General features: G+C 57.9%; 39 protein-coding genes and 1 tRNA gene. 19 read left to right on the top strand and 21 right to left on the bottom strand.

Annotation, left to right across the window (positions count from 1 at the left end; all coding sequences use genetic code 11):
- Nucleotides 1–158: 158 nt before the first annotated feature.
- Nucleotides 159–234: transfer RNA gene (locus C4520_03375), tRNA-Ala, on the top strand.
- Nucleotides 235–376: 142 nt separating this feature from the next.
- Here the strand turns inward: C4520_03375 and C4520_03380 are convergent.
- From C4520_03380 to C4520_03400, 5 genes are all read right to left on the bottom strand, one after another.
- On the bottom strand, nucleotides 377–1,270 hold the full coding sequence (locus C4520_03380; GenBank protein RJP24734.1) for an ATP-binding protein: 894 nt from the start codon (nucleotides 1,268–1,270) through the stop codon (nucleotides 377–379).
- Nucleotides 1,271–1,493: 223 nt separating this feature from the next.
- On the bottom strand, nucleotides 1,494–1,931 hold the full coding sequence (locus C4520_03385; GenBank protein ID RJP24735.1) for a PilZ domain-containing protein: 438 nt from the start codon (nucleotides 1,929–1,931) through the stop codon (nucleotides 1,494–1,496).
- 26 nt (nucleotides 1,932–1,957) lie between these two features.
- On the bottom strand, nucleotides 1,958–2,353 hold the full coding sequence (locus C4520_03390; GenBank protein ID RJP24736.1) for a hypothetical protein: 396 nt from the start codon (nucleotides 2,351–2,353) through the stop codon (nucleotides 1,958–1,960).
- Nucleotides 2,354–2,364: 11 nt separating this feature from the next.
- Entirely contained in the window at nucleotides 2,365–3,684 is a 1,320-nt protein-coding gene (locus tag C4520_03395) for a helix-turn-helix domain-containing protein (protein ID RJP24737.1), read from the bottom strand.
- 35 nt (nucleotides 3,685–3,719) lie between these two features.
- A complete protein-coding gene (locus C4520_03400; protein ID RJP24738.1) occupies nucleotides 3,720–4,520 on the bottom strand; it encodes an MBL fold metallo-hydrolase in 801 nt (266 codons plus the stop codon).
- Between the two features lie 149 nt (nucleotides 4,521–4,669).
- On the opposite strand from C4520_03400, the gene rpoN reads away from it, so the two are divergent.
- From rpoN to C4520_03435, 7 genes are all read left to right on the top strand, one after another.
- Nucleotides 4,670–6,136, top strand: a complete 1,467-nt coding sequence (gene rpoN / locus C4520_03405; protein RJP24739.1) for an RNA polymerase sigma-54 factor — start codon at nucleotides 4,670–4,672, stop codon at nucleotides 6,134–6,136.
- Nucleotides 6,137–6,433: 297 nt separating this feature from the next.
- Nucleotides 6,434–8,866 (top strand): hypothetical protein, encoded by a 2,433-nt coding sequence (locus C4520_03410; protein RJP24740.1) that lies wholly within the window; start codon nucleotides 6,434–6,436, stop codon nucleotides 8,864–8,866.
- 3 nt (nucleotides 8,867–8,869) lie between these two features.
- Nucleotides 8,870–9,613, top strand: a complete 744-nt coding sequence (locus tag C4520_03415; protein RJP24741.1) for a class I SAM-dependent methyltransferase — start codon at nucleotides 8,870–8,872, stop codon at nucleotides 9,611–9,613.
- A gap of 125 nt (nucleotides 9,614–9,738) precedes the next feature.
- Entirely contained in the window at nucleotides 9,739–10,743 is a 1,005-nt protein-coding gene (locus C4520_03420) for a thiamine pyrophosphate-dependent dehydrogenase E1 component subunit alpha (GenBank protein ID RJP24742.1), read from the top strand.
- 209 nt (nucleotides 10,744–10,952) lie between these two features.
- Nucleotides 10,953–11,936, top strand: coding sequence for an alpha-ketoacid dehydrogenase subunit beta (locus C4520_03425; GenBank protein ID RJP24743.1), 984 nt, complete (start codon nucleotides 10,953–10,955; stop codon nucleotides 11,934–11,936).
- Between the two features lie 66 nt (nucleotides 11,937–12,002).
- On the top strand, nucleotides 12,003–13,364 hold the full coding sequence (locus C4520_03430) for a 2-oxo acid dehydrogenase subunit E2 (protein ID RJP24744.1): 1,362 nt from the start codon (nucleotides 12,003–12,005) through the stop codon (nucleotides 13,362–13,364).
- A gap of 12 nt (nucleotides 13,365–13,376) precedes the next feature.
- A complete protein-coding gene (locus C4520_03435; GenBank protein RJP24745.1) occupies nucleotides 13,377–14,474 on the top strand; it encodes an isocitrate/isopropylmalate dehydrogenase family protein in 1,098 nt (365 codons plus the stop codon).
- On the opposite strand, the gene C4520_03440 is transcribed toward C4520_03435, so the two are convergent.
- The gene (locus C4520_03440; protein ID RJP24746.1) at nucleotides 14,475–16,274 is read right to left on the bottom strand and encodes a hypothetical protein; all 1,800 of its coding nucleotides are present in this window, start codon (nucleotides 16,272–16,274) and stop codon (nucleotides 14,475–14,477) included. It abuts the gene before it with no gap.
- A 130-nt stretch (nucleotides 16,275–16,404) separates the two neighbouring features.
- Between C4520_03440 and C4520_03445 the strand changes: the two genes are divergently transcribed.
- The 4 genes from C4520_03445 (at nucleotide 16,405) to C4520_03460 (ending at nucleotide 21,733) form a co-directional block, all read left to right on the top strand.
- Complete coding sequence (locus C4520_03445; protein RJP24747.1) at nucleotides 16,405–17,658, top strand: MBL fold metallo-hydrolase; 1,254 nt, start codon at nucleotides 16,405–16,407, stop codon at nucleotides 17,656–17,658.
- Entirely contained in the window at nucleotides 17,621–18,604 is a 984-nt protein-coding gene (locus C4520_03450; GenBank protein ID RJP24748.1) for a hypothetical protein, read from the top strand. The genes C4520_03445 and C4520_03450 overlap by 38 nt, the downstream gene beginning before the upstream one ends.
- A gap of 399 nt (nucleotides 18,605–19,003) precedes the next feature.
- Nucleotides 19,004–20,062, top strand: a complete 1,059-nt coding sequence (locus C4520_03455; protein ID RJP24749.1) for a 4Fe-4S dicluster domain-containing protein — start codon at nucleotides 19,004–19,006, stop codon at nucleotides 20,060–20,062.
- Nucleotides 20,063–20,161: 99 nt separating this feature from the next.
- The gene (locus C4520_03460; GenBank protein RJP24750.1) at nucleotides 20,162–21,733 is read left to right on the top strand and encodes an ATP-binding cassette domain-containing protein; all 1,572 of its coding nucleotides are present in this window, start codon (nucleotides 20,162–20,164) and stop codon (nucleotides 21,731–21,733) included.
- Between the two features lie 135 nt (nucleotides 21,734–21,868).
- On the opposite strand, the gene C4520_03465 is transcribed toward C4520_03460, so the two are convergent.
- The 4 genes from C4520_03465 to C4520_03480 form a co-directional block, all read right to left on the bottom strand.
- Nucleotides 21,869–22,945, bottom strand: coding sequence for a molybdopterin-binding protein (locus tag C4520_03465; protein RJP24751.1), 1,077 nt, complete (start codon nucleotides 22,943–22,945; stop codon nucleotides 21,869–21,871).
- A 93-nt stretch (nucleotides 22,946–23,038) separates the two neighbouring features.
- Complete coding sequence (locus C4520_03470; protein RJP24752.1) at nucleotides 23,039–23,635, bottom strand: formylmethanofuran dehydrogenase; 597 nt, start codon at nucleotides 23,633–23,635, stop codon at nucleotides 23,039–23,041.
- 18 nt (nucleotides 23,636–23,653) lie between these two features.
- On the bottom strand, nucleotides 23,654–23,983 hold the full coding sequence (locus C4520_03475; GenBank protein RJP24753.1) for a LysR family transcriptional regulator: 330 nt from the start codon (nucleotides 23,981–23,983) through the stop codon (nucleotides 23,654–23,656).
- Between the two features lie 156 nt (nucleotides 23,984–24,139).
- Nucleotides 24,140–24,427, bottom strand: a complete 288-nt coding sequence (locus C4520_03480) for a hypothetical protein (protein RJP24754.1) — start codon at nucleotides 24,425–24,427, stop codon at nucleotides 24,140–24,142.
- 351 nt (nucleotides 24,428–24,778) lie between these two features.
- On the opposite strand from C4520_03480, the gene C4520_03485 reads away from it, so the two are divergent.
- From C4520_03485 to C4520_03505, 5 genes are all read left to right on the top strand, one after another.
- A complete protein-coding gene (locus tag C4520_03485; protein ID RJP24755.1) occupies nucleotides 24,779–25,495 on the top strand; it encodes a hypothetical protein in 717 nt (238 codons plus the stop codon).
- A gap of 369 nt (nucleotides 25,496–25,864) precedes the next feature.
- Complete coding sequence (locus tag C4520_03490) at nucleotides 25,865–26,188, top strand: hypothetical protein (GenBank protein ID RJP24756.1); 324 nt, start codon at nucleotides 25,865–25,867, stop codon at nucleotides 26,186–26,188.
- 347 nt (nucleotides 26,189–26,535) lie between these two features.
- Complete coding sequence (locus C4520_03495) at nucleotides 26,536–27,633, top strand: hypothetical protein (GenBank protein RJP24757.1); 1,098 nt, start codon at nucleotides 26,536–26,538, stop codon at nucleotides 27,631–27,633.
- 477 nt (nucleotides 27,634–28,110) lie between these two features.
- Nucleotides 28,111–28,362 carry a hypothetical protein gene (locus C4520_03500; protein RJP24758.1) on the top strand — a complete coding sequence of 84 codons (252 nt, stop codon included), beginning with the start codon at nucleotides 28,111–28,113 and terminating at the stop codon, nucleotides 28,360–28,362.
- A gap of 248 nt (nucleotides 28,363–28,610) precedes the next feature.
- Complete coding sequence (locus C4520_03505; GenBank protein ID RJP24759.1) at nucleotides 28,611–29,345, top strand: methyltransferase domain-containing protein; 735 nt, start codon at nucleotides 28,611–28,613, stop codon at nucleotides 29,343–29,345.
- A 28-nt stretch (nucleotides 29,346–29,373) separates the two neighbouring features.
- On the opposite strand, the gene C4520_03510 is transcribed toward C4520_03505, so the two are convergent.
- The 7 genes from C4520_03510 to C4520_03540 all read right to left on the bottom strand — a co-directional run bounded on the left by C4520_03510 (nucleotide 29,374) and on the right by C4520_03540 (nucleotide 39,571).
- Nucleotides 29,374–29,619: a hypothetical protein gene (locus C4520_03510; GenBank protein RJP24760.1), complete on the bottom strand. Its 246-nt coding sequence runs from the start codon at nucleotides 29,617–29,619 to the stop codon at nucleotides 29,374–29,376.
- Nucleotides 29,616–31,472, bottom strand: coding sequence for a DUF1565 domain-containing protein (locus C4520_03515; protein RJP24761.1), 1,857 nt, complete (start codon nucleotides 31,470–31,472; stop codon nucleotides 29,616–29,618). The genes C4520_03510 and C4520_03515 overlap by 4 nt, the downstream gene beginning before the upstream one ends.
- Before the next feature lie 429 nt (nucleotides 31,473–31,901).
- Nucleotides 31,902–35,195: a hypothetical protein gene (locus C4520_03520; protein ID RJP24762.1), complete on the bottom strand. Its 3,294-nt coding sequence runs from the start codon at nucleotides 35,193–35,195 to the stop codon at nucleotides 31,902–31,904.
- 207 nt (nucleotides 35,196–35,402) lie between these two features.
- Nucleotides 35,403–35,777 (bottom strand): hypothetical protein, encoded by a 375-nt coding sequence (locus C4520_03525; protein ID RJP24763.1) that lies wholly within the window; start codon nucleotides 35,775–35,777, stop codon nucleotides 35,403–35,405.
- Nucleotides 35,778–36,305: 528 nt separating this feature from the next.
- Nucleotides 36,306–36,863, bottom strand: a complete 558-nt coding sequence (locus C4520_03530) for a hypothetical protein (GenBank protein ID RJP24764.1) — start codon at nucleotides 36,861–36,863, stop codon at nucleotides 36,306–36,308.
- Nucleotides 36,864–36,934: 71 nt separating this feature from the next.
- Nucleotides 36,935–38,422 (bottom strand): phage major capsid protein, encoded by a 1,488-nt coding sequence (locus C4520_03535; GenBank protein ID RJP24765.1) that lies wholly within the window; start codon nucleotides 38,420–38,422, stop codon nucleotides 36,935–36,937.
- A 72-nt stretch (nucleotides 38,423–38,494) separates the two neighbouring features.
- Nucleotides 38,495–39,571: an HK97 family phage prohead protease gene (locus C4520_03540; protein RJP24766.1), complete on the bottom strand. Its 1,077-nt coding sequence runs from the start codon at nucleotides 39,569–39,571 to the stop codon at nucleotides 38,495–38,497.
- Nucleotides 39,572–39,778: 207 nt separating this feature from the next.
- On the opposite strand from C4520_03540, the gene C4520_03545 reads away from it, so the two are divergent.
- Nucleotides 39,779–40,453 carry a four helix bundle protein gene (locus tag C4520_03545; protein RJP24767.1) on the top strand — a complete coding sequence of 225 codons (675 nt, stop codon included), beginning with the start codon at nucleotides 39,779–39,781 and terminating at the stop codon, nucleotides 40,451–40,453.
- A 426-nt stretch (nucleotides 40,454–40,879) separates the two neighbouring features.
- Here the strand turns inward: C4520_03545 and C4520_03550 are convergent, their stop codons facing one another.
- Entirely contained in the window at nucleotides 40,880–41,125 is a 246-nt protein-coding gene (locus C4520_03550) for a DUF378 domain-containing protein (GenBank protein ID RJP24771.1), read from the bottom strand.
- A gap of 282 nt (nucleotides 41,126–41,407) precedes the next feature.
- On the opposite strand from C4520_03550, the gene C4520_03555 reads away from it, so the two are divergent.
- A complete protein-coding gene (locus C4520_03555; GenBank protein ID RJP24768.1) occupies nucleotides 41,408–42,292 on the top strand; it encodes a helix-turn-helix domain-containing protein in 885 nt (294 codons plus the stop codon).
- A 90-nt stretch (nucleotides 42,293–42,382) separates the two neighbouring features.
- Here the strand turns inward: C4520_03555 and C4520_03560 are convergent, their stop codons facing one another.
- The 3 genes from C4520_03560 to C4520_03570 all read right to left on the bottom strand — a co-directional run bounded on the left by C4520_03560 (nucleotide 42,383) and on the right by C4520_03570 (nucleotide 45,968).
- Nucleotides 42,383–42,583 carry a cold-shock protein gene (locus C4520_03560; protein RJP24769.1) on the bottom strand — a complete coding sequence of 67 codons (201 nt, stop codon included), beginning with the start codon at nucleotides 42,581–42,583 and terminating at the stop codon, nucleotides 42,383–42,385.
- Nucleotides 42,584–42,805: 222 nt separating this feature from the next.
- A complete protein-coding gene (locus C4520_03565; protein RJP24770.1) occupies nucleotides 42,806–44,437 on the bottom strand; it encodes a PAS domain-containing sensor histidine kinase in 1,632 nt (543 codons plus the stop codon).
- Between the two features lie 322 nt (nucleotides 44,438–44,759).
- Nucleotides 44,760–45,968: a glycosyl hydrolase family protein gene (locus C4520_03570; protein RJP24772.1), complete on the bottom strand. Its 1,209-nt coding sequence runs from the start codon at nucleotides 45,966–45,968 to the stop codon at nucleotides 44,760–44,762.
- Nucleotides 45,969–45,993: the final 25 nt, after the last annotated feature.

Here is a 45,993-nt window from a genome sequence, read left to right on the forward strand (position 1 = left end):
ATCTCCAAAACCACAAAGGAAACCCAACAGAGCCAATAAGAAGGAGCAGTCAGCAAAAATCCGCCCCCAAGGGCCGATTTAGATGCGTAAGCCCTAGTTTTCTGGCCGGAATCAGTTGACAAGACAGCAACAGATTCGCTATAATTTCGACAGACCATGGGGATGTAGCTCAGCTGGGAGAGCGGCGCGTTCGCAACGCGTAGGTCGGCGGTTCGAATCCGCTCATCTCCACCAAAAACGCCTCGACGAATGCTCGATCGAGTAGACTGCCAGGAAGAACCACCCTTTGTTTTCCAATAGAAAATGTGCCTTAACTCTCTCCTTTTGTGCACCCCCTGCGAAGATCCCGCGGTTTTAATGAGTAGAACAGCAGATTTCATGCGGGCTTCTTCATCGCGTCCAGGTGAAGCAGCGGTTTGATGATATCGGCAAAGGCTCTGGCCGCAGGCGAGCGTGCGGCCGCGCCAACGGCCGGCTTGCCCTCGTCCGCCGCCGTGACAACGGATGGATCGATGGGAATCCTGCCGAGGAACGGCGCGAGCATCTCAGCGGCCATATCCTCGCCGCCGCCCGATTTGAAGATATCATGGCGCGAGCCGCAGTCGGGACATACGAACCCGCTCATGTTTTCGATGACGCCTATGACAGGCACATGCAACTGCCGGCAGAACGTGATGGATTTTCGAACGTCGTCGATGGCGACCTCTTGCGGAGTAGTAACGATGATGGCGCCGGTTATATCCTCGATAAGCTGCGCAGCCGAAAGCGGTTCGTCGCCGGTTCCGGGCGGCGAATCAATGAGCAGATAATCGAGATCGCCCCACTCGACGTCGCGCAAGAATTGGCGGATAACGCTCATCTTCATTGGACCGCGCCAAATGACAGCCTCATCACGCAGCGGCATGAAGAATCCCAGCGACATCACCTTCAGGTTATCGATGACTGCCGGCATGATGCGTTCGTTCACAATCCGCGGACGGTGTTCTTCGAGGCCGAGCAGTTTCGGAATGCTTGGCCCGTGGACATCGATATCCAGCAAGCCGACCTGTTTGCCGGATTCAGCCAACGCGACCGCAAGATTTGCCGCTACCGTGCTCTTGCCCACGCCCCCTTTGCCGGAGAGCACGAGAATTTTATGTTTGATCCGGCAGAGGTTTTCGTACAAAGCTTGCCGCTCGCGAAATGCCTCGTCAGTTTCCGCTTCGCTTTTCTGTCTTGCCGGGCATTCCGAAACCGGGCAACTCTCACATGGTTTCTTTTTCTGATCCATGCACTTCTCCCCTTCGGTAGATTATCGATATTCTGTCTTTGAAAACGTCTTGTGATGAAAACGATTGCCGCTCTCGGGCTCACGGGTTATCCGCAATCGTCCCATTTAAATATGCCAATTTGCAAGCACTTAAGAAACCCCTGTAATGACGGAGAGACTTGCAGGAAGGTCCTCATGACTGAACCAGAAAACAGCTCATCTACCAGCGGGAAAACCGGACCGGTTATTGAGGCGGGAGAACAGGCAGGACGTTTTGGAGATGCGTCTTCGTCTCCTTTTTCAGTCCGAGAAATTGGACGCCTGCGGTATAGAGCGAGGTCCTCTCGTCGAAGGTGTGCCACATGATCTTTGCCGGGGTGACGACATGCACCGAGGGTCTGCCTGCCACCTTCATCTCGAACGAGAGATTAAAGACCGATTCGTGCGAGATGTCAAAGTCGGTGGTAAAGCAGAGCCCGTCGATGCTGATATTGAGCACCCTTAATTGGTGTCCCCTTTCCCCGGGAAAAGTTGCGGCCGCAAACAGTGAGTCGGGTGCCTTATATCTGGGAAATCGTCGTCTCTCGTGCATATTTTGAGCTTTTTCCGCCCTTTCGTTCCGGAGTGAGCCGCAGGCATAACGGCTGCCGGCACTGGATTTCTCACAAAGGCTGACCGGCATCCGATCAGGCAGCAGCCTCTTCCGGATCAATAGGCATAGATCGCCATGATCGCCAGAAACAAACCAAAAGCAAATCCAATGCCATAAAGCATTCGGACGGTGGACTCGGGCAGAGCCATAAACCAGTCCACCAGCAGTTTATACTTTCCGGGAAAGAACGCCATCAATATGGCTCCGGACAAGATAGATATGGCTACGAGGAGCATAACGATTCGCGGCCCGAAAATTTCCCCGCCAACTGCCGCGAAAATAAGCAAGGAAAGAACGAACAAAATTGAACCAACTATGCGCACCAGCGTCGAATCGTGCGCCAATTCTGTCGCTATCGATTTCATTTTTGTGGGGAACAAAAAGCCGTATCCGCGCGTAATCATGATGAATATGCCGAGGAGTATCGTGACAGGCTTAAGCATGGAACCCAAAACCAGCGAATTTAACTGTGGCTTTCACTCTTGAATTTCGAAGGCGTCGTCCCAACAGTCGCTTTGAATATTTTCGTGAAGTAACTCTGATCGGAAAAACCTGTTTTCGCGGCAATCTCGCCAAGATTCAGATCGGTCGTCCGAAGCAAGCGTTTCGCCTCGGAAACGCGCAGCGAAATGACATAATCGGTGAAGCCCGTGCCGCAATGTTTTACGATGAGGGCATTGAGCGGTTTTTCCTTCAGTCCGAACCTTGCGCCAACTGTCGCCAGCGTCAGCTTTTTCGAGAGATTCTTTTCGATGTATCCCTGGATCGCCTTCACCTGTCGCGGGCGCGGCTCGCATGCGAGCTCGCCGGCCAGGCAGACGAACTGTTCGCACAGGCGCACAAGCCTCTTCTTGCCCTCCGGCCCGCGCGTCAGCCCGAGCGCATCCTTCAGGAGGGCCGCCTGCTGCTCCTGGATCTGCCGGGGTGCGCGACGATTTCGGAGAAGCACGCGCAACATGCGCGCAAACATTTCGGCCGCATCGGCGCGAGGAACTTGAAGGTCGCCCGCCGCTCTATTTGCCGGCTGCAGGTATTCGTTCAATGCCCGCAGCGCGTCGTCTTGCCGCCTTTCGTGAAGGAGACGAATGATCTCCTTCTCCGCCCCATCCCGACGTCGAGCAGCATCGCGGCACGCCCGCTCTTTCTTCGGCTCCTTTCGCTTCTCCGGGGGAAAAACGAGTGAGGCCTGCTCAGGGCCGACAAAAGTGAAAGCGGGCGCCGCAACGGGAGCGGGAGCATGCATGGCCGGCCGCGAAATAACAGCCGGAATCAACTCGAGCAGAAATGCGGCAACTGACCTGAACTGCCCGCGCGAAACGACGGCAAGATGATTCAGGGAATCGATCAGTACCCTCGATTCGATCCCCTGTCTGATCGCAATCTCTTCGAGGTGACGGGCAAGCGCCGCATCGGGTTTCATCAGGAGCGCTCCGCCGCAGATCAATGCCGTCTGAAGCGTCTTCTCTTCATGCAGGATGGGAATCGCCCATGCCGCCAGACGGGAATGACAGGTGAAGATGTACGGCCGGCGAAGCGAGCGAGCAAGCCTGATCGCGGAAGAATGGGCTCCGGCGCATCGCTCCGGAAAAACTCCATCGCGAAGAAAGACAGCGCAGGGACCCGCCGCTTCCGTTACCGCACCGTCGGCTATCGGATTGCCATCGCATCCGCACAATTTCATCTGCAGCCCGACAACGGCAGCGAATGAGTGCAGGAGCGGGACGACGGGCTGAAGCAGCTTTCGTTCCACTTCATTTTGGGAATCAATACCGCTCGGCGCCAAAGGAGGACTCCTTGACGAGCCGGCAAGACAATGCCTTAGACGGGAATCGGCAGTCCGACTTCGTCCTGATCGCCCGCAAAAATCCTGATATCAGCGCGCCCCATCTTCTTCAGGTGAGCGTCCACGAGGGAGAGCGCGTGATCGGCGCAGTTGGCCTCGCGGCTGATATGAGCAAGCACGACCGTATGCAGCGTGTCATGCACGAGCTCGCCCAGGAGCGCGAGCGCGGCTTCATTCGACATGTGACCCGTCTTGCTGAGAATCCGCTGCTTCAATTCCCATGGCCGGTTGCAGTGCCGCAGCATCTCCGGATCGTGATTAAATTCAAGAATAAGCATATTCGAATCGCACAGGCGCTGTTTGACCAGCTTCGTTGGATAACCCATATCCAGCGCGATTCCAATCCGGCGCGAAGAATTGTGAATGCAGACGCCCACGGGATCGGCGGCGTCATGCAGAACGGGATACGTCTGGAACCCGAGGCCGCCGACTTCGATCAGATCTCCTGTCTTGAATAGTTCGGCGCTCGGAATCTCGCCGACAATCGAACACGCGCCCGCACGAGTGCCGCGATTCAGGTAGATCGGAATCCCGTAGCGCCGCGAAAGCACGCCCACGCCGCGGACGTGGTCCAGATGCTCGTGAGTGACGAAGACAGCCGCGATCTTTGCGGGGCTTTCCCCCGCGATTGCGAGGCGGCGCTCGAGTTCACGACAGCTCAAACCGGCGTCAATCAAAATATTTGCGGCCCCCGAACAGATGAGAATCGAGTTGCCGCCGCTCCCGCTGGCAAGAACACGAACTGTAAGCGAATGATTTGGAGAAGCTGCGTCCATAACTAAAGGTAAAGGGTTCCGGCTGCCGCACCACAAGATTTAGGGCGAGTATACCAGCCGAAAAAGGCACTTGTCAATTGACAAACGTATGAAGTTGAGATACAATTGTGTGAGAAAATCAAGGAGAGAAAGGGGTAAAATACAGGTCAATGGCACTGCACCAGACCCTCGTACAGGGGACAGTACAGCAGATGATACTGACCCCGAAGATGCAGCAGGCGATTGAGATCCTTCAATTGTCAACACTCGAGCTGGAAAAGTATATCCAGCAACAGCTTACAGAAAATTTCCTCCTTGAAGAAGAGCCTACTCAGACCCAGGAAGTTGAACTGCCGTCCGAAATCCCTTCGTTTACCAGCCACACAGCAGCGCCCGCGGAGAGCATGGATGAAGAGCGCGAGCGTCAGGACAAGGAAAGCGCGCGCGACGTCGACAAAGAGCTCGAGACGCTCATGGCGTCCTATAACGACTACTACTACGAAGGGCGCGATCTGAGCTTTTCCGACGAAGACGGTAAACGAGGGTTTATCGAAAATACCGCCGCCGAAGCCGAATCCATGCATACCAATCTTCTGCGGCAGCTCTCTTTGAGCACGAATAACCCGACCGACTACAAGATCGGAGAATGGATAATCAGCGAGATCGATTCGCGCGGTTACTTCTCGGCTACGGTCGAGGCCGGCGCTGAAAAACTGGGCGCGCCGCCGGAAGAGATCGAGCGCGTTCTCAAGATCATCCACACGTTCACGCCCGTCGGCATCGGCGCCCGCAATTTGCGCGAATGCCTCCTGATTCAGATTGCGGCGTCGCATCCGGACAAGCCGATGCTCAAGAAGATCGTCGAGGACCACCTCGAGCAGCTTGCGAAAAAACAGTTCCCGAAGATCGCGCAGGCGCTGAAAATCTCCGTTCAGGAAGTGCAGGACCTGGCGGCCATCATTTCATCGCTCGAGCCGCTGCCCGGCAGAAGCTTCGGCAACCGGGAAGTCATCTATATCGTGCCCGATGTCGTCGTCAAGAAAGTTGATAACGATTACGTTGTCTACATCAACGATGACGGCATGCCGAAACTGCGGATCAGCTCGTTCTACCGCAAGCTCCTGAAGGGATACACCGATAATCCGGAAACGAAGGAATACGTCCGCGACAAGCTGCGGGCCGCGCAGTGGCTGGTGAAAAACATCCAGCAGCGCAAAGAGACGATCCAGAAAGTGGCCGAGAACATCGTGCAGGTGCAGCGCGATTTCTTTGATCGCGGTGTCGCGCATCTCAAGCCGCTGACGCTCAAGGAAATCGCCGAACGCATCGGCATGCATGAGTCGACCGTCAGCCGCGTGACCACCAATAAATACATGGAATCTCCGCGCGGCATCTTCGAGCTGAAATACTTCTTCTCGTCCGGCATCGAAGGCTCCGACGGCGAATCGACCTCCTCGACCAGCGTGAAGGAAATGATTCGCCAGTTGATCGAGAACGAGAACAAGCGCAAGCCGCTGAGCGACCAGAAAATCACCGAACTCCTCAACCGGCGCGGCCTCAATATCGCGCGCCGCACCGCCGCCAAGTACCGCGAGGAACTCGGCATCCTCTCCTCCAAATACCGCAGAGAATATTAGGCCTCCACAAACCACTCCCTGCATCTCTTATCAAAGCCGGCTTCGCTTAAAGTGATTTTTCTTCAAGAGAATCCGAGGCCGGCCCAGGCCGAAACGAATGAGACGTACAGCAAGAGCCTCGGCACAAGAGCCATCGCTTGAAACCGGCTGATCAGGCGCTTATAATAAAATGAGTTGTTATCGTGATGCGTCACGTGACGCCGGCTTCTCAAGCTAAAGGCCCGCACCACTTTCTCTTGGAAGGATACTGAGAATTGAGGGTGGTGGAAACCTTGCCACTGATTTACAGATACGTTAATGCCTGATTCTCAGCCCTCCCGTCCGACAAACGTTCGCGAGCGGGCAAGCACCGTCGCGGGCAAAGAGGCGCTGGCCGATTTCCCGGCCCGGTCGCGCGCGATCTTTTCTCCCGCGGTTCTCAGCGCCGGTTGCATCCTCCTCTTTGCCGTTTCGAGCGCATACATCTTTCGCGGAGCGTGGAACCCGTTTAATACCCTTGACGGGGCCGACCTCGCCATTTTTTTCCCGAGCTTCGTGCGGAAATGGACACACGCGCTGTTTGTCCCGCGCTGGTTCCCTCACTACCTGGCAGGCATCCCCCAACAGTTCCAGTTCCTGTCGCACTCGCTCCCGTTGATGCTCGCAATTCCGCCGCACCGATTATACGCGTTCCAGTTCATGCTGGACACATTTCTGGCGGGCGCGTTCATGTTCGCCTTCCTGCGCGACCAGCACATCGGACGATTCGGCGCGCTGGTTGGCGGGCTCGCGTTTCAACTGAGTAACGGGTTCATCACGAGCGCGAGCCAGGGATTCGCGTGGAAATTCGACACCGTCTGCTGGGTCCCGCTCTTTCTGCTGTTCTTCAGCCGCCTGCTGGACGATAGCCGCCGAAAACTCACCGATGCGCTTTTTGCCGGCGCGGTTCTCGGCATCATGTTTCTCGGCGGAGAGATACAACTCGCCTATTACGTCTGCCTGTTTGCTTTCGCCTTCTTTGCGGCTCGTTCTATTCTATCCATCTTCGGCGAACAGGAAAACACAGGACTTATAGGTGGACTGAAATCCGCCGGCAGGCGATCCTTCTTAGCGGCGCTGGTTGTAATGATCAGCATCGCGTTCGCGGCCGAGATTTTCCACGGATATCTCACATATTCCAAGAACAACGAGAACGTCGGAGTTGCAAGCGAGGCCGATAACTGGCGGTTTGCCACCGAATTCTCATTCGCGCCGAAAGAGACGCTCTCGCTCGTTTTCGGCGGCGACATCTTTGGAGACGTTTATGCAGCCCGGGAATATGAAGGCCGGCAGGTTGTTCGTGAATCCGACGACTATCTCGGAATCGCAGTCCTCATGTTCGCGTTTGTCGGCTTGTTCTCGGACAGAAAGAACCGGGTTTTCTTTGCCGTCGCCGCAGGAGCGGCATTGCTGATCTCGTTCGGCAAATATTTTCCGCCGCCGTACCGGCTCGTGTACATGCTGCCGATCATGAAGGGATTTCGTAATCCGCACAAATGGCTTTTTATCACCTCCTTGTGCGTCTCAATCCTCGCAGGCATGGGGGCCGATTACTGGATGAGCGCGCCGGCATCAAAGAACAGGAAGCTCGTTGCGCTTGTCACCGCGTTTGCCGGGCTGATATGCCTGCTGCTTCTCGTGGGTGTTGCCGTAAACAGGAACCGAAACGAGATGCATCTGGCGGCTTTCGTGCGCCCGCTCGTGATTCTGGGAGTATCGGCGCTCGCTTGCCTGCTTATACGAATAAAAGAAATCAGCCGCTACCCCTTCGCGCGGGTTGCGCTAGCTGCCGTGATCTTGGCCGCGCTTGCAGGCGATCTTGCCGTTAACGCGCAGCCGTTTATTTCCTATTATGATCCTCGCGCCCATTACATCGAGGATAAACTGGTTCAGTGGATGAACTCGCAGCCGGGACCGTTCCGCGTGAAGCTGTGGAGCGAGAGCCACTACCTGAAGAACGTCGTGACGAAGGTGCTGCCGTACCACGAGATCGATGCGGTCGACGTCATCATGTCGAGGCGTCCCAAACGATACACGGACGTTTTCCAGGCCCTTCGCGACCGGCGACTCTCGCTCGAGCGCTTTTTCGAGGTAATGAACGTAAAGTACATCTTGTCGCCCGCGCCAATACCGCCGACGGCCGTCCCCTTGCGGCCCGCCGGCTTCTTTGGATCGGGCGCGAGCACGGAATCGAGGACTTGTTACGCGTACGAGTTCGAGAATTTTCTGCCGCGAGCGTACGCTGTCGAGCGGTATGAGGTGCGCGAGGAGAATAACGTAATTGATGCGCTGAATGCTGCGGATTTCGATGCGCGCGAGACGGTTGTTCTCGAGAAACAGCCCACGCTCCCGAGTGAGCCCGCAGCGGACGTTTTTTCGTGGAGTGTGGATGAGCTTTCGCGTTCTCCACATAGAGTCGAGCTCCGCGCCCAATTGTCGAAACCCGCGATCGTAGTGATGAACGATTTCTTTGATGAACGGTGGCGCGCCCAGGTCGACGGGCAACAGGCGGAAATCCTGAGGGCAAATTATCTGATGCGGGCCGTTGTCGTGCCGGAAGGCACGCATACTGTTACCTTCGCCTATGCGCCTCGCTCCTGGCCGTTCGCGCTCACTCTGGCGGGATGGTGTGGCGTCATACTCCTTGCTGCATGGGTCGGTGTTACCGGCGTGACAAAAACAAAGAGAGCATACCCCGACGCGGCAGGTTGACAAATGAAATTATTTCTCGCGTGGCTCGCGCCGAAATCATTCAATGATGGTCTGGCCGAATGCAACCGGCTCGGCAAGCGACTCGTCACGCGTACCGGCGTCGAGAAATTCCTGGATATCGGCTGCGGCGACGGGAAGCTGACCCTCGAATTTGCGGAGGTCATCCGCCCCAAGGAGATGTTCGGAATCGAATACGTGGATGAATACCGCGCAGCGGCGGAGGCGAAGGGAATTGTCTGCAGCAAATTCGACTTGAATGCGCCGTGGGAGTATCCCGATGAATCTTTCGATTTCATCCTCTCCAGTCAGACGATAGAACACCTGCATAATACGCGCCTCAACCTGGAGGAATGCTACCGATGTCTCAAGAGGGGCGGTCAGATCATCGTCCTGACTGAGAACCTCGCCTCCTGGATCAATATCGGCGCGCTCCTGTTCGGTTGGCAGCCGTTCTCGACCACCAATATCAACGGGTGGAGCCTCGGAAATCCGCTCATCTGGCACAAGGGCGAAATCAAGGACGCGCGTTTGTTCGAGAAATATCAGGCGACAGGCGTTAGCGGGACCGTCGGGCACGTGCGGGTTCTGTCGTATAAGGGGCTGCATGATGTGCTGGCGAAGACCGGCTTCAGCCGGGTGAAGGTGTATTCAAGAGGATATCTGCCTCTTTGGGGATTTCCCTCCGGTGTCCTCTGCGCGATTGACAAGTGGCATGGCCATTTCCTTGTAGCAACCGGATACAAATGACCGGCTTCGACGGCCGCAACGGCGAGGCCGGCGGAACTTCCGCCCCTTGCAGAGCCTGTTTGCCACTGTTATAATTTAGCGATTCCTGTTGAAGATTTCCCAATCAATAATCCCGAACGGATAGCATGGCCGTCAAAACCTACCCGAAAGAAAAACTGCTCAAACTCTATCACGACCTGCTTCTGACGCGGCAGTTCGAGCAGCGATTGTCCATTCTGTACCGGCAAGGCAAGATCGTCGGCGGCCTGTATCTCTCCCGCGGACAGGAGGCGATCCCTGTCGCAACATGCCAGCACCTGCGGAAGGACGACTTCATCTCGCCGGTCCACCGCGACCTCGGCGCGTTTCTCGTCAAGGGGATGGATCCCGGCGTCCTGATGGCCCAGATTCTGGCGAAACAGACGGGGCCTTCCAAAGGGAAGGACTCGTTCCTCCACGCGGGCAGCAAAGAACTCGGCATCATCCCGCCGACCAGCATTCTTGCGTCAACAATTCCGATCGCGGCCGGCGTCGCCTTCGGCTTCAAGATACGCGGCGAGGACCGCGTCGCCGTCAGCTATTTCGGAGAGGGCGGCTCCAATCGCGGCGATTTCCATGAAGGCCTCAATTTCGCCGGCCTGCACAAGCCGCCGCTCGTCCTGATCTGCGAAAATAACAAGTATGCCTATTCCACGCCCGTCGAAAAGGAAATGGCCATCTGCTGCGTCGCCTATCGCGCCGAGTCCTACGGATTCGAAGGACTCATTGTCGATGGAAACGATGCGCTCGCGGTCTACGATACGATGGAGTACGCCGTGAACAAAGCCAGAGAGGGCGGCGGCCCGACTTTGATCGAGTGCATGACCTACCGCATCAGCGGACACTCCGAACACGACGAGGCGAAATATCAGCCGCCGGAAGAAAAAGAAATATGGAAGCGCCGCGACCCGATCGAAAATTTCAGGAAATACCTGACCGACCGCGGCCAGCTCGATGAATCCGAAGACCAGCGCATCCAGACGCAAATCGCGCAAACGCTCGATAAAGCCGTCGCATTCGCCGAACAAAGCCCGTATCCGCCTCCCGAAGACGCGCTCCGCCACGTCTTCGCCAACGAGGAGCCAAAATATGGGGACAGACACCATATTTAAATCGTTATTTTATTTTTTATACAAATGGTTGAAATATGGGGACAGAGACCGTATTTAAATCCTTATTTTATTGTTTTTATATATGGTTGAAGCGTAAAAGCCCGTTCCGCTGCCCGTGCCCGTTGAAGAAGCTCTGTTACCATATGGATATTACTATTAATAACAGTTTAAATATGGTGTCTGTCCCCATATTTTTAGGAGCGAGGTAAATGCCTGAGATCACGATGGTTGAGGCCGTGCGCCAAGCGATGAAGGAGGAGATGGAGCGCGACGAGACGGTCGTCGTGCTGGGAGAAGACGTCGGCGAGTACGGCGGCGCGTTCAAGGCGACCGAAGGGCTGTTCCAGCAGTTCGGCGAGTACCGCGTAATCGACACTCCCATCTCGGAATCGGTCATCGTGGGGGTCGCGCTCGGAATGGCGATCATCGGGTTTCGCCCGGTAGCGGAAATCCAGTTCGCCGACTTCATCACGTGCGGGTTCGACATGATCGTGAATCAGACGGCGACGCTGCGCTATCGCACGGCCGGCGACATGCACGCGCCGATGGTGATTCGCGCGCCGTCCGCTGCGGGGGTGCACGGGGGGCTGTATCATTCGCAAAGTCCGGAGGCGTGGTTCGCTCACACACCCGGCATAAAGGTGGTTGTTCCTTCGACCGCTTACGACGCGAAGGGGTTGCTGAAGGCGGCGATCCGCGACGAGGACCCGGTGGTTTTCTTCGAGCCGAAGTATCTGTACCGGCGCGCGAAGGACGAGGTGCCGGAGCAGGAGTTTGTTGTTCCGCTCGGGAAAGCGAAGCTGCTGCAGGAAGGCGGCGACGTCACGGTCGTCACCTATGGCTCGATGGCGCCGCTGTGCCGAAACGCGGTGAAGACACTCGAAGAAGAGGAGGACCTGTCGATCGAATTGATTGACCTGCGCACCATCATGCCGCTGGACAAAGACCTCATCTATGAATCGGCAAAGAAGACCAACCGCGTGGTTCTCGTGTATGAGGACCACAAGACGCTCGGGATCGGCGCCGAGATAGCTGCGCTGCTGGCGGACGAACTGTTTGAATACCTCGATGCCCCGATCGCGCGCGTCGCCTCGCCGGACACGCATATCCCATACAGTCCGCCTCTGGAAGAATTCTATTTGCCGAAAAAGGAGGATGTAATCGCCGCCGTTCACCGCGTCATCGAATACTAGCAATTTTCGTCTGGTTCATTTTGTGTCTGTTGCTTTTCAAGTTCTCACCTCACCGGAGGAACTGTGATGCCCACCGAAGTGGTAATGCCCGAAGTCGGCGAATCGGTTGTCAGCGGCACGATTGTGAAGTGGCTCAAACAGGTCGGCGACGAGATCAAGCGGGATGAGCCGCTGGTCGAGATTTCGACCGACAAGGCCAATGTCGAGATCCCATCGCCGGGCGAGGGCGTGCTGAGCAAAATTCTCGCCGAGGAGGGCGACGAGGTCGAGGTTGGCGGGCTGCTGGCAATCATAAGCGCGCCCGGCGAGAAAATCGAGGCAGAGGAACCCCCGCCAAAAGAGGAGAAGCCCAAACCGGCGAAGAAGGCGCCGCCACCGGAAGAGAAGGCCGAGCGGCCCGCGCCCGCAGCCGAAAAGAAACCGCCCGAGAAGGAGAAGCCGCCTCCACCAAAAGAGCCCGCAAGAGAAAAGGCTGAGGAAGTGGAGGAAGAAGCGGCGCCTGCCGCCGAACGCCGGCGCGAGCGCTCGTCGCCGCTCGTCCGCCGACTTGCAAAGGAGCACGGCATCAATCTCGAGGAGATCGAGGGCAGCGGCCTCGATGGGCGCGTGACAAAAGAAGACGTGCTCGATTACCTCGCGCGGCGCGAGAAGGGGGAAAAAGCGCCCGCCCGCCCGAAGGCGCCTGCGCCCGAGCGGCCCGGCCGGCCCGCCGAGAAAGCCGCCGCCGAGCTCGAGGAAATCATTCCGCTCGAAGGCATGCGCAAGGCGATCTCTGACCACATGATCCGCAGCAAGCAGACATCGGCGCATGTCACCACGATCAATGAGGCCGACATGTCAGCCGTCGTCGCTCTGCGCGAAAAACACAAGGAAAATTTTCGGAAGAAGTACGGCATCTCGCTGACGTACCTCGCGTTCGTCATCCAGGCCACGGTCCAGGCGCTCAAGGAATTCCCGTACATGAATTCATCGATGCAAGAAGACAGGATAATCCTCAAGCGGTATTACAACATCGGGATTTCCGTGCAGACCGAGCGCGGGCTGATGACGCCGGTCATCGCGAACGCCGACCGGCTCGGCCTCGAGGAACTCGCGCAGAAAGTCGACTCGCTCGCGCGCCGCGCCCGCGAAGGCCGGCTGGCGCTCGACGAGATACGCAACGGCACCTTCAGCATCACCAACGCCGGCTTCTACGGCGCTCTGCTCTCGACCCCGATCATCAATCAGCCGCAGGCGGCGATCCTCGGAGTCGAAAAGATGGAGAAACGAGCCGTCGTCGTGGACGACGCAATCGCGATCCGGCCGATGATGTACCTGTGCCTCTCATACGACCATCGCATCGTTGACGGCGCCACCTCGATCCAGTTCCTGCAGCGGATCAAGTCTCTGCTCGAGGCCGGCGAATTCGAGCTCGATGTGTGTCTCTGAAGAACAAGAACAATGGCTCACACGATAACATTGATACCGGGTGACGGAGTCGGACCCGAGATAACTGAGGTCGTGAAGCAGTGCATCTCCGAGCTGGGTGTCGCGATCGAGTGGGATATCCAGCAGGCCGGCGCATCGGTCGCCGAGAAAGAGAAGACCGTGCTGCCGGACCGGGTGATCGACTCGGTCCGTCGCAACAAGGTAGCGCTTAAGGGACCGGTCGAAACTCCCATCGGAAAAGGATTCCGCAGCGTGAACGTCGCGCTCCGCCAGTCGCTCGACCTCTATGCCTGCGTGCGCCCGTGCAAATATTACGAAGGCGTCGCCAGCCGAATCATGAATCCGCAGTCCATCGATCTGGTGATCGTTCGCGAAAACATGGAGGACCTGTACGCCGGCATCGAGTTCATGGAAAGCTGCGGCGAGAACAACCAGCTCCTGCAATTCCTCAAGGAACGCAAGGGCGTCGAGCTCGAATGCGACACCGGCATCAGCATCAAGCCGATCTCGGTTCGCGGATCAACGCGGATCGTGACTTTCGCCTTCGAGTACGCCAAAAAACGCAAGCGGAAGAAAGTAACCGCGATCGACAAGGCCAATATCATGAAGTACACCGACGGCCTGTTCATGAAAGTGGCCGAAGAGATCAGCAAAAAGTATCCCGATATCCCCTACGAGCACAAGCTGGTCGACAACATGTGCATGCAGCTCGTGCAGTACCCGGAGAAGTACGACGTGCTCGTTCTGCCCAACCTGTACGGCGACATCATCTCGGACCTGGCGGCCGGCTTGATCGGCGGACTCGGCGTCGCGCCCGGCGGCAACTTCGGAGAGCAGGTTGCAGTCTTCGAGCCGACTCACGGAACCGCCCCCGACATCGCGGGCCAGAACAAGGCAAACCCGGCCGGAATCCTGCTTTCGACAGTGATGATGCTCGATCATATCGGCGAAAAAGACGCGGCGAATCGTCTCGAAAAAGCTATTGCAGGTGTGCTGAGAGAAGGAAGATTTGTGACCGCCGATCTGAAGCGGGCCGGCTCGAAAACGCCGCCGGTCGGCACGCGAGAGATGGGACGCGCCGTCGCCGAACGCATCCACTCGGGCGCCTGATCAGGGAACGCCCTCCCCCGTCAACTGCAGTTCCTTCAGTTTCCTCCGATGGGCCTCGGCCTTAGCCATATCCCCCCGCTGTTCATACAGAGTCGCAAGCCAGAAATGAGGCTTGTTCCAGTCGGGCTTCAAGTTGGCTGCCGTCTCATAATATTGAATGCTTTGCTCGATGTCGCCCTTCTGATAATAGAGGAACGCGATGCGCGCGCAGATGTCGGGATTCCCGAGGTTGTACGCGCGCGCATAGTGGTATTTCTCCAGCGCCATATCGACCTCGCCCATGCGCGAGTATATTTGCGCCAGCCCGTAGTGCGACGCCCAGTAGTGCGGCATGACCTCGGTCGCCCGTCGATACGCGATCAGCGCAGAAGGATCATCCCCCTGCGACTCGTAGACCGCCCCGAGACGGCAATACGCATTGGCGCTGTCGGTGTAGTATTCGATCTTGTCGACATGCGTCCCGATAAGGAGAAACAGCCCAAGAAAAACTCCCGCGCCGGCGCCCATCCATTTCCATTTCTTTTCTGTTGCTTTTGCGGCCGCCTCGCAAACGAAAAAAGAACCAAACAGGATCAGCACCGGAACCACGGGCAGCCGATACCGCGCGAAAATGTAAAACGCGATCACCGTCATTGAGTACAGCACCACCGTCATATACAGCGGAAACAGCCGCTTCCACCACGGGAGCAGCAACAGCATTCCGGTCAGCCCGAGCGCCGCCGCAAGGCGGAAAGTGGGCAACGGCAATCTCTGAAGAAGCGAATAGTTACTAAAGAAGTAGAAGTTCTGGTTGTCCGGCACCTCATACCAGTTCCAGAACCGCCAGAATTTTTTCGCCGTCAACTTGAGCCATTTCGCGGGCTCCTGCTCGACAAAGTGAAACGCCTCGACAAACCAGTAATTCGATACCTCCGACGGCCTCAGCGAGCGGCCAAGCGCGATCTCCGCGCGAACGCGGAAATCCTCTTCCTCATAGCGGGGATTCGGCCGGATAAAACTCGGCGGCTGATATCGTCCGCTGGTGTTGACCGGATTGTTCCCGATGTAGAAATTCTGGCCTGCCTGCGAAGTCACGAGAGCGAAATCCTTCCCCACAATGTAGTTTCTCGCGCTCACGGGAATAACGACGAGCAAAAGGCCTACAATGAAGCCTGCCGTTGCGATCAACTTGTAATTTCGCGTCTCACCCTCCCGCTCGACGAGAAACAGCCAGGCGGGCGCCCCGATCACAAGCGCGAGCGCGTTCGCGCGCACCAGCGCCAGCAGTCCGAGCACCAATCCGGCCGCGACCCATGCGAGCAGCGACCGGCGCGGACGCGCCACAATCAGGACCACCAGGAAAAGGCAGAGCAGGAACACGCCGAGGAACGTCTTCAGGATCATCGCGTCGAAATAAAAGAAAGGCTTGTAAACGGCGGCGAATATGCCGGCCACGAGTGCGGCGCGCTTACCGAAAAACGAATGGCCGAGGATGAAGATAAGCACGCATGTGAGCGAGCCGATCAGCATCTGGACCGCGCGGACCCAAAAGAGGTCGCGCCCGAATATCCGGTATAGGACACCCAAAAAATACGGGTACAGCGGGTCCTGATAGAAGATATCGGTTCCGAGCCAATCCCCCGCGGCGATCCTCTGCGCCCAGCGGTCATACGAGGCCTGATCCAGCGTCAGATTCTCGAAAAAAGGGTTGCCCCGGATCTCGTACAGGTAGACCAGGCGAACCACCAGCGCCAGAAGGAAGACCAAGCCGCAAAGGAATGCAGGTGAGCGAAGATATGTCCGTAACTTCTCGTGGGTCATCGACGTGCCTGATATCCATTATCTTACCACACGCGGATTTCGTTACTCAAACCGGATTGACAAGCCGGCGCCGCCCCACATATACTGCATGCGCCCCTCAAACCCCAAAAATCCCTGAAGGAGGCCTACAATGGGAGCAGTATTAGACCTGTCCGAACAGCTCTGGACCGGCAAAACGAACACGTACGAGAATCACCCGTTCATGGCGCTGAATGAATATGACGTAGTCGCCGAACGGACAATCTTCTATAATTCATTTGCAGGCGTCACCGCATTCGGGACCGACGACGGATTGGTGATGGTCGATACCGGCCTTTTCGCGCTGCAGGAGGCCGTCTTCGGGGCGGTCCGCAGTTGGTCGCGCGACCGCCTGAACACCGCCATCTTCACGCACGGGCACGTCGACCACATCTTCACCGTTCCGCTGTTCCAGGCGGAAGCGAAGGAGCGCGGATGGACTCCGCCGCGCGTGGTCGCGCACGAGGACGTTCCACGCCGGTTCGACCGCTACATCATGACCGCGGGCTATAACGGCGTCATCAACCAGCGCCAGTTCGCTCAGCCGGTCACCTGGCCGACCTCGTATAGCTACCCGGATGTCACCTATCGAAACGCGATGACGCTCAAGATCGGCGGACTTACGTTCGAGTTGAATCATGCGCGCGGCGAGACCGACGACCACACCTGGGTGTGGGTGCCCGAGCGAGAGGTCTTGTGCAGCGGCGACCTCATCATCTGGGCCGTGCCCAACGCGGGCAACCCGCAGAAGGTGCAACGGTATTGCGCCGAATGGGCGGCGGCCCTGCGAAAAATGGCCGGCCTGAAGGCGAAGGTACTGTGCCCGGGACATGGAGTCGTGGTTGTCGGCAGGGATCGCGTCGAACACATTCTCTCCGACACGGCCGAATTGCTTGAGTCGATTCACACGCAGGCGCTCGCGCTGATGAATGAGGGCGCGACGCTCGACAGGGTCATTCACTCGGTCGAGGTGCCCGAACATTTGAAGAAGCGCCCCTATCTCCAGCCGGTCTACGACGAGCCGCAGTATATCGTCCGAAATATCTGGCGGCTGTACGGCGGCTGGTACGACGGCAATCCGGCCCATGTCAAGCCGGCGCCCGAAGCCGCGCAGGCGGCTGAGATCGCGGCTTTGGCCGGCGGAGTCTCCGCACTAGTGAAACGCGCGAAAGAACTCGCAAAGGAGGGCGACCTGCGCCTGGCGTGCCACCTGATCGAGTGGGCGTTTGCAGCGGCGCCGACCAACAAATCCGTCAACAAGGCGCGCGCCGAAATCTATGAGAAACGCGCAGCAACCGAAACCGCCCTCATGACCATGAACATCTACAATGCCGCCGCGCGCGAATCAAGGGCGACATTGGATTGATGACCTTATGAAACAACGGATCAATACCGTAACCGGCCTGATTGCCGCCGAGCGGCTCGGAGTAACGCTCGGGCACGAGCATGTCCTTATCAGCGGCGGCGGCATCAAACAAGAATTCGCATTCCTTTTCGATTATCGCAAGACGCTCGAACGGGTCATACACGAACTCAGACTGGCGAAGGCGGGCGGCATAGACACCATTCTCGATCTGACGACGGTCGACCTCGGCCGCGACGTCGAGCTCTATGCGGAAGCTTCGCGGCAAAGCGGAATGAATGTAGTGGCCACGACGGGCTTCTGGCTGAATCCGCCGCTGACCTTCCGCGACCGCCCGCCCGACTTCTTTGCCGACCTGTTCATCCACGAGATCGTAAACGGAATCGCCGGCACCGGCATCAAGCCCGGCCTGATCAAGATCTCGAATGATATCGGCGGCGTGACGCCCGAGGCCGAAATCATCATCCGCGGCGCCGCGCGCGCATGTAATGCGACCGGCATTCCGATCAGCACTCATCAGTGGGCGCCGGAGCAAGTGGGCGCGCGCCAGCTTGAGATCCTTCTCGATGAGGGAGTCCGGCCGCAGCATATCTGCATCGGGCACAGCGCCGACACGACCGACATCGAATATCTCGTCTCATTGCTCCAGGCAGGAGTCTTCCTCTCGATGGACCGGTATCCCGGCCGCGAGGGCCGGCCCGACTGGCGCACCCGCAACGCGACCGTCAAGGCGCTCATCGACCGCGGTTTCGCAGATCGGCTGATGCTCGGACACGACTACGCGCCCCGGCCGGTCATCGCAGGTGAAAAGCCGGAACTGAATTCCTCGACTCCCTACCTCTTCTTATCTGAAACCGCGATCCCGGCGCTGCGAGCTTCGGGCGTCGGCGACGACGTCATTCAGACCATGCTGGTGGATGCTCCCCGCCGCTTCCTCAGCGGCGACTAGCTGCTCCTCCGGATTGTCCCCCGAAGCTTACGAAAGTAGAACAACAAAGAATCAAGCGAAGACTGTGCGAATGAATTCGCACCTACCGTGGGAACGCACCTGCCGTGGGAACGCACCTGCCGGTCGAACGCATCTCGGCCGGTAGGGCCGAATTCATTCGGCCAGTCTTTCCTGGAAAATCCAACCACAAAGGCACAAAGACATCAAGAAGACTAACCACCAAGGCACCAAGAAAATATTTTCTCCGTAGTTCTCCGTGCCTTTGTGTCTTGGTGGTTGTATTTTGATCGGTCAGAATGAATCGCATTTGGCAAATGGAGGCGCGATAATATATACTTCGAACAGCACCGGGCGAACTCCACACATAGTGCGATAACAGCCTGAAAGGAACCACGAACGATGTCGGATACGCCTTATATCAAATTGCGGGAGTTCCTCGATCAGTTTCCGATCGGATTCCCATTGACGCCTTCCGGCGTCGAAATGGAAATCCTGAAGCGCCTGTTCACGAGAGAAGAGGCGAAGCTGGCCGTCCTCTTGACGCCGATGCCGGAGGACGCGTCGCAGGTCGCCGCGCGAACCGGTCTTGACGAGCGCGAGCTCGAGGAGAAGCTCGAGGCGATGTCGCGCAAGGGTCTTGTCTTCAGAATTCGGCGTAACGGAAAGGCGCAGTACCGGGCGGCGCCCTTCATGATCGGGCTGTACGAGTATTCGGTGAAGAAAATAGACAAGGAGCTCGCGAAGCTGTTTCAGGAATACTACGAGGCCGCATACCTCGACGAGATGGGCGCGAGCAACGTACCGGGCTTCAAGGTGTTGCCGGTCGATGAGAATGTCAAGGCGGACATGGTTTTGTTTCCATACCACCGGCTGAAGGAAAGCATCAAGGCCGCCAGAAAGATCGCGGTCGCCGATTGCGTGTGCCGGAAGGAAGGGAAACTCGTCGGGAAAGGGTGCAACCATCCGATCGAGACGTGCCTCAGCTTCGGCGCCGCCGCCGAATACTACATCGAGAACGCGATGGGCCGCGAGATCACTGCGGACGAAGCCATCAGGATCGTGGAGGAGGCCGACCGATCGGGGCTGGTGCATGCCGGCGCGAACGCGAAGCATCTGTCCAATGTCTGCAACTGCTGCCCCTGCTGCTGCGCTTCAATGAAGGGCATCACGCAAAGAGGCCACTCGAAACAGAAGTACTTTAACGCGCTGTTTGAGGCGATTGTCAATCAGGATGAGTGTACGGCCTGCGAGTCGTGCGTCGAGCGTTGTCCGGTCGGCGCGATCACGGTTGACGAGGCGGCGCAGGTGGAAAGAGACAAATGCCTGGGCTGCGGCCTGTGCGCGAGCGCTTGCCCCGTCGAAGCGATCGACTTGCGCCTGCGCGAGGACCGCGAGGAGCCGTTCGAGCGGGCGTTCGATCTCGGAATCGCGATTCTCCAGGGCAAGAGCGGCAAATAAAATCTTCCTCGTATCCCGCCTGTAAAGATCCTGTGAGAGAGGTATAACTATTCGACGCCGGCAACCGCATTCGGTGTTGAAGTGAGTGTAGACCGCAAAATGACGGACCACAGAGCTGTATCTCAGCTTGTCTCGTTCCATGACGTAACGCTCCAATTGCGGGACCAACGCATTCTCCGAGCCATTACCTGGTCGATCCGAAGCGATGAGCATTGGGCGATCATTGGCGGTAACGGGTCGGGGAAGTCGGTGCTCGCCCGGGCGCTGTATGGCGCCGTCCCTGTTGTTTCCGGCGAGGTGGAACACCATTTTCTGAACAGGCGCGAGCCGGGGACGAATCGGCCGCGCTCTGCTGAGGACTTCATCGCGCACGTCTCATTTGAGGATCACCAGCATTTCATCGGGCAAGAAAGCCCATATCTTCAGTCGCGCTGGAATAGCTGCGAGCGAGACAGCGGGCTCACCACATTGGACGCGCTGTGCTTTCTTGCCGGAGATACCTTTTCGGGACGACGGCGGAAATCGCGTACCGGCATGAAAGAACTCGCCCGGAATGCGCCTGCAACACGATATCTTGACATCGCCTCTCTTTTCGAGCGAAAGCTGGCGCACCTGTCGAACGGCGAGATGCGAAAGGTGCTTATTGCGGGGGCTCTGCTTCGTTCTCCGTTAATCCTGATCCTGGATGAGCCATTTGCCGGCCTCGATTACCGCTCGCGGCGCGCGCTCCGGAGCTTACTCAGCGGGCTGATGAAAGGCGCTACACGCGTAATCTTCGTGTCTTCCCATCCCAACGAACTGCCGCGCGGAATCACGCATGTGCTCCGGCTCGAGGGCGGCACGATAGCCGCCATCGGCGAGAAGGAGAAAGTTCTGCGGACTTATCCTGACAAGTGGGATATACCGCCGCCAGCGCCGGAGCCGAGAGGATCACACAGACGGCGCACCCGCGATCTTGTGCCCGTGCTCTTCAAGATAAGCAAAGCTTGCGTGACGTACGGCGGCATTCGGGTGCTTGACAAAGTGAACTGGACGGTGCGGGAAGAAGAGCGCTGGGCCGTGCTCGGGCCGAATGGCAGCGGCAAGACGACGCTGCTCAGTCTCATTCTGGGGGATAACCCGCAGGCATATGCGAACGACATCCGGGTGTTCGGGAAGAAACGGGGAAACGGAGAAACCATTTGGGATGTAAAGAAGCACATCGGGTTTCTGTCGCCGGAACTGCACATCCACTACCGGAAAACTCTGACGGTTCTGGAAATTGTCTGTTCCGGATACTTCGACTCGATTGGCCTGTACAGGGAATGCTCGGGCAGGCGGATAAACGCCGCGCTCAAATGGATGCGAGCTTTGGGGCTTTCGGCGCTGGCGGAAAAAAGATTCGATGAACTTTCCGCAGGCCAACAGCGAATGGTGCTGCTGGCGCGCGCATCGGTCAAGAGGCCGCGGCTGCTAATTCTGGACGAGCCCTGCCATGGGTTGGATCCGGAAAACAAGCGAGTGGTTCTTGACGCGATTGACGCCATCGCTCGCCGCGAATTGAACAGCCTCATATATGTAACGCACCGCCTCGAAGAACTGCCCGCGTGCATCAGCCACGTTCTTCGGCTGCGCAATGGCCGGATTACCGCGAAAGGGAAGCGAGTGCCGGCTTTGGGAAAGCGGCGTTAGGGAAGTGACCTGTGTCTGAATTGCGGAACGAAGAGCGGCACGCCGGCTCCGGCCAGTGGTTCTATCCCCTGTTCAGGAATTCTTCTCCAGTCCTTGAAAATCCAAATGGCGGCATCGCCTTTGAGCCTCCGAATCCTATTTCCCGAACGGGCAGACGGGATAGCGGCATTCGCCGCAGTTGAGGCACAGGCCGCCGTGGCCAAGACGGGCAAGCTCCATCTTTCCAATTTTCTCGCCGGCAAGAATCCGCGGGAGAACAAGGTCGAACACCGTCGCCTGATGGAAAAGCGCGCACGCGGGCACGCCCAGAATGGGGATCGCGTCGCCGTTCATGCCCCCGAGGTATGCCACGAGCATCATTGCGCCGGGCAATACCGCCGAGCCGTAAGTGAGATCGGCGGCGCCAAGTTTTCGGATGGCGAACCGGGTGACGTCGTCGGGATCGACCGACATGCCGCCGGTGGTCACGAGCAGATCGGCCCCGGCCTCGAGACAATCCCTGATACTGCGCTCGATTTGCTCGACGTCGTCGGGCGCATATTTTATGGCCCTGATCTCGCCGCCCAACTGCTCGATCTTTTGGCGGATAATCGGCGCGAAGCCATCCTTGATCCTGCCGTAGAAAACTTCGTTCCCGGTAATGACCACGCCGGCCTTCGGCTTGCGAATCGCGCGCACCTCGACAATCCCGTTTCGAGCGATCGCGACGGCCTCATCAATAATGCTGCGCTTCACCACGAGCGGGATCGCACGCGTGCCTGCGATCCGGTCGCCCTTCGATACAACCGTATTGGCGTGAAGCGTGGCGCACATGACGTCGCCGAGCATGTTGAACTGCGCGAGGGCGTCAACATTGATTTTCAGCAGGCCGTCATGCGCGGCGAGCAGGTTGAGACGTCCCTCCTTCGGCTCGTTCCCGAATACGACGCCCGGCCCGGCAAGCGCGCCGGCCAATGCCCGTGCGGCTTCATCCTCGTGCATCTCATCGTCCGAGATGCTGAGGACATAGACCTTTTCTTTGCCCAGCCGCTGAAGATGGCAGACATCGCCGGCGCCGATGATGTGGCCCTTCTTGAAAGCCCTGCCCTTGAATTCGCCCGGCCGAATCTCGGTGATATCGTGCGCCAGCGGCATCCCGACGGCTTCACTGACGGGTACGGTCTTGAAAGCCTGACCCGCGGGATATCCGCTCGCTGTTTTTCCCTCACACATTGCCGCCTCCTTCGAAACTGAATGTTGCTGGGGACGATTTCGGTGTCGCCGGTAAACAGAAAATCAGGTCAAATGGAATAACTTTATGAAGAATCACGTGCGAACGTGATAATAGCCGCCATGCGCGCAGGGGCGGCACAGCGGGCCATCGTCGCTTTGCACTTCCCGCATATCCTGCACGAATTCGCCGCACCGCCGGCACTGCACCCGGCTCATCGGCCTGCCCGGCATGTCCTGCGGCTTCAATTCGACTTCCACCTCGGTCACCTCGAACAGCTCGTTGTCCGGCATGACCTTGTAAGCCTCGAGCTGGGCCTTGTATTTGTCTCCGATCTCGGGGAAAAGGGCCGCCGCAACCTCGCGCGACTCCTCGCGCGCCAGCACGCGCACCGCTTTTCCGGCGCTCAGGTTGACGAACGTGGCCGCCATCTTGCCGTAGTCCACGTATCTGAGCGTTCGCTTGCCCATCGAACAGCCGGTGACCGACTGGACCGCATCCGTCGCGCACCGGTCCATCTCGACGAACACAATGATGTTCTTTCGATCCGCACCCTTCGGGTCGGATATCCCCGCCTCGCGCAGCCCGAGCATCGACATCCTGACCCCGAGCACCTGCCCGGGACACAGGTGCCCGTGCACCCTGACCGATTCCTCGAGGAGCGGTTCAAAATCAATCCGGTCTTTATCCATAACGAAATCCTTTTCAATCTATTCTGTCAGCATGGCGCCCGATGCGGAAACCGCCCGGTCCATTTTGCGGGATAATTTCTCGTACTGCTTTATCAGCTTGACGGCCTCCGCGGTCAGGCGAGTGCCGCCGCCGTCGGTTCCGCCGCGATTGGCGACGACGAGAGGATGCCCCAGAAGCTCTTCCATCTCGCGGATCTGGGCCCAGGCGCGCCGGTACGAAATCCCCACCTCGGTCGCGGCGGCATTGATTGAGCCGGTCTGCTGGAGCGACGAGAGCAGACGGTATCTGCCGGGCCCCATGAGCGGGCGGTTATCTATTTCGCTCCACACCTTGAATCTGAATCTCAATGGTTCCCTTCTCGCCGGCTTCGCTCGGCGCGTCGAAATGGTACCGTTATTCTATCCTGCATAACGGTCGTTGTCAAGGGGCGCAGGCAAGTTCAAGGTCAAAGTCAAGGTTCAAAGTTCAAGGTTCAAAGTTCAAAGTGAAGGTTAAGAGGAGCCTTAAACAGGAGGCAACGGAGGAGAAAAGCGAATCGCCAAGACACAAAGACGACAAAGAAAAAGACTGCTTTGTGTCTTGGCACCTTGGTGGTTAGATTCTTCTTGAAAGACCGGCCGAATGAATTCGGCCCTACCGGCTGAGATGCGTTCGACCGGCAGGTGCGTTCCCACGGTAGGTGCGAATTTATTCGCACAGTCTTCGGCGCTGGAGAAAACCTTCGGCAAAAAAGGAAAAATCTCCCCCTCCGTTTCCTCCGTTACCTCCTGTTTAAGGTATTTCCTCTTCAAATTATCTTCCTGGTGTCTTGGTGCTTTGGTGGTTAGATTTTTCTTGAAAGACCGGCCGAATGAATTCGGCCCTACCGGCTTTGGCATTCGCGCGATAGGTGCGGTCCTACCGGCAGGTGCGTTTCTACCGGTGGCCGCGTTCCTACCGGTGTGCGTTCCCACGGCAGGTGCGAATTCATTCGCACGGTCTTCGCCGCCCAGATAACTCATTTAGCCCCAACCACATACGCCCGAAAACCCTCACGTATTCCCCCTCTTTTCTCTCCAATCAACATGTTTGACGAAAGTAATATCCGGTGGTATAATCTCTCTGGACACTATGGGCTCCGCGTTCGCGGAAGGAGGGGGATTATGAGACCCATCGCCGTCGCAACCCTTGAATCGAAGCCGCTCACCAAGCCGCTCACCGCCCACCGCCTGAAAACCGTCCCCAAACGGATTTCCGGATTGTATCGCCTTTCAGTTGTCGCCAAGATTCCGTTTCAGGTCGATATCGGCGGCCGCATTCTGGAGGCGCGCACGCTCGAAGTGTTCCATGAGAGGCCGATGTTCATGGACGGTCTCGAGCATGTCGCCGCGGTCGATCTGCTCAACCAGGGCAACACGACGCGAATGGTGCGCGTCCATCCCACCCGCGACAGGAGAAAGCCGCTGCGGTTCCGCATCACCGCGCATGAGGAGATGGCGGAGCGCCACGAGTTCGAGCGAAAGAAGCCGCTTGGCTCGATCGAGACGCCGCTCGAGAGAAAAGGGGTGGTGAAGCATATCGTCGAGACGCTGCGCGAGGAGGGGCACGAGATCGAGACGGATTCGAAAACCGACCATGTGGCCGACGTTCTCGCCGAAGTCGTCATCGGCGCAATCGCAATCTCCCTGAGCGCCGGCGCCGCGCTGGCGGCCTCATCGATCGCGCTTGCGGCGACCGCCGCGCCGCTCGTCACGCCGGCCCTGTTCGTCGCCACCTGCGATCCCTCCCGAACGTATGTCGATGGAAAGCTGTTCAAGAACCTGCGCGAGGTGAAGGTCAAGATTACTGAGGGCGCGATCGTAGGGTACACGTCTCCGTGATGATTGAAGCTTCGGGGACAGAAAACGTATCCGGCAACGATTGATTGCTCTTGTCTCGGGGACAGGCACCATTCTACGAACTTAAAAAGGCATAAGTTCCGTAAATGGAGCCAGTCCCCTTCGCTTGGGACAGTCCCCGACGCCTGTGAATTCCGTAAATGGAGTCAGTCCCCTACGCGGGCGCGATCGTGGGGTACACGTCTCCGTGATGATTGAAGCTTCGGGGACAGACACCATTGATGCTCTGGGGACAGTCCCGAATCTACGAAATTTACACTACAAAATTTCCGTAATTCCTGGGACAGTCCCCACGAAATGCAACCACCAAGACACAAAGGCACGGAGAACCCCAAGAGATTAAGAAAGTCGTTGAACCGCGGAGACGCGGAGGACGCAGAGGCAGGAAAAAGGGAAAAAAGAAAATCAGGATTTGCATTTCTCTGCGCCCTTTGCGCCTCTGCGGTTAAAATGGATTTAAAAGATACCCTTAAAGAAAAAAACCGGCCGAATGAATTCGGCCCTACCGCCTTGGGCGTTCGAGCGGCAGGTGCTTACCACGGCAGGTGCGAATTCATTCGCACAGTCTTCGTCGCCGAAGAAAGACCGGCCTGGCGGATAGAAATGCAACCACCAAGATACCAAAGCAGGGAGAACTACAAAAAACCCTTGGTGTCTTGGCGCCTTGGTGGTTAGATTTTTCGTCGCAGTCAGTCGCGTGGGGGTGGCGCAATAGTCCGGCACATAGACCCTATTCTACGCCCTCGGCAAGCTCGGACCGTAAATAGGGTCAGTCCCCGCCGCCCGGGCCGTAAATGGAGCCAGTTCCCTTCTCGAGACCTGTAGGGGCGGGTTTCAAACCCGCCCGAATGAAGTGCACATGACGGAGAGGAAGCCTTCACGGGAAGGCTCATTCAATCGGCAGGTGCGAATTCATTCGCACAGTCTTCGTCGCCGAAGAAGACTTCGGACCCCGGATGAAACATAAACCACCAAGACATAGAGACATGGAAAGTTATCAATCCCCCATATAGACGTGTCTCATGCAGAAACCCGCGAAAAAACAGCCGCAGCAACCCGACGAACATCATTTTGATGCCGCGGGCGAGACGCTCTTCATCAAACTTCCAAAAGGCGCCGTCGCAACGTGGCAAACGTCTTCCCGCATGACGATCGAGGCCGGCGGCGGCATACTCCGCGGGCCCGCCTCATTATTCACGCTCGGTAAGGGCACATTCAAGATCAATCCCGTTTCCGCCTGCCGGGTTTCCGCGGTCTTCGAGCATCCCGTCTACCTCGTGAGCTACCTGAGACTGGCCGATATCATGAAGAACCGGTACGTGTTCACGGTTCAGCTCCGGCCCGACTGGCGCGTCAACCTGTGGCCGCACCTGTTCGGCGCGTACGCGAGGACCGGCCAATGGCCCACCCGCAAGCGCGACTACGCCAGATTCTTCCGGCTCATCCTCGAACAGGCCGATCTCGATGCGCTCGCGCGCGCCGATTCGAAAACGCGCCTGCAGAAAATGAGCAGTTACCTCTCCCTCGCCGCGCTGGTGAAGGTCGGCCGAAACACGACGGCGCGCCGGCTGGCGGCGGAACATGGCGAAAAGATAATCCGGAAACTGCTCGAGGCGGAATATTATCCGGAACTGCTGGCCGAGGTGGACGCTTTCAATTCGCTGAAAAAGGCGGGCGGCATCGTGCCGCTCACCGGCGCGCTCGCGCAGGATGAGACCGGCCTGAAGACCCCATTCGAGATCGCGCGCCCGCAGCGCATCGAGGTGCGGGGCCGCTGTTCGGTTGAATTCATGTGGGAGTATGGCGAGCACTATGACGGCGGGCTGCTGTGCTCGTCCATCGAGCTCACGCCGAAGGCGCCGCTCGCGCTGCCCGGGCGACTCCAGGTGAGCGCCCCGCGCGCGCATTTCGTCCTCGATACCGGCGCAAAGACCGCCTACGGCGCCACGTTTCCTGCGCCGCTCATTTGCAAGGGAGAAGATGCATCCATCAGCATTTCCAATGGCTCTCCGGGCGCGCTCGCAAACATCAAGCAAGGAATTGCCGGTTTCCTCTCGCGCCGCCCGCCCCGCCGCGATCCCGGCAGCCTCGCAATCGAGATCGCCGCAACCGAAATCTGAAAAGCCGCAACCAAAAAATCCTGGAAACACGAATTACATGAATTTGACGAATTACACGAATGAAATCCCTTCTTCTGGTCATTCCTGCTCCGCCTGCGGCGCTGCCGCCAGGAATCCAGAATACGCGGCACAGCCATGCCTGCCACGCGTCTCGCGTGGTCATCTCAAGCTTCCTCTCGAAGAGCGTTAGCGCCTAAGCTGAGCGTCGCCTAAGCTGACCGTCTGCCTCTCGTGTGAAGTCACGCCTGGCGTGATCACGCGCCTCGCCGGCAACGGAGCCAAGCAAAAAAAGAATCATCTCCTCTGTTTCCTCCGTTATCTCCTGTTTAAGGTATTTCCTCTTCTTATCTTTCCGGTGTCTTGGTGCCTTGGTGGTTAGATTTTATTTGAAAAACCTTTATCCCTGCCTCCCATAGCGGAGGCGCGTGTCAGGAGCAAAAATGTAACAAGGGAATCGCTTTTCAGCGGCGGGTGCTCATGTGGCAGGCGCAGAAAAAGGAAATTCAGATTATCATCAAGTTCATCTCGGTTCTGGAGCGCGTGCAGCTTGTCTGCGCATCAGTCCTGTTTCTGGTCATCGTCGTTGAGGCGGCGGGGCTGTTTGGGGGAACACGGGTTTTCTTGGAAAGACGCTGCTGTTCGCCTGCTCGCTCGCCCTGTTTCAGACAGGCGTTCTTTATCTCATGTTCTACCATTGCAACCGGAACAGCAGATACCGCGATAAAATGAGGATGTTCCTGGTTCACATGTCCGTTCTCCCATTCGTTTTCGTCGTCGCAACCGGAATCTCGTATCTGTTCGTTCAAATCCCTCTGATTCACTTCGCGTACGCCCTTGCCTGCCTCTCGCTCATCCCCGTCTTTCATCTCACCTTCCGCATTCTTGTCTCGCGACAGTTGGTTTAGGAAACAGAGCATCTGTTATAATACGACTCAGTTAAGCATTTTCTGGATTATAGTAAACATCGAGGAGGTCTTTTGATCTTGTGGAGATTGAAGAGACTCATTAAGCGGAATGCGTTTGCGCTTTCAAAAGAGCCATTTGCTAAAGGTCAAAGTGACCGTGCTATCGAAATCCCTTGGGCAATAGCCAAAGCTCGCGGAATGAAAGAAATACTTGAGATCGGTTTCGCAAGAGGCGAAGAAATATGGATAAAGTCTCTGCTTTCTCTTCCACGTAAAGAATTGTATGGAATAGATCTCTATGATAGAAGCATGTGGAGATTACCCGAGCTCATGGGGAAGATGAAGAATGTTCGGGGAGATATCCTGCATCCGCCCTATAAAGAAAGCTCTTTTGACTGCGTGCTTTGCATCTCGACGCTGGAACATGTCGGTATGAACTCTCATAAGGTGAGAAACCCCTATGGTGCCCCGCCCTGGCCGACAGAGCCCGAATGGTTTCTCAAACATAAGGAAGATTTTGAGACTGTCAAAGAGATCAAGCGAATTCTCAAGAACGGAGGAAAGCTGCTTCTAACAGTTCCATTTGGAAAGCTCTCCAACTATGGCAGCCATATTCAATATGATGCTACCAGACTCAAGCAGATTGCTGCGTCAACCTCTTTACTGATTACTGACGAGGCTTATTTTGAATACCGGTTTGATGGTTGGTATACGAGTTCCGCCGAGAAGCTTTCTGACGTCCTTTTTCAAACTTGTGGTGCGCCAGCATCGACCGGTTTAGCATGTCTTGAGCTGAGGAAAATCTAGAAACAGCTTCAGTTAATAGCTCAAGACATTATATTCGCACTTTCAAGAGCATCAGAATGATGCCAACGAGATTGGCAATGATCAAAGTGACGAAACCCCAGAACATGTTGGTCAGCCTGTCGACCTTCGCCTCGATCCGCTCGAGATACGCCGCCTCCGCCTTCTGCGAGAGAATGTGATCCAGCCGCTCGATGTTTTCCTCGAGCAATCGAATCTGCTGAGCGTGCGCGGCCCCTATCGGGCAAATTCCGTTTGACATCGTTTCCACCTTCATGTTTGCGTTGAGCTGGCATCCGCACTATATGCGGTCCCGCATCCGAAATAGTTTTGCGTCGAGACGCTGACTCCCAGACTTGCGTCCGTATTGCGAATGCCGACCGTTTCACTATTGATGTAACTTGCATAGGCCCCACCAGCAGTCATTAACGTCGCATTTCGGTTGCAGAAAATTCCATAATTAGTATTTGCGTAAGTATAGCTGTTGTAGATGTTAACTATCGCTCCTTCCGTCACCTGAACGCCGACGCTGCCGCAGGAGCGGAAATAGGATCGGGAGAGCGTTCCCGCGGCCAACTGTCTCAGTATGAGACCGATGTTTCCGACGTCGTCGGCGAAGATCGCCTCGGACGAGCCGGCCGAGTCGCCCGTGCCTTTCAGGACCGAAAGGCTTTTAATTTCAAACGCGCGGCTGGTCACGTTCGTTGTCGCCGCCCGAAGCCCGATCAGCGAAGCGGCGCTCGAATTATCGAGTACAACGAATTGAGCCGCCGCGGTGCACTGCAGAAACCGCAGGGTGACGCCTCGCTGTTCGTCGAGCCTGATCGAAATATTGCCCGCGCCTCCGTTGACACTTGTGCCGAGCGAATCGATTGAATAGGCGCTTGTCGCGTTGGGGACAGTGGTCCATTGGCCGGCGATCGTAATCGATGTGGCGGTGTTGCTTGCGATCCAGGCAAGCTGGCCGCTGCCGGTTCCGGCGGTAATGCGCAGCAGCTTATACTGGTGCGCGTTAGTTCCCCACGATTTGCTTGTGTCGCTGAGCGTCGTTGCGGTCGCGCCGGTCGCGGTCCCGGCGTCGCTGTTGACCAACGCGCCTTGCAGCGTGACCGATGCGCCCGCCGAGCCCATGGTCTTGCCGGCGAAAAGAAGCGCCTCGGGATAGGTCCCGGCCGCGATATCGATCACGATCGGTTCGAGCACGACGGCGGGAACGGCGTCCCAGGCGCGCTGGATCGTTGCGAAGGGCGCCGCCGAAGTGCCGGGATTCGCATCGTTGCCGATGGCGCCGTTGACCGAGATGGTGCGCGTGCCGCCGGAAAGCTCGCCGCAGGTGGTCCCGAGCTCCAGATTCACGCGGTCGCCGCCCGCGCCGATGAATTTGAGGTCTTCGCCGTTGACGTTGATCGAGCCGATCGAGGCGAGCGCCGGTTGCTCGTTGTTCTCGGCATCTATCTGCGTGTGCGCGAGGTCGGTGATATCGGCCTCGGTGTGCTGATGGCCGGGCGCCGAATAGTCCGTTCCGGCCGCCGCGATCGAGAGCACGCCGGTGGCCGTCGTGTTCTTCAGCAGTCCGCTTTCGAGATCCGCAAGCGCCTGCTCGGCCGAGAGCGCGGCGTCATGCGTTTGGGTGATATACGTGGCGCCGACCGGCGCTCCCGAGCCGGATGAGCCGGTGAAATATTCGTCGAATCCGAGCTCGATGCTCGCATAACACTGGCCGGGCGCCGGAACGCCGGCCGCGGTGACCGCCCGCGCGAAGATGCCCGCCTGCGGCGAATCGACTCCTTTCGCCTTGCCCGCGGTCGCCGACGTGATCAGCCATTGTCCGCGGGTGACCGTTCCGACCACGTTAACCGCCACGCGGCCGCCGTCCTGCCTGATTATGCACAGGTTGCCGGCCGTGACCGATTCGTCCGCGACGCCCGCAACGGCCTGCGCGCCCTCGACCGCAGTCGTCTTCACGCCGTAATCGGCGGTCGGGTCCCACACGACGACGTCGCCCGCGCTCACCGCGGTGGTCGCATAAAACGTTGTGGCCGCGATTGCGCCGCCGCACGCAACGATGAGCACCAAAAAGACAACAGCCAGAGTTACGATCGTTTTCATTTTCCGTTTCCTCCCGTACATAGGTTTTCTCCTTTCCAGCGAAGGGGACTGACTCCATTTACGGAATCCACGCTTATTCCGATGCTCGTTGAGCGGAGCGAAATCACGCGCCTCGCGTGATAGAATGGTGTCTGTCCCCGAAGCCTCCAAAAGCCTCAAATCAACCACCAAGACACCAAGACACCAAGAAGATTCCTTCTTATTCTTTATGTTTCCTCTGTGCCTTTGTGTCTTGGTGGTTCGCATTTCATTCCGGGCGCATCGAAGGTTCTTTCTTCAACAGCGAAGACTGTGCGAATGAATTCGCACCTACCGATTGAATAAGGCTTCCCATGAAGGTTTCCTCTCCGTTATTCGCATTTCATTTCGGGCGGGTTTGAAACCCGCCCCTACAGGTTTTGTATCCTAATCCGCGAAAATCCGCGTAATCTGCGGATACACGCCTTTTTCTTAAATGATTTCTTCCCATCCGCAGTCCTCGACCACGTCGCGCGGAAGCCGCAGATAGCCGCCTGCGGTCGCCTCGGCCGCGCGCGTCGAACCGATGTTGAACCACACCTTCTCCGCGTCGGCCTCGATCGCGTCTTCGGCGCCCGAAAACGCAAGCGCCTGATCGCCCAGAATATCCGACGGAACCAGCAGATTCCCCTTCTCGTCGAATTCCATGACGCGCGTCCCGTCGGAGAGCGCGAACGCGATGCATTCGCGAGCGCCGTCGTACAAGATCGGGTAGCCCGCCGCGGGCGGCAATTCCTGATCGCCCACAACGAATCCCTTGAGATACAGCCTGCCGTCAATCGACAGGCACGCCGCGAGAAGACCGCGAATGACGAAATAGAAATTCTGCTCGTCGAGCTTGATGAACGTAGCGCCCGAACCCGTCCAAAAATATTCGTACCGTTCGAGCTCGGCGCAGAAGCCGATGGCATCGAGCTCGCGCCGGTCGGTTCGCCCGGAAACGAATGCCGTCTCGATCAACTCGCCCTTCACCTTGAGCAGTCCCTTTTCGAGATCGGTGATCTCGGCGACGTCGCCGCGCTCAAGATTCAAATCCCGCAGGAACGAGGTCCACCGATAACGCCGCCGCGGGATCGAGTGTCGGCCCAGAAAGAACTGGAGGAGGCTCTGGACATAGGAGGCGTCGCGGAGCGCAAAGAATTCATGAACCTTTGCGCGCGCGCCGAAAGACTCGCGGCTCTCGCCGTCCGCCACCTGAACAATTCCCGCGTATCTGTCGGCCAGAGTTCCTTTCCTGCTGTAATCGCGCGAGTGATAACCGGTGAGCATGTTGCGGATCGCGGAGACGCCGGCATGCTCGAGCCGGACCGATGCCGCCGCCCGATGAGCCGGCGCGATGACGCGGACCGGATTCTCGAGCGACTCCGCCCGATAGAAAAGGGAGAATCTGCCATTGAAGGCGAGGCGGCTGCGCGCCTGCTCGGCCAGCTCGAACAACAGCCGGGCCGCGCTTATTCGCTCGCACAACGAGAACGCGAATGCGGCGCCCGCGGCCTGAAGCGAGGAGCGCGCCTCCGCGAACGAGGCCGAATCGATATGGGCCGCCTCGCTGAGACCGAGCACGTCCACGAGGATGTGCCGGATCACGTCGGCCGGATTCTCGAGCAACTCGCCGGTCCCGTCGCCGCTGGATTCGATCCCTTGCACCGTGCAGGTGACGTCGTCGCTGATGATCTCCTCGAGCGGCGCGTATTCGACCTCGAAGAAGACGTGCAGGATATAGCCGAGCACCCCGTCGTCGGCGCCGGCGACGTTGTAATCGACGCTGATCTCGCGGCCGGTGAACCAGCCCCAGTCATTCGCCACGAGGTCGGTTATGTCCACCGCCTCCACGACCGAGGTCGAGCTGATCGGCTCTTCATTGATGACATGATGGTGTGCCGCCGCGTAGGCGCCGACGTCGGCGCTGTCCTTCGTGCCGGGACCCTCGTATTCGATCGGCTGTTCGAGATATTCGAGCTCGTACCAGACGCCGAACAGCCGGATCAAACCGGTGCCGAGCGGAATGATCGCAATGTAGGTATTCGAGTTTTCGAGGTCTTCCCAGTTCAGGCCGCTGATCGTTTCCCAGCCCGATTTCCAGGTTTCCGGCGTCGAGCTGCCGGAGACGGTATACTGTTTCGCCTGCACGCCGTTGTGATAGAACCTCAGAACAAACGAGCCGACCATTCCGCTCTCGCCGCGGCGGCAGCAGAATTGAATGCGCTGAACGCTTCCTTTCGATGTCGTGGCCGCAAGCGTGCAGATGAGATTCCTGTCGGTGCTCGCCGTGGTGGTGTAGCCGCTCCTGTCGAGGTTGTTGCCGGCGATATCGTTCAGTTCGGCCCAACTGCCGGTGGTCCCGCCGGTTTGCGCGACGGTATTCGTGAACAGCGCCTCCTTCTTGACCACCATCGAATGCGTGTGTTCGCCGGTGATCGAGTGGGCGTGCCCGTGATCGACGTCCACCTCGCCGCCGCCGCCTGCCACGTCCTCCTCGCCCGGGCCGGCAAGCCTGAAGGTCTGGGCGGCAACAGTGACGCTGAGGTAATCGTCGGCGAACGCGGTGCTCTCGAAATGCTCGACCACGAGGAATGCCTTCAGGATCTCGCCGCGCGCGTCCGCGTTCGGGCTCATGTCGGTGGTCTGCCTGATGCGAAGAGAGTCGTTGCCGGCGGCGCCGGAAATCCTGGCGACGAGCGTCGCGAAGCCCTCGAGCGTGGTGTAGTAGCAATGCTCCGGATCGAGCGCCTCGTTGCCCGCCGCCGTCTCATCGAACTGCATCTCGAGGAACCGAGACGCGCGCGAATACCTGCGCACCTTCGGCCGGTTCGTAAACGTGATGGTGGCGAGCGCGGCGCCGGGCAGCAGCGCCGTATTGTTGCAGTCGATGGCGCACGAGCCGGCGTCAACCGGCACGCCGGCCACGCGCACGCTCTCGATCGATTTGCATGCGTGGCATGCGACGAGATAGATATGATCGGTCATATACTCGATTACATCGGCACGGTTCAAGTGCTCGGCGGCCTCCGTCCCGTTCGCTCCGCGCGTGCAGCCGGTGAAGACAGTCTCGCTTCTGCCCGAATAGGTGATCTGTTCGTCCTCGATCAGAAGCGTGCCCGCATCCGGGAAGCCGCTCGTGTCGTCCACCTCGATCGTGGTATCCGCCGACAGGATGCTTCCGCGCAGACTGGTCGAGCGGCCCACCTTCGCCCGGACCGCGGGCACGCGCGGAACTTGTCCGAAAATGAGAGGGACCGGCCGCCCGACGTCGTCCGGATGAGCCGCGGGAAAATTGGCGGCCGAAACCAGCATCTCGGGCAGCGCCCGATCGTACCTGCCGAACAGCGGCTCGATGATGAGCTCGATCCGGTCGTCACGCAACTGCGCCTTTTCGATGTGCCCGGAAAACAGGTCGACAACGTCGGCGGCCGTCAGCGGTTCGAAAAAAAGCCTGACGCGCGCCGGCTTGCCCTCGGGGATCGACGCCGTCACCCGCTCGAGGAGCGATTCCTCCGGCGCAAGCGCAACCGTGACCGGCTCATATTCGGCCGAAGGATTCTTGAAGGAGGCGCTTATCGGGCTTATGGCGAGAATGATTCCGGCGTAGCTCGTGCCGTCGATGGTGACCGGCCGCTGGGAATAGCGACCGGTCAAGATATCTGTCCACTCAACCTCGAGCAGCAGCACCGGCCGGTTGTATGCGGCGGCGCATTCAATGAGCGTTTGCGGCGTCAGCGATTTCATGATTGTTCTCCCCGATCGATCCGCAGATTTCGCAGATTTCCGCGGAGTCTGTTTGCTGTGGCGATGGGTTTCATACCCGACCGAATGAAAACAAACCGCCAAGACACAAAGGCACGGAGCATTGCAAATAAAAATCCTCTTGGTGTCTTGGTGTCTTTGTGGTTAGCATTTTTCTTGGAAGCTGTGGGGATGGTCCCCGTCGCAACCCTACGGCTCGAAACCCTCGACGCGCAGTCTGATCGTGCCCGACCAGCGGTTGGCGCCGTCTTTCTGCCAGTCAGACGGCCCATTGAGCCAGCGGACGCTGTAGCCCAGGCCGTCGCCGTCAACGAATGAAAATACCCGCCGCATCCCCTCCGCTACATACACGTACCAGTCCCTCAGGGCCTCGTAATCGACGTCGCGCACGCCGGCGAAGGAGCGCACCAGCGTAAGCGACGGAGCAGCTTTCCTGCCGACATAGATGCCGCCATCCTGCGATATTCCGCCGGCAAGGCCCAAATCCATCTCGTCCTTCAGCGGATACATCAATCCGTGCAGCACCAGCGAGTTTGTTTCCGATATCAAATGAACGTGTTGCATATCGCGCTCCTGCAAAGGGTCATATTGGAGATAGACAAATTGTCCCCGATTCCCACATACAAAAGACTCAAATCAACCACGAAGGCGCCAAGACACCAAGAAGATTTTTTATTTGCAATGCTCCGTGTCTTTGTGTCTTGGTGGTTTGCATTTCATTCCGGGCGGGTTTGAAACCCGCCCCTACAGGTTCCGCGAAGGGGACTGACTCCATTTACGGAGTTCATGCTTATTCCGATATCGTTGAGCGGAGCGAAATACAGTTTCTTAACCCTGCTTCAGCAGGGCGCCCCGCGGGATAGAATGGTGTCTGTCCCCGAAGCCTCCGCGTTGTCCCCGGGCGAAGGGGACTGACTCCATTTACGGAGTTCATGTCTTTTTGAACTCGTAGAATGGTGTCTGTCCCCGAAGCCTCCGCGTTGTCTATCCCCAAAGCAACAATCTGTGAAAATCTGCGCAATCTGCGGATGGAAGTCTTGGTTCTTCCAATCCAAAGCTTGTCCCGGACTTTGATCCGGGATCCAAAATCCCTTAGACTGCTCCGACGCGGGCGCGGCGATACTTGTCGAGGATCAGCGCGACCGAAAGCGGGATCGCGGCGCTCGCGAAATTGTCGGTAACTTTGTTGACCTGCCTGCTCGTGATGCCTTCCGCCCCGCGCATGAAGTACTTGAACGAGACCAATTGAATGCATGCGTCCTCGAGATCGGGCGGCGGCGATTCGATCGCGGGATCATAGAAGCCGGCGGAATACTGAATCTCGACGTTCTGCTCGCCCGGCGTGAACAGGCGCGAGCACAATCGCACGTAGTCGTCGTACACCTTGTATTCGTCCGCTGCCATCGCCTCTTCGTCAATCGCAACGGATGCGACCGAAACGATCGGCGTGTGATCGAGGAACAGGATATCGCTCGCGTTGCCGTCATAGAGTTCCGTTCGCGCGGTGATCCCGAACGTGCGGTTGCAGTAGGCCTCGATCTGGCGGCTCGATGCAGTTATCATCCTCGCGAGCAGTTGGTCGAATTGCGTCTCGCCCGACTCGATATCGAGATGCTCTTTCACGTTTGCGAGTGTTGTGAGATCGGCCATGGAATCAGCTCCTGGTAAAGATCGATTGCGCGGCGCGGGCGCGCCGCGCCGCGCAACCTTTTCCTGTCAGCTTACGCGGTGATGTTGTAGCCGAGGCCGATGATCGGCTCGGCGGCTGCGTCCTGAACCGGTTGGAAATCGAGCCGCTGTGTCGCGATGGCGACGTCCTGGTCGGTTTCCATGTACAGTTCCTGGCTCACGCGCAGGGTGATGCTCCTGCGATCGCCGTACAGAAACGCCGGCCGGTACACCAGCGGGAGCACGGTATCGGTCGTGGTGATCCCGTCGTACACGCCGGAATCGTTGAGGTCCTCGCGGATGAACTCGCTCACGATGACGGGGATTCCGTCGAGCTTGGCGAGTTCGCCGCTCAGGATGGTGGCATTTGCGCCGTACTTGTCGACCGTGAGCACCTCGCTCAGGTTGAGCATCTTGTTGAAGACGCTGATGCCCGCGATCCAGGCGAGGTTGTTCGGGTTGACGCCGTACTTGCCCATCGCGGCGCGGACCGCGCGCAGGTCCGTGATGTTGAACGTCGCCAGGTCCACCTTCGCCGACGCCAGCGCCAGCTTGCGGTAGCCGTCCCACGCCTTGCGAGTGTCGTTCGCGCCGGTTACGTCGCTGTCCTGGTGCGTACCGGCGGTGTCGCCGTTGATGGTGGCGTTCTCCTGCGCCTCGGCGAGCGCCTGCACGATCTTGTCGCGCAACAGCGGAAGAATCGCCACGACGCTGTCCTCCTCGAGCTCGGTCGATACCAGCACGCGGCACGCGAGCTTGACCGCGTCGAACGTGACGTTTTTGGTGCCGGGCGTCGAAGCCGTGAACTTCGTCGCCGTGTCGCTGGTCGATTCGGCGGCCAGGTACGCTGTCGCATCCGCGCCGTCGATCGGCAGCTTGAACGGGTTCATCGGCATGACGATGCGCGCGTGCAGCGCCGCCACCTTCAGCGCCAGCTTCACCTTCTGGATCAACTCCGCCGAGAAACCGGTCGGAATCCATTCGAGCCCTTCATCGGCGGTGGCGGTGTCCATCGCCTTGCGCAAAGCGGACGCATCCTGCGAGAATTCGCCCCACATCTTCAGGCTGCGCGGGTCGCGCCGCAGCAGCTTCGAGACGAGGTAGATATCGTCGGCCCGGCGCTGCAGCTCGGGAGAGAGGTTGGGCCGCGCGAACCGGTGCGATTCGGCGTCGGTGCTGAATTCGACCTTGCGCAGCGAGCGCTCGCGCACCGCCGTCCTCTGCCGGCTGAGTGCGTCCTCGATCATCGTGTCGATCAACTTGCGCTGAGCGCCCGCGTCCACCTTCTCCTTGATGGCGCGCACCAGTTGAAGCAACTCGTGATCCGGTTTGGTCTGTACGTCTGTCATGTGCTTCCTCCTTTTGGTTGTGGTTGTTTTATGGGGCGGTCTTGAACCTGCCCCTATGAGTTTGTTTTGGGGACAGTGAATGTCCGACGATTGATTCGCGTGCCTCGTTGCGATGGGGACAGCCCCGAAGCTACGCTGAAAGACGCGGCCCGTAATTCTTGGGACAGTCCCCATCGCGACCATGGGACCCATCCACCGTCCCCGTAGTTCCCCATCCAAAATCCAAAGCTTGTCCCGGACCTCGATCCGGGATCTAAAATCCCCTTACTCCAGCATCTCCATCACTTCAGTCAGAACCGCGTGCGCCTCGGCCAACGCGAGGGGACTGACTCCATTTACGGAATTCATGCTTATTCCGATGTCGTTGAGCGGAGCGAAATCCCGCGCCCCGCGGGATAGAATGGTGTCTGTCCCCAAGCGAAGGGGACTGACTCCATTTACGGAATCCACGTCTTTTTGGATTCGTAGAATGGTGTCTGTCCCCGGAGCCTCCGCAGTGTCTCTCCCCCGGCGAAGGGGACTTACTCCATTTACGGCCGCGCGAAGGGGACTGACTCCATTTACGGAGTTCATGCTTATTCCGATGTCGTTGAGCGGAGCGAAATCCCGCGCCCCGCGGGATAGAATGGTGTCTGTCCCCGGAGCTTCTGCAGGGTCTGTACCCATGGCGATCTTGGCGTCTTTCCCCGCAGCCTCCTCCACGAGATCATTCCCCATGCTCAGGCCCTTGCTGACCGAAAAAAGGGCGCGCCGGTTCGCGGGGATGCTGACGACGGCCACCTCGTAGAGCCTCAGCCGCAAGATGTGGTTGATGCCGCCGACAACTTTCTCCTCGACCACCTCGTATCCGATGCTGAAGGCGCGCAGGATGCCCTCGCGGATCAGCTTCCACACCTTCTCCGCCGTTTCCGAGATCTCGGCCCGGATGAATAGACCGACCTCGTCGATGCGCGCTTCGACCACCTTCCCGATGGGATTGCTCCAGTCGTGCATGTAGGTCAGCACCGGGTTCGCCATGAATTCGGTGAGGCTGTCGGCGAACGCGCCCGGCTCCACGATCTCGCCGGTCCGGTCAAGGTCGCGCGTCGAGGCGTAGCCCTCGATGCGGCGCGCGCCGTCGCCGGACTCGACCAGCTTCATGTGAAACTGGAAGGTCCTGCGGCCGCCGGCGGGGCGGGCGGAAGCGGTTCGCCCGTCCCCCTCCGACGCCGTCACCCGGTCGCCCGCCCGGTGCTGCCCGTTCTCCAAAAGATGTTCGCCTTTCACATCCGAATGCTCTGCCATATCGGTGACTCCTTTTCTGTGGTTCGATTCAGTTCTCATGATGAAGAAATACCACACCCCGAATTCCTGAACAACGACATAGTTGTGAACGGATATGTCAGGAAAACCGGAAGATTTTTTACATCAGTGAGTTACGCGGATAATCAGAAATGGGAAAAGGGGGGAGCGGGTTTGGGCTCGGGGCCTTGGGTTTTGTTCAAAATTGTTGATTATCAGGAGGGTGACTGATATGATCTTGATAACTTTTTGGGAGGGGGAACAAAGATGCCTGACAATGAGCCGCTGATTCCGAAGCACGGAGGATATCGTAAGCTGAAGACTTTCCAGATTACGCAACTGATTTACGATGTGACAGTGCGCTTCTGCGATCGCTACATTGATCGGCGCAGCCGGACCCACGACCAGATGGTGCAGGCGGCTCGGAGCGGAGTCCAGAATATCGCCGAGGGCAGCCAAGCCTCCGGCACCTCAAAGAAGATGGAGCTGAAATTGACAAACGTAGCGCGGGCCAGCCTGGAGGAATTGCGGCTCGACTACGAGGATTTGCTGCGACAGCGGCGACTGAGGCTGTGGGAGCGTGAAGACATACGCCGATCAGAACTGATCGCGCGGCGACCCGCCAGCGTTGAGGATGTGGCGCAGTGGATAAGTGAAACGCGTGGACGTAGTGGACTGGATGGACGCACCCGCCACGAAGAAAAGAGAGATTTTGAGGAAAACGCTGGTCCCTTATCGTCCACAATGTCCACGACGTCCATGCCGTCCACAGAGTCCACCTATCCGGAGATCGCGGCCAATGGCGCCTTAGCTCTGATCGCCGTGGCAGTTTCTCTTCTAGACCGCCAAATCGCTGCGCAAGCCAAGGCTTTCGAGCAGCAGGGCGGCTTTACCGAACGGCTTTACCGAACACGGAGGAACAGGAGGCGAGGTGCGGAATGAAGGCTGGGGCTGCGGGGATAGACGCCAATCTACGAATTTTGGAAGATGCGGATTCCGTAATTGGAGTCAGTCCCCTTCGCTTGGGACAGGCACCATTAATGCTCTGGGGACAGTGAGACTGTCCGACGATTGAGCGGCTGGTTCTTGCTCTGGGTACAGACACCATTCTACGAATTTAAAAAGGCATAAATTCCGTAAATGGTGTCAGTCCCCGCCGCCTTGCTAATCCGGTGCCATCTGCTCTGGGGACAGCCCCGAATCTACGGCCTAAAAGACGCGGCCCGTAATTCTTGGGACAGTCCCCGACGCCTGCGGATTCCGTAATTGGAGTCAGTCCCCTTCGCCCCCCAAAAAAAGAAAGCCCATGCACTAAGCACAGGCTTTCCAAATTTGGAGTCTGCAGGTTGTGGCGCTTGTTACTGCGGGTTAGGCCGTGGGACGCAACACATGCTCTTCCCTGCAGATCGGGGTCCACCTTTCACGTATCAATTTCAGCGTGAAAATCTCGTACAGAGCGGAGAGGCCGACCAGGGCGTATACTATTCGGCTGATCAGGAGCATTTCGCCCCCGAAAATGGCCGCAACAAGGTTAAACTCGAAAAACCCTATCAGCCCCCAGTTTATCCCACCGATAACCAGTAAAAGCCATGAAACGAAATCTACGCCTTTCATGAACTTCTTCATTCTATATCACTCCTTGCGTTTGTTCCCTCGCATTGTCTTCCATCGCTTTTCTATTATATTTTGTCAACAATACGGACAGCCTGCAAGAAATACAACACTTTTAGAACAGATGCATTATAAAAAAATTTAACCTTTTCAAAACAGCGTCCGAAGGTCTGAGCGGGCCTTGGGGGGCGGATGCGCCGTTATGCTGGACTTTTGGCAAGCGGATTCCTTGACAGAGGCCGCCAAAGCGGATATAATTTTATTGTTAACTAAACAATAAACGGAGTGGAAGTGAATTTCGGATACCTCCTCAGGACGTTGCGCATCTGCGCCGGTCTCAGCCTTCGAGAGCTTGCGCGGACCATTGATGTTTCGCCAACGTACCTGAGCCTGATAGAGAACGGAAAGCAGCCTCCCCCGAGCGCCTCCAGGATAGCCAGAATCGAGCAAGTCCTCGAGGTGCCGGCGGGCTACCTATTGTCCATCGCCCGCGGGCTTGACCCCGCCATTCTCTCCTTCATTCAAGACATGCCTGAGGCCCTCGATTTTCTGACGGCGGTAAAGGAAAGGGGAATCAAGCCGGCCGATCTCAGCGAACTGGCCGCATTTGTGACCACGCAGGGAGGCGATAAGCTCAGACAGGTCCTGCAATCAGCCACTTTGCCGGCGCCGGAGCCGAAGCCGGCGGCAAAAAGTTCCTGTGGGGCCTATATCTGGCCGTACCTGGACGAGGAGCTGGTTTTCGATTTTACCGCCGTGCGCGAGAAAGAGGGGTTTCTCCAGGATGCTGTCCATCGCATATGCCAGCATTGCAACGGCGCAAGCGAGGAGAGTATTCTGGCGGAACTGCTGAAGCGTGAGAAAATAGCAAGCACCGGCATCGGGCATGGGATCGCGGTGCCGCATGCTTATGTATCAGGCATCGAGCGCCTGGTGGTCGCCTTCGCCAGGATTCCGCGGGGGCTGGATTTTCACGCGATCGACGGTGAGCCGGTCCACATGGTCCTGGTGCTTGCCGGCCCGCGTTCGGCCAAGAACCTGCATCTGCTGCTGCTCGCCCGGATCGCCCGACTGGTGCGCAACCGCTCCTTCTGCCAGCGCGTTCTTTCTGCCGCCACCCCTCGCGAGATAGTGGACATCTTTCGGAACGCCGAAGCGGCCAGTCCGTAATCTTTTCCCGCCTCTAATAAAAACAGAATCCCCGCAAAGCCTGCGTGAGGATTGCGGGGATTAAGCGTGCAAGAAAAGATAAGAAACCGATTATAGTTTCATTACGTTTTCTGCCTTCAAACCTTTTTGGCCCTGGACCGTCTCGAAGCGAACACGATCATTCTCCGAAAGCGTCTTGAAACCGCTCCCCTGGATGGCTGAATGATGAACAAACACATCCGGACCGTTGTCCTGGGTAATGAACCCATAGCCCTTCTGGTCGTTGAACCATTTTACTGTTCCTTCCGGCAACTACCTTTCACCTCCTTCTCTCGCAGTTGTATCTGTAATAGATGTCTAAAAAATAAAAAACCGTAAGAGTCGAAACTCTTACGGAGGTGAGTCAATTTTTTTCAGACCAACTCGATGCGAAGAGCTTTCACTCTTGCGGGCGAGTATAGCATACCCGGAAAGGCTTGTCAAGAAAGAGCGATCATCTAATCCCCGGATGCAGCAGGCAGGCTTTTCCGGCTCTTATTTCGGATCGGGAAGCGTGAAGTAGAAGGTGGCGCCTTTCCCGACGGCGGCCTCGGCCCAGATCGTGCCGCCGTGGCGGCGAATGATGCGGGCGACCGTGGCCAGCCCGATGCCTGTTCCCGCGAATTCGCTCGATGGATGCAGCCGCTGGAATGCCTGAAAAAGTTTCTCGACGTACTCCATGTTGAAGCCGGCGCCGTTATCGCGGACGAAATATACGCGCGGCCCTGCCGCGGCCGTGTCCTCCGCAGGCTGCTGCAACACACCGAATTCTATTCTTGCGTTCTTTTTGCCGCCCGTGAATTTCCAGGCGTTCCCGAGGAGATTTTCCAGCGCCAGGCGCAGCAGCCGGAAGTCGGCGTTCGCGAACAGGCCGGGCGCAATCGATACGTTCACGACGCGGTCGGGCTCGGTTTCCTGCAGTTGGCCGATGACGGCGCTCGCCATCGAGCTGATGTCCACCTGCTCGCGGTGCAATGGCGTGCGCGTCGCGGTCGACAGGCCGAGCAGGTCGTTGATAAGCTGGGTCATCTGAAAACAGGCGCTGCGGATGTTGCGCAGGTATCGTTTTCCGCGCTCATCCATATGCTGGGTGTACTCGTCGGAAAGGATCTGGCTGAACCCGAGGATGTTGTTGAGCGGCGAGCGCAGGTCGTGTGAGGCGGAATAGGTGAAAGCTTCGAGCTCGCTGTTTGCCTGCTCCAACTGGCGGGTGCGCTCCGCCACCCTTTGCTCGAGTTCTTCGTTCAGCCTGCGGATTTCGTCCTCCGCCTTTTTCCTTTCGGTGATGTCGCGAACGTACTCGATAATCCCCTCGAGCTGCCCGGTCCCGGTATCGACGAGCGGGAACGCATACAGGTCGAACCACCCGATAATGCCGCCGTCCGGTCCGCGCCGCGGAACAACCTCATGCGACGCTCCGCCGCTCTCGATCGTTCGCAGGGTCGGGCACAGCTCGCACGACCGATCGCTTCCGTTATAGGCCTCATAACACTTCTTGCCGACGAGCGGCATCGCGTGAGCGTACCACCGCTCCATCGTCGGATTGACGCGAAGGATGTTCATTTTGTTGTCGAGCACGCTGATGCCGTCCTGGATGCTGGCGAAGATGTTCGAGAGGAAGCGGTCCTGTTCCTGCAGCGCCTGCTCGGCGCGTTTGCGTTCCGTTATATCAAGCGCAAGCGAAAGCGCCCCGATGACGTGGCCCTCGTTGTCGTACCGGATCGCGTTGTTCCATTCGCACAGAATCAGTTTGCCGCTCTTGGTGAGGTTCTCATTGATGTGCGTGATCGGCAATTCCCTGTTCAGCAGAGCGGAAACCACATCCTTGACCTCGAACTGCACGGTCTCCGGGATGAGAAACTCAAAGAAATTTTGGCCGATGATCTCTTCCCGCTTCCAGCCGAACATCTTCTCGGCCCGCTCATTCCAATCGATCACGCGGCAGTCGAGGTCCCAGATGACGAACGCAAGCGGCGCAATCGCATAAATGTTGCGGTACAGCCGCTCGCTTTCCGTCCGGGCGCCCTCGGACCAGGCCGGCGGTTGAGGGACTGGTTTTTTGGCCCCCTTCTTCTGAACGCGCGCCCGGCGCCGCAACGGCTGCTTTTTGTTTTTCTCGTTCTTCATTTTCCTCAAAAATGATTGTCTTTCTTTATTATAACAGAAGTTCGGATTTTACAAGTAGTTACTTGCCGGAAGAATCTGCTTGAATTTTCCGAGCGGAAAAGGGACTACAGGCAATGCACAAAAGGCGCCAAATCATCACAAGTAAGGCTATCATCCAAATCGCAGCAAAAATTCACGCTTGTCCAAAAAAGATTCCTCGAATGCTCCTGGCGCCCTGGCAGCCTTTGCGGTTGTTTTGAAGCTCAAGGAAAAACGGGCCGAATGAATTCGGCCCTGGATGGACTTTCAACCGGTAGGTGCGAATGTATTCGCACAGAGCCCGTCAAAACTCATTGGCTCTTGCGATCCGCCCGAGATAAGTCGCGCTCGGTTTGATCGTGCGCAACTGGGTTTCTCGGTCAACCGCGATCAGCCCGAATTGAGGGCCGTAGCCGAAGAGCCACTCGAAGTTGTCCATGAGCGACCAGTAATAGTAGCCGCGCACGTCGATCTTGTCCTGCAAACAGTTGACGACCCCCTTCAGCGCGCGGCGGACATACTCGATGCGCTGCTCGTCGTTCGTCGTGCCGATGCCGTTCTCGGTCACGTATACCGGCACCTTCGCCTTCTCGTATGCATACCGGATGGTCGGCTCGAGCGCTTCCGGCCAGAATTCGTATCCCATTATCAGCACTTCAACGCCTTCCTCGGGCCCCAGGGCGCCGTCCGGCCCGAAGCGGGTTCGGCTGTAGGTCTGAACTCCAATGAAATCGTCCTTGCGTGCGGCTTCGAGGAACGGATCGTAATCCTCGGCCAGCGCGCGGTCGCGCTGCTGTTCGCCGCCCGGCACGGCCTGGTAATCCGCCATCGAGAGGGTGACGCCGACCGGGAATTTGCCCGAGGCCGCCTTCATCGCGTCACGCGCCTTGATGTGCGACTTGAGCATGACCTCGTTGATCCGGAACGGCTTGCCGAAGAGGTAGGGACCGAACCGGTCGACCGTGCTTCCGCAACGGCGCGCCGCTTCGGCCATAAATTCGAGGCGCGTCTTCAGGCCTTCGCGCGGAAGCGTTCCCCTCGCCGCGAGCGACCCGTTGAGGTTTGCTTCATTAATGGTGCACGCCATGCCGATCATATCGCCGAGATGCCTGCTCGCGCGCTCGCAATAGCGCGCAAACCGATCGGCGGCTTTGTCGTCTTCCCATCCGCCGTCCGAGGTGAACCAGAGCGGCGCGGTGAAATGCTGAAACGTGACACACGGAAAAAGCTTGTTTTCCCAGCAGGCGGCCAGCATGCGCCGGTAATGATCGAGGACGGCGACGGAAAAATGGCCCGGCTGCGGCTCGATGCGCGCCCATTCGATCGAGAACCGGTAGGAGTTGAACCCGAGCTGCGCCATCAACTGGATATCGTCGCGATAGCGGTGGTAATGATCGCACGCGTCGCCGGAGGGCTCTGCAAAGATCGTGTCCGGCATGTGTTCGAGAAACCAGAAATCGCTGTTGGTGTTGTTGCCTTCTACCTGATGCGCCGCATCCGCCGTTCCCCACAAGAACCCTTTCGGAAATGCAAAGGCC

The sequence above is a fragment of the Candidatus Abyssobacteria bacterium SURF_5 genome, assembly GCA_003598085.1.
GTDB lineage: Bacteria > Abyssobacteria > SURF-5 > SURF-5 > SURF-5 > SURF-5.

What these genes read in the sequence shown, in the direction of transcription:
- C4520_03445 (RJP24747.1), top strand. Translation starts at nt 16,405, where the DNA reads ATGGGAGCAGTATTAGACCTGTCCGAACAGCTCTGGACCGGCAAAACG.
- C4520_03550 (RJP24771.1), bottom strand. Translation starts at nt 41,125, where the DNA reads ATGAAAGGCGTAGATTTCGTTTCATGGCTTTTACTGGTTATCGGTGGG.
- C4520_03430 (RJP24744.1), top strand. Translation starts at nt 12,003, where the DNA reads ATGCCCACCGAAGTGGTAATGCCCGAAGTCGGCGAATCGGTTGTCAGC.
- C4520_03485 (RJP24755.1), top strand. Translation starts at nt 24,779, where the DNA reads ATGAGACCCATCGCCGTCGCAACCCTTGAATCGAAGCCGCTCACCAAG.
- C4520_03440 (RJP24746.1), bottom strand. Translation starts at nt 16,274, where the DNA reads ATGACCCACGAGAAGTTACGGACATATCTTCGCTCACCTGCATTCCTT.
- C4520_03515 (RJP24761.1), bottom strand. Translation starts at nt 31,472, where the DNA reads ATGTACGGGAGGAAACGGAAAATGAAAACGATCGTAACTCTGGCTGTT.
- C4520_03385 (RJP24735.1), bottom strand. Translation starts at nt 1,931, where the DNA reads ATGCCGGTCAGCCTTTGTGAGAAATCCAGTGCCGGCAGCCGTTATGCC.
- C4520_03435 (RJP24745.1), top strand. Translation starts at nt 13,377, where the DNA reads ATGGCTCACACGATAACATTGATACCGGGTGACGGAGTCGGACCCGAG.
- C4520_03530 (RJP24764.1), bottom strand. Translation starts at nt 36,863, where the DNA reads ATGGCCGATCTCACAACACTCGCAAACGTGAAAGAGCATCTCGATATC.
- C4520_03495 (RJP24757.1), top strand. Translation starts at nt 26,536, where the DNA reads ATGCAGAAACCCGCGAAAAAACAGCCGCAGCAACCCGACGAACATCAT.
- C4520_03415 (RJP24741.1), top strand. Translation starts at nt 8,870, where the DNA reads ATGAAATTATTTCTCGCGTGGCTCGCGCCGAAATCATTCAATGATGGT.
- C4520_03465 (RJP24751.1), bottom strand. Translation starts at nt 22,945, where the DNA reads ATGTGTGAGGGAAAAACAGCGAGCGGATATCCCGCGGGTCAGGCTTTC.
- C4520_03545 (RJP24767.1), top strand. Translation starts at nt 39,779, where the DNA reads ATGCCTGACAATGAGCCGCTGATTCCGAAGCACGGAGGATATCGTAAG.
- C4520_03425 (RJP24743.1), top strand. Translation starts at nt 10,953, where the DNA reads ATGCCTGAGATCACGATGGTTGAGGCCGTGCGCCAAGCGATGAAGGAG.
- C4520_03520 (RJP24762.1), bottom strand. Translation starts at nt 35,195, where the DNA reads ATGAAATCGCTGACGCCGCAAACGCTCATTGAATGCGCCGCCGCATAC.
- C4520_03460 (RJP24750.1), top strand. Translation starts at nt 20,162, where the DNA reads ATGACGGACCACAGAGCTGTATCTCAGCTTGTCTCGTTCCATGACGTA.
- C4520_03565 (RJP24770.1), bottom strand. Translation starts at nt 44,437, where the DNA reads ATGAAGAACGAGAAAAACAAAAAGCAGCCGTTGCGGCGCCGGGCGCGC.
- C4520_03470 (RJP24752.1), bottom strand. Translation starts at nt 23,635, where the DNA reads ATGGATAAAGACCGGATTGATTTTGAACCGCTCCTCGAGGAATCGGTC.
- C4520_03455 (RJP24749.1), top strand. Translation starts at nt 19,004, where the DNA reads ATGTCGGATACGCCTTATATCAAATTGCGGGAGTTCCTCGATCAGTTT.
- C4520_03525 (RJP24763.1), bottom strand. Translation starts at nt 35,777, where the DNA reads ATGCAACACGTTCATTTGATATCGGAAACAAACTCGCTGGTGCTGCAC.
- C4520_03450 (RJP24748.1), top strand. Translation starts at nt 17,621, where the DNA reads ATGCCGCCGCGCGCGAATCAAGGGCGACATTGGATTGATGACCTTATG.
- C4520_03535 (RJP24765.1), bottom strand. Translation starts at nt 38,422, where the DNA reads ATGGGTCCCATGGTCGCGATGGGGACTGTCCCAAGAATTACGGGCCGC.
- C4520_03420 (RJP24742.1), top strand. Translation starts at nt 9,739, where the DNA reads ATGGCCGTCAAAACCTACCCGAAAGAAAAACTGCTCAAACTCTATCAC.
- C4520_03510 (RJP24760.1), bottom strand. Translation starts at nt 29,619, where the DNA reads ATGAAGGTGGAAACGATGTCAAACGGAATTTGCCCGATAGGGGCCGCG.
- rpoN (RJP24739.1), top strand. Translation starts at nt 4,670, where the DNA reads ATGGCACTGCACCAGACCCTCGTACAGGGGACAGTACAGCAGATGATA.
- C4520_03400 (RJP24738.1), bottom strand. Translation starts at nt 4,520, where the DNA reads ATGGACGCAGCTTCTCCAAATCATTCGCTTACAGTTCGTGTTCTTGCC.
- C4520_03380 (RJP24734.1), bottom strand. Translation starts at nt 1,270, where the DNA reads ATGGATCAGAAAAAGAAACCATGTGAGAGTTGCCCGGTTTCGGAATGC.
- C4520_03500 (RJP24758.1), top strand. Translation starts at nt 28,111, where the DNA reads ATGTGGCAGGCGCAGAAAAAGGAAATTCAGATTATCATCAAGTTCATC.
- C4520_03410 (RJP24740.1), top strand. Translation starts at nt 6,434, where the DNA reads ATGCCTGATTCTCAGCCCTCCCGTCCGACAAACGTTCGCGAGCGGGCA.